This window comes from Burkholderia sp. Bp9090, from assembly GCF_003857985.1.
Lineage (GTDB): Bacteria > Pseudomonadota > Gammaproteobacteria > Burkholderiales > Burkholderiaceae > Burkholderia.
Genome location: NZ_QTPV01000009.1, coordinates 112,207 through 168,204, shown reverse-complemented (window position 1 = coordinate 168,204; position 55,998 = coordinate 112,207). Strand labels below are relative to the sequence as shown.

Below are 55,998 nucleotides of genomic sequence, written 5' to 3'. Positions count from 1 at the left end.
CGGCGCGGTCACGTCGCTGCCGCCCGCGACGCTCGGCGCGATGGTCGGCCGGCAACTGCCGTTCTTCGCGCTGCTGCTGCCGTTCTACGTGGTCGGCGCGTACGGCGGCCTGCGCTCGATCTCGAAACTGTGGCCCGCGCTGCTCGTGTCGGGCGCGAGCTTCGCGATCGCGCAGTTCGTCACGTCGAATTTCCTCGGCTACCAACTCACCGACGTGCTGTCGTCGCTCACGTCGCTGATCGTCACGATCGGCTTCCTGCAGGTGTGGAAGCCGCAGCCCGATCCGCAATACGCGCTCGCGCGCAGCGTGCCCGCCACGGCCGGCGCCGCGCGCGCGGGCTTCGGCGGCTGGCTGCCGTGGATCGTCGTGTCGGTGGTCGTGATCGTCTGGGTGCACGCGAACATCGCGGCGATCGGCGACGTGAAGATCAAGTGGCCGGGCCTGCACAACGCGGTCTTCGTTTCGCTGTACCACAAGCCGTATGCGGCGATCTGGGACTTCCAGCCGCTCGGCACCGGCACCGCGATCCTCCTGTCGGCGATCATCACGGCCGTGCTGACGCGCACCGGCGCCGGCGCGTTCCTCGAATGCGTGGTCAAGACGTGGCGGCAGACGTGGATCGCGATCATCACGGTGATGATGATCGTCGGGCTTGCGTACCTGCTGAACTACTCGGGAATCAGCTACACGCTCGGCACCGGTGTCGCGTCGACCGGTGCGCTGTTCCCGCTCGTGTCGGCGTCGCTCGGCTGGATCGCGGTGTTCCTGTCCGGCAGCGACACGTCCGGCAACGCGCTGTTCGGCAACCTGCAGGTGGTCGCCGCGCGGCAACTCGGCCTCGATCCGGTACTGATGGCCGCGACCAACTCGTCGGGTGGCGTGATGGGCAAGATGATCTCGCCGCAGAACATCGCGACGGGCGTCTCGACGACCGACCTGAAGGGGCAGGAAGGCATCGTGTTCGCGCGCACCTTCTGGCACAGCGTGATCCTCACACTGCTGCTCGGCGTGCTCGTGTTCCTGCAGCAGCACGTGCTGACGTGGATGATCCCCGCGCTGCCGAAGTGACGCGCGGCGGGAAGCGGCAAGGAAGGCACGAGGAGCGCAACGACGGAAGGCGCGGGAACAACGCAGGAACAACGCAGGAACAACGCGGGAAACGCGCCCGGAAAAGCGCCGGGAAGCGCGAAGGGAAAAACGCGAAGCCGACGAACGCGCGGCGGCTCAGCGCGCGTTCACCGGCCGCGTCGCGTGCGTTGCGTCGCGGGTCGCGGTCTGCGCCGGTACGATGCACGCGAGGAACGCATCGATCGCCGGGCTTTGGCGGCGCGCCTTCAGGTAGTACACGTATTCGTCGATCGTCGTGTCGATGCCGCGCAGCGCGACGACGCGCAGGTCCGGGTGACGCTCGGCCTCGCCGCGCGGAAACAGGCTTCCGCCCACGCCATGCAGGATCGCCTCGCGGATCGCTTCGCGGCTGCCGATCTCGGCGACCGACGTGGCCGCGACCCCGGCCGCCGCGAGGATCGTCTCCGTGCAGCGACGCGTGACCGACCCTTCCTCGCGAATCAGGAGCCGCACGTCGGCGAGCTGCGCGGCGTCGATCGCGTCGAAGCGTGCGAGCGGATGGTCGCGATGCACGACGAGCACGAGCGGATCGGTCGAGATCACCTTGCGTTCGAGGCCGTCCGCGTCATTGCGCTGCGACGACACCGCGAGGTCGATGCGGAATTCGTGCAGCGCCTGCAGGATTTCCTCGGAATTGCCGATCCGGCACGTGAGCGCGATCGACGGATGCGCGTGCGAGAAGCGGCCGACCGCGTCCATGATGTAGTACGGCCCGGTCGCGCCGATCCGCAGATGGCCTTCGAACAGGCCGCCGACGTTGCGCAGCATGATGTCGGCCTGCGCCTCGAGCGCGATCATCTTCTCGACGAGCGGCAGCAGCTCGATGCCGGTCTCGGTGACCTCGAGCTTGCGGCCGCTGCGATAGAACAGCTCGACGCCGTACAACTGCTCGACCTGCCGGATCTGCGCGGCGATCGTCGGCTGGCTCACGCCCAGGTGGCGCGCGGCGCGCGTGATGCTGCCCTGCCGGACGGTCGCGTGGAACGCCTTCAGCTGATCGAACACGACTCGGCTTCTCCCCCCTCTTCATCGCGCGTCAGCGTAGCGCATGCGTGTGTCGGCCACGTGAAAGGTGCGTCGTGCGCCGCTTCGAAAAAAAGCTGGGGGTGACCGCAAGAAACCTGCTGGAACCGGTCACGGCCGGGACATGCCGGTGCGGAGTAATAGCGGCAACGCACCGACCGCCGGCCCCGCTCGACCGGCGCCACCCTTACCGACCCACAGGATCCTCCTCATGTCCGCCACCAATCGACGCGATTTCCTGCGCCTCGCCGCCCAGTCGGCCGGCGCGATGGCCGCCTACGCCGGCTTCCCGCCGGCGATCCGCAAGGCGCTCGCGATGCCGGCCGCCTATCGCACCGGCACGATCCGCGACGTCGAACACGTCGTGATCTTCATGCAGGAAAACCGCTCGTTCGACCATTACTTCGGCGGGCTGCGCGGCGTGCGCGGCTTCAACGACCCGCGCCCGCACCTGCTGCCGAGCGGCGCGCCGGTGTGGCAGCAGCCGCCGGCGTCGGTGTTCACGAAGAACTACCACTCGCGCGGGCTCGACCCGTCCGCGCCGTACGTGCTGCCGTTCTACCTCGACCCGAAGCAGACGACCGAATTCCAGCCGGGCACCAACCACGGCTGGAGCAGCGGCCACCTGTCCTGGAACAACGGCCAGTGGGACCAGTGGGTGAACCAGAAGCAGGACGTGCTGACGATGGGCTACCTGAAGCGCCAGGACCTCACGTACCACTACGCGCTCGCCGACGCGTTCACGATCTGCGATTCGTACTTCTGCTCCGCGCACGCCGACACGGCGCCGAACCGCATCTACCTGTGGACCGGCACGATCGATTCGCGCAACGTGTACGGCACGCAGCCGAACGGCCCCGGCATCGGCGAGCGCAACAACACGAACGGCTACACGTGGACGACCTACGCGGAACGCCTCGAGAACGCGAAGATCAGCTGGAAGCTGTACCAGGGCGGCACGGGCATCCCGGGCGACCCGACGGACAACTACACCGACAACTCGCTGATGTTCTTCAAGCGCTTCCAGGTGAAGGAAGGCGCGAGCGGCCCGCTGGTCGACAAGGGCGCGTCGGACCACACGCTCGCCGAGCTGAAGGCCGACGTGCAGGCGAACCGGCTGCCGCAGGTGTCGTGGATCGTGTCGCCGTACAAGTACAGCGAACACCCGCAGGCGTCGCCGACCGACGGCGCGTTCTACATCAACATGGTGCTCGAGGCGCTGACGTCGAACCCCGAGGTGTGGGCGAAGACGGTGTTCATCCTCAATTACGACGAAAACGACGGGCTGTTCGACCACGTCGTGCCGCCGGTGCCGCCGGTCACGAGCGGCGTGGGCGGCCAGGGCATCGTGTCGTCGAACCTGCTGTCGAACCTCGGCGACGAACTGCTCGACCTGAACAAGTACCCGGGCGAGATGAGCCCGCTCGTGCCGGGTGCGGACCCGGGGGGCATCCAGCCGATCGGCCTCGGGCCGCGCGTGCCGCTGATCATCATCTCGCCGTGGACGAAGGGCGGCTGGGTCTGCTCGGAGACGTTCGACCACACGTCGGTGCTGCGTTTCCTCGAAGCGCGCTTCGGCGTGCAGGAGCCGAACATCAGCGCGTGGCGCCGCTCGGTCTGCGGCGACCTCACGTCGGCATTCGATTTCTCCGCGCGACCCGATACGCGCACGGTGAGCTTCACGGTGCCGCAGCACATCCAGACGGCCGGCCAGGCGTACCAGGTGCCCGCGCAGCAGTCGATGCCGGCGCAGGAGCCCGGCACGCGTCCGGCGCGGGCGCTGCCGTACGAGCTGTTCGTGCATGCCCGCGTGAACGGCCGCGACGACAGCGTGTCGCTCGATTTCGCGAATTCGGGTGACGCGGGCGCCGCATTCTACGTGTACGACCGCCGCAATCCGGCGACGCCGCCGCGCCGTTACGCGGTGTCCTCGCACGACCGCTTCGCCGATACCTGGAGCACGTCGGCCGCGCGCGGCGACTACCATCTCGCCGCCTATGGCCCGAACGGCTATCTGTGCGAATTCCAGGGCAACACGCGGCTGGCCGCGGACGGCCGCCACGCGAACCCGGAAGCGAAGATCGGCTACGACGTGCGCAACCGCCACGTGTACCTGCAGCTGCGCAACAGCGGCGGCGCGGCGTGCCGCGTGGTCGTCGACAACGCGTACAGCCATGCGCATGCACGCAGCTACACGCTGGAGCCGGGCGAGCGCATCGAGGATCACTTCGAGCTGTCGTCGAGCCACGGCTGGTACGATCTGACGATCACCGCGACCACGCTGCGCGGTGGCGACGACAAGGTCGTGCGCCGCTTCGCGGGCCACGTCGAGACGGGGCGGCCGAGCCAGAGCGACCCGGGGCCGGTGAAGCAGCCGGCCTGACGGCAGGCCCGCATCGAGCGGTTCGGCGTGCTCACGCCGGCCGCACGATGCCGCGTGCCGGTTGCATTCCGGCACGCGGAACCGGTTTTTGGAAACTGAAAACTGTTGACAATGTATCGGGCCGAGGGTATATAACGATCATTCGCCGACATGGCGCCCTCGTTTTTCTTCCGCAGCGTCGCTGCCTGCCCGACCATGACTGCCCCGAACGCGCTCAACGCCATCGAACTCCTGCAAAGCCAGTCGCTCGCGATGATTGTCCAGGACATGCTCGAGCGCGCGATCGTGTCCGGCGAATATGCGCCGGGCGAGAAGCTCAACGAAGTCGATATCGCGACCAAGCTGAACGTGTCGCGCGGCCCCGTGCGCGAAGCATTCCGCGCGCTCGAGCAGGCCGGGCTGCTGCGCAACGAGAAGAACCGCGGCGTGACGGTGCGCGTCGTGCCGCTGCGCGAGGCCGAAGAGATCTACGAAGTGCGCGCGATGCTCGACGAGTCGGTCGCGCGCGCGCTCGCGAAACGCATTTCGCCCGACACGCTGAAGGTGCTGAAGGGCATCATCCAGTCGATGAAGGATGCCGCGAAGACGCACGACGTCACGCGCTATACCGAGCTGAACGTGCAGTTCCACGACGCGATGGTGGTCGGCGTCGGCAATACGCATCTCACCGACACCTATCGCCGGCTCGTGCGCCAGCTCGGGCTGCTGCGCCAGGCCGCGATCGAGGCCGAGGAGGATGCGATCGCGGTGTCGGCGGCCGAGCACGACAAGATCGTGCAGGCGCTCGCGAGCGGCGACGAGGAGAAGGCGGTCGCACTGGTGCGCGAGCATGTCGCGCACGGCCTCGCGCGGATGCGCCGCACGCACGAGCAGGGGTTGCCTGCGGCGGGGAAGGCGGCGCGTGAGAAGGCCGGCGCGTGAGCGGGTTGCGGCGCGGGTTTCACCGCGCGTCGATGGCGACAGGGCGCTGAACCGATCGGTCAGCGCCTTTTGTTTTTTGCATCGCTGGCGCGGTTACTTGCGGTGCGTGATGTTCGTCGCGTCTGACTGGTTCAGTTTCCGCCGAAGGAGACGAGATCCGAGTCGATGGTGGTGATCGTCGGCGCGTTGATCATTTGCCGCTCCGTTTATCGAAGAGATCGTCCAGGACCCAGCCGGTGCCAGTCTCGCAGCGCACCTGTGTGTAGGCCCCTTTATTGCATGGCGCCCGCCATCACGCCTTGTCCGCCTTCCCCGCCGCGCTCGCGAACTTCGCGAGCCACGTATCGACCATCGCCGGCCTCCGGCTCTCATCCTCCGCACGCTCCTTGCGACGAATCGCATTGCGCACCACGTGCGCGCCCACATAGCGGATCGGCTCCGGCGGGAAATGGCCGAGCGGGCCGCGCACGATCGGGCTGCGCGTCCACGCGTTGTCGAGCCCGAGCACCAGCGACGACAGGATCTGCCCGCCCATGTAGGTCGGCCCGACGCCGTTGCCTGAATAGCCGAAGCCGTAGAACACGTTCGGCGCGCCATCGAGGCGACCGAAGAACGGGAAGCCCGTCACCGAGCGATCCGACGGGCCGTTCCAGCTCGCGGTGACCGGCACGCCCGCGAGCGACGGAAAGAATTCGCGCAGGCTCTGCGTGAGCTGCGCCTCGTACGGCGAGCGCCGGTCGAACACCGGCGCGATGCGGCTGCGCCACGAGAACGTGTTGCCGCCCTTGCCGAGCATCAGCCGGCCGTCGGCGGTCGTGCGGTAGTAGTACACGAAGATCCGCGAATCGAGCACCGACACGCCGTCGACGAGCCCGGTCCGTTCCAGCAGTTCCGGGCATTTCTCGGTGATGACCATGTCGCTCGACACGACCGCGATCGTGCGCTCGAACTGCGGGAAGCGGCTCGCCATCCACGCGTTGATCGCGAACACCAGCTTGCCGGCGCGCACGCTGCCGGACGGCGTCCGAACGACGGCCGGCTGCCCTGGCGTGAAGTCGACGAGCGGCGTGCGCTCGTAGATCCGGATCCCCATCTCGAGCGCGACGCGGCGCAGCCCGCGCACGAGCTTGCCCGGATGCACGGTCGCGGCGATCGGCGAGTACACGCCGTCGAGATTGCGCGCGGAGCCCGAGCGGCGCGCGACCTCGGCGGCCGGCAGCGGCTCGTAGCTGTGGATACCGCACGCGGCGAGCGCGTCGAGCACCGGCGCGAGCGTGCCGACCTGCGCGCGCGACGTCGCGGTGTACAGCGTGCCGTCGAGCCGCAGTTCGGCATCGATGCGATGCGTGCGACAGAAGTCGGCGATGTGCTGGACGGCCGCCTCCGACGCCTTCACGAGCCGGATCGCCTCCGCTTCGCCGAACAGGCGCCGCAGCGTCAGGAATTTGGCTGACCACGTGAGCAGGCACCCGCCGTTGCGCCCGCTCGCGCCGGCGCCGCACAGGTCGGCCTCGAGCATCGCGATGTCGAGCGCCGGGTTCTGCTGCTTCGCCTGGATCGCGGTCCAGAGTCCCGTGAAGCCGCCGCCGACGATGCAGACGTCGGCCTCTATCGCGCCCTGCAGCGCGGGGGCGAGATCGCCGTCGTTGAACAGTGCTTGTTCGATCCAGAAGGGTCGCATCGGATGTCGTGCCGGTAAGGGTCGAGAGAATTGCCGTGCCGCACACGGCGGTAAAACGCAAAACGAAAGCGAACCCGTCGCACCGCAACGCACGGCGACCGGCCGCGCGCCGCGGTACGGCGGATGCCTCGCGTCAGGCCGCCGCTTCGGCCGACACGCGCCGCACGCCCATCGCCTTCAGCGTGTCGGCGATCGCGGCGACCGCGCCCGGAATGCCGGCCTCGCCGAAGTGGCCGATGCAGCCGACGCGGAACGTGTCGACCTCGGTCAGCTTGCCCGGATACAGAATGTAGCCGCGCTTTTTGACCTCCTGATAAAACCGCTTGAAGTCGTAGTTCGGATCGTCTGGCGCATGGAACGTGACGATGATCGGCGCCTGGATCGCGGAATCGAGGAACGGCCGGAACCCGAGCGCGCGCATTCCGTCGATCAGCGCGCGCGTGTTGCGCTGGTAGCGGCCACCTCGTGCGGCGAGCCCGCCTTCGTCGACGTATTGCGCGACGGCCGCATCGAGCGCCGCAACCACGTGCGTGGGCGGCGTGAAGCGCCATTGCGTCGTGCGCTGCATGTAGACCCACTGGTCGTACAGGTCCATCGCGAGCGAATGGCTGTTGCCTTCGCAGCGTTCGAGCGCGGTGCGCTTCGCGATCACGAAGCCGAGCCCCGGCACGCCTTCGAGACACTTGCCGGACGCGGCGATCACCGCGTCGAACGGCGTCGTGCGCGCATCGATGTCGATCGCGCCGAACGAGCTCATCGCGTCGACGATCAGCCCGCGGCCGTGTTTCGCGACGACCTGCGCGACTTCGTGCAGCGGGTTCAGCACGCCGGCGCCGGTTTCGCAGTGCACGAGCGCGACGTGCGTGATGGTCGGATCGCCGGCGAGCGCGCGCTCGACGTCGGCCGGATCGACGCGGCGGTCCTCGCTGTAGTCGATCGTCGTGAGCTTGCGGCCGAGCACGCGGCAGATCTTCGCGAGGCGCTGGCAGTACGCGCCGTTGTTCGGCACCAGCACGTGGCCGTCGCGCGGCACGAGCGTGCCGATCGCCGCCTCGACCGAGAACGTGCCGCTACCCTGCAGCGGCACGCATTCGTGCGTGCCTTCGCCGTGCACGATCTGCAGCAGCCGTTCGCGCAGCCGCGCGGTGATCGCGTTGAAGTCGCTGTCCCACGAACCCCAGTCGCGCAGCATCGCGTCGCGCGTGCGCTCCGAGGTCGTCAGGGGGCCGGGGGTGAGCAGGATGGGCTGGGTGGCGAGCGTCATGGTGTCTCCTTGGTGAAGTCGGGACGTCACGTGAATGCGGCGAACGGATCAGCGGCGATGCGGGGTGCGCCAGGCCTGCGTGCGGCGCAACAGGCGGTGCGAGATGCAGGCGAACAGCACGCACGCGAACGACGAGGTCGCGAGTACGAGCGTCGCCATCGCGGCGGCCGGGCCCATCTGGCCCGCGTCGTCGAGGTTCAGGATCGCGACGGAGGCGGGCTGCGTGTCCGGCGAGTACAGGAACGCGACGGCGGAGACCGTCGTCATCCCGTTGACGAACAGGTAGCGCGCGATCAGCAGGATCGCGGGCAGGCACACGGGCACGGTCACGCGCAGGAAGGTCCTGTAGAACGGCACCTTCAGCGACGCGGACACGGCCTCGAACTCGCTGTCGATCTGCCGCAGCGCGGTGACGGCGGTCAGGTGGCTCGACGCGTAGTAGTGGACGACCGTGACGATCGCGAGCAGCCACAGCGACCCGTACAGCCCGTTGAGCGGATTGCCCGGTGCGTTGAACAGGAAGATGTAGCTGATGCCGAGCACGAGGCCCGGCACGCCCATCGGCAGGATCGCGCACAGGCTGATGAAGCCGCGCAGCCAGCGTGCGCCGCGGGTCTTCTCGATCAGGTAGGCGCCGCCGAACACGACGATCGTGCCGCCGAGCGCGACGGTCGCGGCCATCCGCAAGCTGTTCTTGTACGCGTCGAAGATGCCGGCGCCGATCAGTCCCATCTCGTAGTGCTGCAGCCCGACGCTCATCTGGTACGGCCAGAACTTCACGAACGACGCGAACACCGAGATGCCGACCACCGCGATGAAGAACGCGCACACCAATGCGCAGTACGCGAGCATCGCGGCGTCGAAGCCGCGTGACGGCTTCGGCTGGTACGGCGTCGAGCGCGCGCCGAGCTGCGACTGCTGGCGGCGGCGGATGAAGAAGTCGACACCGAACGCGACCAGCGCCGGGCACAGCAGCATCAGGCTCACGACCGCGCTGCGGTTGAAGTCCTGCAGCCCGATGATCAGCTTGTAGATGTCGGTCGACAGCACGTTGTACGAGCCGCCGATCACGACCGGCACGCCGAAGTCGTTGATGCACATCGTGAAGGCCACCATCGTCGCGCTGATCAGCCCGTACTTCGCGCCCGGCAGCGTGATCGTGAAGAACTTGCGCACGCGGCTCGTGCCCATCGCGTCGGCGGCTTCGTAGAGCCGGCCGTCCGCGAGCGACAGCGCGGTGACGAGGATCATCAGCACGTGCGGAAACGATGCGTACACCATGCTCAGCACGATCCCCGGCAGTCCGTAGATCGAGTGGCCGTGCAGCAGCGGCTTGAGCAGCCCCGCGTTGCCGAACCAGTAGATGAACGACACGGCGGACAGCAGCGTCGGCGCGAGCAGCGGCAGTAGCGCGATCGTGCGTGCTGCGTTCTTCAGCGGCATGCACGAGCGTGTCAGCGCATACGCGAACGTGAACGCCATCGGCACGACGATCATCGTGACGAGCGCGCCGACCGTCAGCGAATGAAGCATCGAGCGCAGCACGCCGCTGTCCTCGAGATACTCGACGAAGTTGTGTGCGCCGACGAAGCGGCCGTCCGTATCGACGAAGCATTTCTGCACGACGAGCGCGAGCGGCAGCAGCAGGAACAGCGACATCAGCGCGGCCATCGCGACGAGCGCGAGCTGTGCGAGGCGGTCGTGCCAGTGCGTGAGCTGCCGCACGTCGGCGGAGGCGGCCGTGCCGCGGCGGCGTTCGGTGAGGACGGCGCTCATTGCAGTCGCTCCTTCGCGCTCGGGAACACGCGGACATGCTCGCGATCGAGCGCGAGGTCGATGCGCGCGCCGGCCTGCACGCCGGTGCGGTCGACGTCGTGATACGACAGGTCGGCGACGATTTCCTGGCCGTCGAGCCCGTCGATCCGGAAGCTCACGCGACAGAACGCGCCGAGGAACTCGAGCTTCTCGACGCGGCCGGCCAGCACGTTGTCGGCCGTCTCGCCCGGAATGCGGATGCGCAGATCCTCGGGCCGCACGTAAACCGACACGGCCGCGCCCTGGGCCGGCCGGTTCGCGCCATGCCGGCAGTCGAAGCCGACGCCGCCCGCACGCAGCGTGCCGTCCTGCGCGACTTCGGCGGGGATCGTGTTGACGCGGCCGATGAAGTCCGCGACGAACGGCGACGCGGGCTGGCGGTAGATTTCGAGCGGCGTGCCGATCTGCTCGATCACGCCGTGATTCATCACGACGATGCGGTCGGCCATCGACAGCGCCTCCTCCTGGTCGTGCGTGACCATGATCGTCGTCACGCCGAGCCGCTGCTGCAGCGCGCGGATCTCCTGGCGCAGCCGCACGCGCACGCGCGCATCGAGCGCCGACAGCGGCTCGTCGAGCAGCAGCAGGCCGGGCGACGTCGCGAGCGCGCGCGCGAGTGCGATGCGCTGCTGCTGGCCGCCGGACAGCTGGCCGGGATGCTTGCGATGGCTGTCGGGCAGGCCGACCAGCGCGAGCAGCGTATGCACGCGCTCGTGGATCGCGTCGCGCTTCATCCGGCGGTTCACGAGCCCGTACGCGACGTTGTCGAAGACGGTGAGGTTCGGAAACAGCGCGTACGACTGGAACACGATCCCGTAGTCGCGCAGTTGCGGCGGCAGCCGCGAGATGTCGCGGCCGTCCTGCATGATGTGGCCGGCGCTTTGCGCCTCGAGCCCCGCGATGATCCGCAGCAGCGTGGTTTTCCCGCAGCCGGACGGCCCCAGGAAGCAGATCATCTCGCCCTTCATCACGCTCAGGTTGATGTCGGTGAGGACCTGTGTGTCGTTGTACCGCTTTTCGATGCGTTCTACGCTCAGATAGGGTGCCATGCACGCCTCCACGCTGCGGGCGGCCCGAATGCGGGCCGGATACGACGATCGGAAGGGAGGCGGGGCGGCGCGTGTCGCGGCCCCGCTGCCTGGTGCGGCGTTATCGCCGCGTCATTGCTGCGCTTTCGCCCCGTAGCGCTTCTGCCAGGTATCGAGGATCGACTGACGGTTCTTCGCCGACCACACGAAGTCGTTCTTCACGAGCAGGTCCGCGTAGTTGTCGGGGATGCCGGCCAGCTTGCGCGCGACGCCCGGGTACGCGACGATCGCCCACCAGCGCGCGGTGATCTCGTTCGCGTCCTTGCTCGCCATGAAGTCCGCGAGCTTCTTCGCGGCGTCGGGCTGCCTGGTCGTCTTCATGATCGCGGTGCCTTCCATGTCCCAGCCGAGCCCTTCCTTCGGGAACACGAGATCGATCGGCGCGCCCTGCGCCTGCAGTTCATGACCGCGGAACTCGAACGAGATGCCGATCGGGAATTCGCCGGTGCCGGCGAGCGTGCACGGCTTCGAGCCCGAATGCACGTACTGCGCGACGTTCTTGTCGAGTGCGTCCATGAATTTCCAGCCGCGATCGTCGCCGAAGGTCTGCAGCCAAGCGGTGACGTCGAGATAGCCGGTGCCCGACGACACCGGGCTCGGCATCACGATCGCGCCTTTGTAGACCGGCTTCGTCAGGTCTTCCCACGACGTCGGCTTCGGGATGTTCTTCGCCTGCGCGGCGACGCGGTTGTAGCAGATCGTCGCGCCCCACACGTCCATGCCGACCCAGTGCGGCGGCGTGTTCGCGTCGCTGTACTTGCGCGTGAGCTGGTCGAAGCCCTTCGGCGCATACGGCATCAGCATCCCCTGCAGGTCGAGCAGCGTGAGGCTCGATGCGGCGAGGCCGAGGATGACGTCCGCGCGCGGGTTGTTCTTCTCCGCGAGCAGCTTCGCGGTGACCGAGCCGGTCGAGTCGCGCACCCAGCGGATCTCGATGTCGGGGTTCGCTTTCTCGAAGGCGTCCTTGTAGGGCTTCATCGCCTCGTCCTCCAGCGCGGTGTAGACGAGCAGCGACGTCTTCGCATGCGCCGCCTGCGCGGCGCCGAGCGCGACCGCGGCGGCCAGCGCGACGCGCGCCGCGCCCGTCGCCCATGCATTGAAACGCTTCTGTACCGGCACTTCGTTCATCTTCAGACCCCTTGACCGTGGCGCCGCGGGATGCGGCGGATGAGTGGAGACCAGCCCTCTTCGTACTGCCTCGTGTTTCCGTCTTTTGCTTTCTGTTCTCTGCATGTTGTTGACAATCTACAAATCATCAATTTTAATGTCAAGCATGGAAAACACCTCCTCGGCGCGGCGCGGGCGCCGACAGCTCAACCCCTTCGAACCGAAAGGACTGAACGTCATGACTGAAACGCCTGTATCCGTGGAAGTGAACGGCCGCCGCTACAACTGGATGCGCCGCCCCGTGGTGGTGGTCTGCGTCGACGGCTGCGCCTACGAGTATCTCGAGATGGCGGCCGAGGCCGGCGTCGCGCCGTTCCTGCGCACGCTGCTGAAGCCGGGCACGGCGCTCAAGGGCGAGTGCGTGGTGCCGAGCTTCACGAACCCGAACAACCTGTCGATTGTTACCGGCGTGCCGCCGGCGATCCACGGGATAAGCGGCAACTACTTCTACGATCGCGACACCGGCGCCGAGGTGCTGATGAACGATCCGAAGTACCTGGTCGCGCCCACCGTGCTCGCGACCTTCGCGGAACAGGGCGCGCGCGTCGCGGTCGTCACCGCGAAGGACAAGCTGCGCCGCCTGCTCGGCAAGGGGCTCAAGGGCATCTGCTTCTCGTCGGAGAAGGCCGACGAGGCGAGCCTCGAGGAAAACGGCATCGACAACGTGCTCGAGCTGGTCGGCAAGCCGGTGCCGAGCGTGTACAGCGCGGACCTGTCGGAGTTCGTGTTCGCGGCCGGCGTGCGCCTGCTCGAGACGCGCCCGATCGACCTGATGTACCTGTCGACGACCGACTACGTGCAGCACAAGTGCGCGCCCGGCACCGACGGCGCGAACGCGTTCTACCAGATGATGGACGCGTACCTGAAGCGGCTCGACGAACTCGGCGCGATCGTCGCGATCACGGCCGACCACGGGATGAACGCGAAGCACGACGGCGAGACCGGCGAGCCGAACGTGATCTATCTGCAGGAGCTGTTCGACGACTGGCTCGGCCACGACGCGGCGCGCGTGATCCTGCCGATCACCGATCCGTACGTCGTGCACCACGGCGCGCTCGGCTCGTTCGCGACCGTCTACGTGCCGGACGACGCCGATCCCGACGCGCTGCGCGCGCGGCTCGCCGCGGTGGACGGCATCGAGGTCGTGCTGACGGGCGCCGAAGGCTGCGCGCGCTTCGAGCTGCCGCCCGAGCGGATGGGCGACCTGATCGTGATCTCGAAGCAGGACGTCGTGCTCGGCACGCGCCGCATCAAGCACGACCTGTCGGGCCTCGACGTGCCGCTGCGCTCGCACGGCGGGATCTCCGAGCAGATCGTGCCGCTGATCTTCAGCAAGCCGGTCGCGACCGACGTCGCGGGCCGCGCGCGGCTGCGCAACTTCGACATCATCGACATCGCGCTCAACCATCTGCAGTGACGCGGACGCATCCGCCAGGAGACACTCATGAACGCCATTGCAGCATCGACGGAGGTTCGCACGGTTCATCGTGAAGCACTGCGAATCGATGGTGAAAGGATTCAGCGCGATGCGGTAATCGAAGTGCGCAACCCGTACGACGGCTCGCTCGTCGGCACCGTGCCGAAGGCGACGCTCGACGACGTGCGGCGCGCATTCGCGGTCGCGCGTGCGTACCGGCCATCGCTCACGCGCCACGAACGCGCGGCGATCCTGCGCCGCGCGGCCGACATCGTGCGTGCGCGCACCGCCGGGATCGCGGCGCTGATCACGGCCGAGGCCGGCTTGTGCATCAAGGATTCGACGTATGAAGCCGGGCGCGTGGCCGACGTGCTCACGTTCGGCGCGGGCGAAGTGCTGAAGGACGACGGACAGATCTTCTCGTGCGATCTGACGCCGCACGGCAAGAAGCGCCGCGTGTACACGCAGCGCGAACCGCTGCTCGGCGTGATTTCCGCGATCACGCCGTTCAACCATCCGATGAACCAGGTCGCGCACAAGGTCGTGCCGTCGGTCGCGACCAACAACCGGATCGTCGTGAAGCCGTCGGAGAAGGTGCCGCTGTCGTGCTACCTGTTCGCGGACATCCTGTATGAAGCCGGCCTGCCGCCGCAGATGCTGCAGGTGATCACCGGCGACCCGAAGGAGATCGCCGACGAGCTGATCACGAATCCGGCGATCGACCTGATCACGTTCACCGGCGGCGTGTCGATCGGCAAGTCGATCGCGTCGCGGATGGGCTACCGGCGCGCGGTGCTGGAACTCGGCGGCAACGATCCGATCATCGTGATGGAGGACGCCGATCTCGACGAAGCGAGCACACTGGCGGTGTCGGGTTCGTACAAGAACTCGGGGCAGCGCTGCACCGCGATCAAGCGGATGCTCGTGCACGAGGCGGTGGCCGATCGCTTCACCGAGCTGGTCGTCGAGAAAACCCGCGCGTGGGCCTACGGGAACCCGGCCGATCCGTCGGTCGACATGGGCACCGTGATCGACGAAGCGGCCGCGAAGTTCTGCGAGCAGCAGGTGAACGACGCGATTGCGCGCGGTGCGCGGCTTCTGGTCGGCAACGTGCGCGACGGCGCGCTGTATTCGCCGACGGTCGTCGATCGCGTGACGCCCGACATGCCGCTCGTGAAGTACGAGACATTCGGGCCCGTGTCGCCGATCATGCGTTTTCGTGACATCGACGAGGCGATCCGGATGTCGAACAGCACCGACTATGCGTTGTCGTCGTCGGTCTGCACGAACCGCTTCGACAGCATCACGCGCTTCATCACGGAGCTGGAAGTCGGCAGCGTGAACGTGCGCGAGGTGCCGGGCTACCGGCTCGAGCTGACGCCGTTCGGCGGCGTGAAGGATTCGGGCCTCGGCTACAAGGAAGGCGTGCAGGAGGCGATGAAGAGCTTCACGAACACGAAGACCTACTCGCTGCCGTGGTAAGCGGTGTGTGATGCACACGCGCCGGCTCGAAGGCCGGCGCGCGCAATTTCCCCATGACGGGAGGCGGCCGCGACAGCCGCCAGGCGACGGTCAATCGTCGTCGTGATGGTGATGACGCCAGCCGCGATGCCAGCCGTTGTCGTGCCGGTAGTAGCGGTAACGGTATTCGCCATAGTACGGGCCGTAATAGACCGGCGCCGGCTCGTACACGACGGGCGGCGGCGGCGCGTAGTAGACAGGCGGCGGCGCCTCGATCACGGGCCCCGGCACGCCGAAATACACGCCGACGTCGGCACGCGCGAACGCACTTGCCGACAGGCAGGCGGCCGCGATGCCGACGGCACTGGACAACAGGATGCGTCTCATTTGCCGTTCACTCCGTCCGCGGGGACCAGGCCCGCGAGCAATCGTTTTACCTGCCTTCATGGTACGTAGCGCATGCCCAATGGGTGATACCGCAGTGTCGCTTCTGTAACCGCAGGTAACGATTCGTCAGACGATCGCCGCGCTGCATCGCGTGGGATTTCGTCTGCGGAATGGGCGCGGCTCGCCGGCGCGTTATTCGACGCGCTCATATCGTTAGCGGATTTGCGTTTTTGCCGGATATCGGCGCGTCGGTAGAATTCGCGGACCTCTCGCGCGGCCGTTCGGGCCGGCGGGTCCACTCCCTTCTATCGTTCGGGGTCCGCACCATGAAATTCCTTCGCTCCATCCTGGTCGTCGCATTGCTGCAGGCCACTGCCGTCACGAGCGCGCTGGCGGCCGACGATCTCGCGCAGATCAAGTCGGCCGGTGTGTTCCGGGTCGGCACCGAAGGCACGTACGCGCCGTTCACGTATCACGATGCGTCGGGCAAGCTGACCGGCTTCGACGTCGACATCGCGAGCGCGATCGCGCAACGGCTCGGCGTGAAGGCGGAGTTCGTCGAAGGCAAGTGGGACGGGCTGATCGCGGGCCTCGACGTGAACCGCTACGACGCGGTCGTCAACGAAGTGTCGATCACCGATGCGCGCAAGGCTAAATACGATTTCTCGACGCCGTACATCACGTCCCGCGCGGTGCTGATCGTGCGTGCGGACAACACGTCGATCCGCTCGTTCGACGACCTGAAGGGCAAGAAATCGGCGAACACGCTGACCAGCAATTTCGGCAAGCTCGCGGCCGCGCACGGCGCGGACGTGGTGCCCGTGCAGGGCTTCAACGAATCGATCGACCTGCTGAGCGCGGGACGCGTCGACGCGACGATCAACGATTCGCTGTCGTACCTCGATTTCCGCAAGCACAAGCCCGACGCGAAACTGAAGATCGCGGCGACCGACACGAGCGGCGCCGGCGATGCATCGGGCGTGCTGCTGCGCAAGGGCAGTCCCGCGCTGGTGGCGGCGATCGACAAGGCGCTCGCGGACCTCAAGGCCGATGGCACCTACGCGAAGATCTCGCAGAAGTACTTCGGCCGCGACGTGTCGCAGCCGTGACGCGAGGCTGACCGATGCCGCCCTGGCTGCACTTGATGGCGGAATCGCTGCGGCCCCTGCTGGTGGCGGGGCTCGTGTTCACGGTTCCGCTCACGCTCGCGTCGTTCGCGATCGGGCTGCTGCTCGCGTTCGGCGCGGCGCTCGCGCGCCTGTTCGGGCCGCGCTGGGCGCAGGCCGGCGTGCGTTTCTACATCTGGCTGTTTCGCGGCTCGCCGCTGCTCGTGCAGCTGTTCGTGATCTTCTACGGACTGCCGAACGTCGGCATCGTGCTCGATCCGCTGACCGCCGCCGTGATCGGCTTCTCGCTGAACGTCGGCGCGTACAACGCCGAGGTGATCCGCGGCGTGATCGAATCGATCCCGAAAGGGCAGTGGGAAGCCGCGTACTCGATGGCGATGACGCGCGCGCAGGCGCTGCGCCGCGCGATCCTGCCGCAGGCCGCGCGCGTCGCGCTGCCCGCGCTGTCGAATTCGTTCATCTCGCTGGTAAAGGACACGTCGCTCGCGGCCGTGCTGACGGTGCCCGAGATCTTCCAGGCCGCGCAGCGCATCGCGGCCGTCACCTACGAGCCGCTGATCCTCTATACCGAAGCCGCGCTGATCTATCTGCTGTTCAGCTCGGTGCTCTCGTCGCTGCAGCGTCGGCTCGAGCTGCGCTTCGGGCGCCATGCGCTGTTCCACGCGGAGTTGCGATGATCCGTCTCGAACGCATCGACAAGTCGTTCGGCGCGCAGCGCGTGCTGACCGGCATCGACCTCGCATTGCAGCCCGGCAGCGTGACCGCGTTGATCGGGCCGTCCGGCAGCGGCAAGAGCACGCTGCTGCGCTGCGTGAACCTGCTCGAAGTGCCGGAGGCGGGCGCGCTCACGGTCGGCGACGCCCGCATCGACTTCGCGGCGGGGCGCCGCCCGTCGCGCGATCACGTGTTCGCGGTGCGCCGTCAGACCGGCATGGTGTTCCAGAACTTCCAGTTGTTTCCGCACCTGAGCGTCGTGCAGAACGTGATGGAAGGGCTCGTGACCGTGCAGCGCTGGCCGCGCGAGCAGGCGCGCGAACGGGCGCTCGCGTTGCTGGACAAGGTCGGTATCGCCGACAAGGCCGACGCATGGCCCGCGACGTTGTCGGGCGGCCAGCAGCAGCGCGTGGCCATCGCACGCGCGCTCGCGCCGTCGCCGCAGGTGCTGCTGTGCGACGAGCCGACGTCCGCGCTCGATCCCGAATTGTCCGTCGAAGTCGTCGAAGTGCTGCGCCAGCTCGCGCGGGAAGGCACGACGATGCTGATGGCCACGCACGACCTGCGCCTGGCTGCGTCGGTCGCGCACGATGCGGTGTTTCTCGCGGATGGCCGCGTGGTCGAGGCCGGCGCGTCGCGCGAGCTGTTCGGGCGGCCGCGAGATCCGCGCACCGCGAAGTTCGTCGCGACGCTCGCGCAGGGCGTGCCGGCCTTCTGATTGGCCACGCCACGCGGCTGCGTGGGCGATCATTCCTGTCCGTGTGCGTCGAGCACCGCGGCGACGATCGCCTCGGGCGCATCCTCCTGGACCAGGTGCCCCGCGCGCGGCACGCGGATCAGCGTGCCGCCCGCGATGCGATCGGCGAGCGCCTGCCCCTGTTCGCGCGGAATCCACGCGTCGTCCTCGCCCCACACGATGCGCACCGGAAAGTCCGGCGGCGCATAACGGGCCTCGGCTTCCTCGATATAGCGCTGGCGCATCTGCGCGATCTGCCGATAGAACGCCGGCTGGCCGGCCGGCGTGAGCCACGGCGAGCGGTAGATCGACAGCACGTCGTCGCTCAACGGCCGTGCGACCGCATTGCCGATGTAGGCCGACACGAGTGCGTGATGCGCATACGCCGGCAGCCCGGTGAACGCGGCTTCGTGCTGCGCGACATGACGCACGAACGGCGAGCCTTGCGGCGCGATCGCGACGGGGTTCACGAGTGTCAGGTCCGAATACGCGATGCTGTCGAGGAAATGCGCGCGCAGCACGGTTGCGCCGCCGTAGTCGTGCGCGAGTACGCGCGGGCGTGAAAGTTTCCATTCGTCGAGCAGCGCGCCGAACAGCACGTTCTGCCGGCCGAGCGAGACGTCCGTGTCGGGCATGTCCGACTGGCCGTAGCCGAGCAGGTCGTAGAAGAACACGCGATGACGCCGTGCGAGCCACGGCGCGATGCGGCGCCACACCTGCGACGAGAACGGCGTCCCGTGCACGAGCACGAGCGGCGGCCCTTCGCCGAGCGTGCCCCATGCGATCCGGTGACCTTCAAAATTGTAGCGATTGGCGAGCTCGAGCATCGGCGCCTCCGTGCTAACCTGTTTTGGTTGTTAACAGGTTACGCCTGTTCACTCGGATGTGAAACCGATAGGTGAAAATAAATGGTTACTCGACACGAGCCTGCGCGAGCGGCGCATACATGGCGTGCGGCCGATTTCGTCGGCGGCCATCCGGCGCTCGATTTCCTGAACACGGTGGCCGACACGGGCAAGACGCGCGATGAGGACAAACTCGTCGACTGGCCGGCCGTGCGTGCCTGGGCCGGGAAGTCGGGGTTGCTGGCGGAGGCCGACCTGACGCGGTTTCTGCGTCATCCCCGGCAGGACGGCGCGGACGAACTCGTCGCGCTGCACGGTTTTCGCGAGGATGCGTATGCGGCGCTCGCGCACCTGACCGCCGGCGAAGGCGGCAGTGCCGGCGCGCGAGCGGCGGACCGGCTCGCCGAGGCGATTCGCGATGCGATCGGGCGCAGCAGATTCGACGCGGTCGACGGCCGCTTCGCGTGGCGGCCCGATGCGCGCGCCGCGTCGCGCTGGATCGACGCGGCCGCGCTCGGGTTCGAGCATCTGCTGCGCGGCGATGATTTCGCGCGCGTGCGCCAGTGCGGCCGCTGTACGTGGTTCTTCGTCGATCGCGGCCGCGGCGTCGGACGCCGCTGGTGCGACATGCGCACGTGCGGCAACCGAGCGAAGGTGGAGGCGTTCAGGGAGCGGTGAAGCCGTGGTCGCGACGTTGGCGGCCCGGTTTTTCCGCGTTCGTCATTCGGCGAGTTCGTGCGGCCGAGGCTCGGGCCACAGCGCCCCGACGACGAACAGTCCGGCGACGAGGAACGGCGCGCCGATCGCGAACAGGATGGCCGTGAGCCCCCACCGGTCCCAGAACCGGTCGATGACCGCGCGCTCGGGCGTGACGGGGTCGTACAGCACGTCGACCACCTCGCCTTCGTACAGCCCGGGGCGCGACGAGGTCGAGCCTTGCGCGAACGTGACGGGGCGGCCGCTGTCGGTCGTGAACGCGATGGTCGCCGAATAGAGCGACGTGCGCGTGCGGGACGACTGGGCGGTTTCCGCGATCTCGACGACATGGCCGGTCGAGTGCGCGTAATGGCGGGCGATCTGCCACTGGCGCAGCCCGGCGGCGCCGGCGCCGGCCAGGAAGCCGGTGCCGATCGCGATCGGAATCAGCACGATCGCGATGTTCCAGCGGCGCCGGACCGCTTTGCGGGCGGCTGGCGCAGACAGCGCGTCGGCCTGCCGGCCGCGGCGCGCGTTCACGTACAGCAGGCTACCGATCGCCAGCGATGCGACTGCAAGCAGCGCCGGCACCGCGACGGGCAACCAGCGTTGCGTGAAATCGTCGATCAGTGCGGGACGGTTCGGGTGGGCCGGATCGACCAGGACGTCCACGCTTTCGCCGATGTCGTACGCCGGGACCACCGATGCGGTATTGCCGGCGACTTCGCGGCGGCGGCCGTCGTTCGCCAAATAGGCGACGATCGGGCGGTATGCACGCATCGCGTCGCTGTCCTGCACGATGCGTACGACCGTGCCCGGCGTACGGATCAGGTCGCCGGCCGCATGGCTCGCGGTGACGGCGAGCATGGCTGCGACCACGAGCAGCGCAACGCCGAGCGCGAGTGCGACGAGCGCGTCCTTACGCGGCATGGCCGGATCCGTAGTGCGTGTCACGCGACGGACCCGGATGCGATCGGGGCAAGGGTGCGACACGATGTGCGTGCCGTTGTCGGCGTGACCATGCCCTCTGAATGGTCGCGTCTCGTTCACATGATTCCATGTCTGACGTCCCATGCTCTCTCAGTGCCGGCGGCGATACGGCGATCGCCGTCCCGGTCGTGTGATATTTTGTCGGACGATTCTAGCGGAAAGTACCTGGGCGAGGCATCAATGTGATTGCCTGTCGCGAGGAGGGGCCGAGGCCGGGCGGCGCCGGAAATGGAAAAAGGCCGGTCAGCTTGCGCTGACCGGCCTTTGGAATTCCTGGTGGGGCGTGAGTGACTCGAACACTCGACCTACGGATTAAGAGTCCGCTGCTCTACCAACTGAGCTAACGCCCCCAACAGAAGAAAGATTATGCCCGTGTATTTCGGACTTGGCAAGCCCTTTCTGCGAATTTCCTCAAAATATTTCGTGGCGGCGACGGCCGCCGTCGCCGCGGTAATGAGCCATCGCAGTTGGCGCGCTCCCGGTATGATGACGTCCACACCCGTTGCGCGGCGGTCGCGCAACGTTTTCTGGACATTCGAAGATGGACGAAAACGCAGTCCGCGAATTGCTGGATCGCCTGCTGGCCCCGTGGGTCCGCTCGCTCGGTCTGGTTCCCGTATCGATCGGCGACGACAGCGTCACGATGCGCCTGCCGTTTTCCGGCGAATTCCGTCATTCGGGCGGCGTCATCTGCGGCCAGGTGTTCACGGCCGCCGCCGACACCGCGATGGTGGTCGCGATCTCGGCCGCGCTCGGCGAGTTCCGGCCGATGACCACCGTCTCGCTGAACACGAACTTCATGCGTCCGGTGCGCAAGGGCGACGTGCTCGTCACCGCGCGCGTGCTGCGGATGGGCCGCAACCTGGTATTCGGCGAAGTCGAGCTGTTCGACGAGGACGGCAAGATGGCCGTTCACGCGACGTCGACCTACGCGCTCGTCAGCTGAGCGGCGCCATGTTCGACCAGATCGTCTTCGCGGGCGGCGGCAATCGCTGCTGGTGGCAGGCCGGCTTCTGGGACGTCGCGCAGCCGGCGCTGGGCCTGCGCCCGCGCGTGATCGCGGGGATCTCGGCCGGCGCGGCGACCGCCTGCATGCTGTATACACGCGACGCCGCGTGGGTGATGCGCTATTACGAGGAAGCGCTGCGCCACAACCGCAAGAACGCGTACTGGGGCAACCTGTTCGGCCGCGAGCCGGTGTTTCCGCATTACCGGATCTACCGTCAGGCGCTGCTCGACATCTACGGCGAGCCGTTCGCGCGGCTCGCCGACGCGCCGGAGATCCGCATCGGCGTGTCGCACGTGCCGCGCTGGCTCGGCGCGCGCAGCGCGGTCGCCGCGGGCCTCGTCGCATACAACATCGAAAAGTACCTGCGCAAGACGCTGCACCCGACGCTCGGGCGCACGCTCGGTTTCCGGCCCGAGTTCGTGCGCGCGCAGGCGTGCGCGAGTGTCGAGGAACTCGCCGACCTGATCCTGCAGTCGTCGTGCACGCCGCCGTTCACGCCGGTGCTGCGCCGCGGCGGCCGGCCGGTGCTCGACGGCGGGATGGTCGACAACGTGCCGGTCGACGCGCTCGACGCGTCGCCGGGCGACGTGCTGGTGCTCGTCACGCGGCTGTATCCGCGCCCGCAGATGTTCACGGTCGCGCACGGCGACCAGCGGCGGCTGTATGTGCAGCCGTCGAGCAAGGTGCCGATTTCGAGCTGGGATTACACGAGTCCGTCGCAGATGCGGCATGCGTACGACCTCGGACGGCGCGACGGCGAGCATTTCCTCACGCGCGTCGACGCGATGACGGGCGGCCGCGTGGCCGCCTGAAGGCGGGGAAGGCGGGAAGCCCGGCAGCAGAGCCGCGCGGCGAGCGCGGCCCGTGCCGGTCAGCACCGGTCGGAGTCCGTCAGCGCACGCGGCGCGGCGTCAGCGCTTCCGGATTGACGACGCTCGACATATCGCCCTGGTCGAACGCGAGGATGTTCTTGAACGCCGCGCTGAAATAGAGTTCGTAGCTTTCGCGCTCGACGTAGCCGATGTGCGGCGTGCAGATCACGTTTTCCATTCGCAGCAGGCTGTAGCCCTGCAGGATCGGCTCGCTCTCGAACACGTCGATCGCGACCATCCCCGGACGGTTGTGCGACAGCGCGTTGACGAGCGCGTTCTCCTCGAGCAGCTCGGCACGGCTCGTGTTGACGAGCAGCGACGTCGGCTTCATCCGCATCAGGTCTTCCTGCTTGACGATCCCGCGCGTGTCGTCGTGCATGCGCAGGTGCAGCGACAGCACGTCGCTCTGCTCGAACAGCGCTTCGCGGCTCTCGGCGGCCGTGTAGCCGTCGGCGCGCGCGGCCTCGAGCGAATGCTCGCGGCCCCAGATCAGCACGTTCATCCCGAACGCCTTGCCGTAGCCGGCCACCAGCCGGCCGATCTTGCCGTAGCCCCAGATGCCGAGCGTCTGGCCGCGCAGCACCTGGCCGAGGCCGAAGTTCGGCGGCAGCGCCGACGTCTTCAGGCCCGACTGCTGCCACGCCCCCTGCTTCAGGTTCGCGACGTATTGCGGAATGCGGCGCTGGGCGGCCATCACGAGCGCCCAGGTCAGCTCGGCGGGCGCGACCGGCGAACCCGTGCCTTCGAGCACCGCGATGCCGCGGTCGGTACACGCTTCGAGGTCGATGTGGCTCGAGATGCGGCCGGTCTGGCTGATCATGCGCAGGTTCGGCAGCTTGGCGAGCAGTTGCGACGAAATCGGCGTGCGCTCGCGAATCAGCACGAGCGCCTCGACTTCCGCCAGGCGGCTCGCGAGTTGCCCCAGGCCGCGTACCGTGTTGTTGAAGACCTTCACGTCGTGCTCGGCGAGCATCTCGAAGCAGTTCAGCTTGCGGACGGCGTCCTGGTAGTCGTCGAGGATGGCAATTTTCATGATCAGCGGGAGTCGCGCGTTGAAAGCGGCAGCGGCGGCGGCGCAGGTCGCGCACCCGTCCCGCCCGGCCGGGGCCGACATGATGCTACGTCGGCGCACGTCGTGGTGTCTTTTTAACAGGTTGTTACGCTCCGCCGCAATCGGCGCCGGCCTGAGCCGGCGCCGCTCCCCTCGGACGCGTCGGGATGCGATGTTGTGTCGCATCAGACACGTCCTTTCTGATTCGGCAGCTTACCGGAGGAGGTTCACCCAATTGTTGCTTCAATCAGAATAATTGGATCATCCATTCGCGATGAGTGAGGATTTTTGACTATTTTTATCGTCAAGGCGGCCCTTGTTGAGCAACTCTGCATCATTTCCGCTGTCGTAGGAGAATTACGCATTTGCTTCAACTTTTTGAAGTTGTAACAGCGGCAGGAGTCGTTATGGATCATTTGCAGTCGATGCGCGTGTTCGTCAAGGTTGCGGATCTCGGCAGTTTCGCGCGGGCCGCGAGTGCAATGGATATTTCCAACGCGGTCGCGACGCGTCACGTCGCCGATCTGGAAGGCCGGCTCGGCACGCGCCTGCTGAACCGCACCACGCGCAGCCTTTCGCTGACGGAGTCGGGCCAGGTCTATCTGGAGCGGGCGCGCCAGATTCTCGATGAGCTCGAGGATGTCGAGCAGATGGTCGTCGCGCGCAATCACGAGCCGGTCGGCACGTTGCGCATCGTCGCGCCGGTCGTGTTCGGCCTGCACAACCTTGCGCCCGTCCTGCAGTCGTACACCGAGAATTTCCCGAAAGTGGTGCCGGATCTGACGCTGGTCGACCGCCAGGTCGATCTCGTCGAGGAAGGTTTCGACGTCGGCATCGTCGTGACGCGCCAGATGCGCAGCGCGAGCATCGTCACGCGTCGGCTGACCACGGGCTGCATGACCGTGTGCGCGACGCCGAGCTACCTGGAAAAGCACGGCGTGCCGACCCATCCGGAGCATCTCGCCGAACACCCGGCGCTGAGCCTGCCGACCGAATACTGGGGCGACGAGCGCGTGTTCACCGGGCCGGACGGCGAAGTGCGCGTGCGCCCGACCAACGTGATCGTCGCGAACAATACCGCGATGCTGCGCCAGTTCGCGCTGCTCGGGATGGGCGTCGCGATCCTGCCCAGCTACCTGATCGGCAGCGACATCGCGCGCGGCGCGCTGGTCCGGCTGCTGCCGGATTTCCGGCTGCCGCAGGTCGAGATCAACATCGCGTATCCGAGCCGGCGCCACCTGCCCGCGAAGGTGCGCACGTTCATCGATCACCTCGTCGAATATTTCAGCCACTCGACCGACGCGATGATGGGCGAACAGTGGGCCGCACAGAGCGCGGCGCCTGCGCCGATCGGCGTCGAGATGCGTGCCGAGCCGCCCGAGTCGACCGACCCGAACCTGCAGCCGCGGCTCGCGCGTTCGCCGCGCGCGCGCGTCGCGGTGCCGTCGCCGCTGTAACGGCGCGGCGGCCGCGCATCGGCACGGCCGGCAGCAGGCACCAGGAAAAAACGCGGATCGAACGATCGATCCGCGTTTTTTTATCGCCGGTTCACCGGCGTACTGCGGGCCGGGCAGACCCCGGCGCCCGGTGCGTCAGGAGCCCGTCTTGCGCGCCGTCGTCTTGCGGGCGGCGGTCTTGCGCGCCGGTGCCGGTTTCTCGTCGGCGCCTTCCGTCACGGTTTCGGCGTCCTTCGTCGCCGATTTTGCCGTCTTCTTCGCGGCCGCGGCCTTCGGTTCCTTCTTCTCGAACTCGAAGCCGATCTTGCCGTCCGGCTGCTTCACGAGGAATGCCTTGAAGTTGCGGCCCGTGCGCGACGACTTGAAGTTCGGCAGCAGGTCCGTACGGCCGTCGGCCAGCAGTTTCGCCATCTGCTCGCGCGTGATTTCCTGCTGCAGGATCACCTTGCCCGAACGGAAGTCGCAGGTCTTCGGATTCGCGACCGAGTGTTCGCACACATAGCTCATCCCGTGCTCGAACACGCGGCCCTTGCACTTCGGGCACGCGCCGACCGGTTCCTGCGCGGAGAAGTCGGGCGCTTCGCCTTCCTCGCCGCCCTGGTCCTGGCCGAAGTCGAACTCGAGCTTGTAGTTCTTCGTTTCGTCGTCGAACGAGAGCTTCAGGATCGCCGAGAACGGACGGCCCATCTTGCTGCGGAAGCCGGACAGCGGGCCGATGGTTTTTTCCCGCAGCAGCTCCTCGACTTCCGCGATCTCGAACTGCCGGCTGCCCGGAATCTTCGAGATCGAGAACTCGCACTTCGTGCATGCGAAGCGGCGGTAGTTTTCCTTCACCTGGCCGCCGCAGTTCGGGCACGGCGTCTCGAGCGTCGCGTAATCGCCGGGGATCGTGTCGGAATCGTATTCCTTCGCGCGCTTGACGATCTGCTGCGTCATGCGGGCGATTTCCTGCATGAACGCGTCTCGCCCGAGGTTGCCGCGCTCCATCTGCGACAGCTTGTATTCCCATTCGCCAGTGAGCTCGGGCGCGGTCAGCTCCTTCACGCCGAGCCCGCGCAGCAGCGTCATCAGCTGGAATGCCTTCGCGGTCGGGATCAGCTCGCGGCCTTCGCGCACGAGATACTTCTCGCCGAGCAGGCCTTCGATGATCGCCGCGCGCGTCGCCGGCGTGCCGAGGCCCTTCGCGGCCATCGCCTCGCGCAGCTCGTCGTCCTCGACGAGCTTGCCCGCGCCTTCCATCGCGGACAGCAGTGTCGCTTCCGAGTAGCGTGCGGGCGGCTTCGTGACGAGCGCGACGGCAGCGATCTCGTCCGTCTTCACCTTCTCGTCCTTCTGCACCGGCACGAGGTTCGCGTCCGCGCCTTCGGCGTCGCGGCCGTACACCTGCAGCCAGCCCGGCTCGACGAGCACCTTGCCTTCGGTCTTGAAGTGATGGCCGGCGACTTCGGTGATCCGCGTCGTGACGCGGAACTCGGCCGCCGGGAAGAACACCGCGAGGAAGCGCTTCACGACCATGTCGTACAGCTTCTGCTCCGGCTCGGACAGCGACTTCGGCGCCTGCAGCGTCGGGATGATGGCGAAGTGGTCGCTGATCTTCGAGTTGTCGAAGATCCGCTTGTTCGGCTTCACCCAGCCCTTGTCGAGCACCTGCTTCGCATGCGGCAGGTAGTTGTGGCTCTCCTTGAGCATCTCGAGCGTGGACTGCACCGTCGAAATGTAGTCTTCCGGCAGCGCGCGCGCGTCGGTACGCGGGTACGTGAGTACCTTGTGCTTTTCATACAGCGCCTGCGCGAGGCCGAGCGTGTTCTTCGCGGAGAAGCCGAAGCGGCTGTTCGCTTCGCGCTGCAGGCTCGTCAGGTCGAACAGCAGCGGCGACAGCTGGGTCGACGGCTTCGATTCCTCGGACACCGTGCCGACCTGGTCGCGGCACGCGGCGACGATCGTTTCGGCGGCCGGCAGGCTCCAGAGGCGCGAGTCGCGCTTTTCCGGATCGAATTCGTCGCGCTTGAATTTAGGGTCGAACCACTTGCCTTCATAGAAGCCGCCCGCGCATGCGAACTCGGCCTTCACTTCCCAGTAGTCGCGCGGGATGAAGCGGCGGATTTTCTCTTCACGTTCGACGACGATCGACAAGGTTGGCGTCTGAACGCGGCCGACGGTCGTCAGGAAGAAGCCGCCGCCCTTGCTGTTGAACGCGGTCATCGCGCGCGTGCCGTTGATCCCGACCAGCCAGTCGGCTTCCGAGCGGCAGCGTGCGGCGTCGGCGAGCGGCTGCATGTCCGAGTCGGTGCGCAGGTGCGCGAAACCGTCGCGAATCGCCTGCGGCGTCATCGACTGCAGCCACAGGCGCTGGACCGGCTGCTTCGCCTTCGCGTGCTGCACGATCAGGCGGAAAATCAGCTCGCCCTCGCGCCCCGCGTCACATGCGTTGATCAGGCGATCGACGTCCTTGCGCTTCATCAGCTTGGTCAGGACTTTCAGGCGCGACTCGCTTTTTGCGATCGGATTCAGGTCGAAATGCGGGGGGATGACGGGCAGATGAGCGAAGCTCCATTTCCCGCGCTTGACCTCGTACTCTTCCGGGGCGGCGATTTCCAGCAGGTGGCCGACCGCGGACGACAGGACGAATTCGTCGCTCTCGAAGTATTCGTCATGCTTGGTAAAGCCGCCCAAAGCGCGCGCGATGTCGTTCGCGACAGAAGGCTTTTCCGCAATGATCAGAGCTTTGGACATGACAGATGTGTGTTGGTAGACCGGGTTCGCCGGCGTGGGTCCCTTTTACGACGGCTTTATAGCACACGCCGCAGCGACGGCGGCTCGGCGTGCAAAAAGCGGCTCATCATAGAGGGGGGGCGCAACGGCGGCAAGCGCGCCCGGCGCGGCGGCACGCGCAACGGCGCGAAAAGCCGCCCGGCCGGTGCGCGGTTCACGCCTCGACGTTCAGGATATTGCGCAATTTCGGTGCGTGCGGCGCGCCGGGCACGGCGCTCAAGTCGGACAGCATCCGTTCGACGATCGTCGCGTGCGGCAGCACCGTGCCGAAGAAGCGCGCGGTGTTCGCGTCCTCGATCAGGATCGTCGGGAAATTCTCGACGTCGAGATCGTCGAGCCGGTCGGCATGGGTTTCGATGTCGATCCACGCGAAGCAGGCGTCGGGATGGCTATCGGCGAGCTGGTCGAAGGCCGTCCGGTAGTCGCGGCAGGTGCCGCACCACTCGGCGCACAGGCAGGCGACCAGCAGCGTGTCGGGATCGGCGAGGCGCTCGGCGATCCGATCGGCATCGGTGTCGAGATTCAGCGCGGGCATGGAATTCCTTGGGTAGCGTCGGCGGCACGGGCCGCCCTATGCGGGGGACTGTAGCACGCCGGACGCGGGCGGAGTGGGCGCCACGTCAAGCCGCGCGAAGCGTCCGCCGGGCACGCTCGCGACGCGGCCGGCCAGTTCGAGCGCGAGCAGCGCGCGGTGCAGCGCGTCATCCGACAGGCCGCTGTGCTCCGCGAGCCACTCGTAAGTAACGGGGCCGTATCCCAATGCGACGAGCACGGATCGTTCGGCCGGGTCGTCGGGCGGTACGCCTTCGTTTCCGGCCGATGCGGTGGATGGAACGGCGGAAACCGGTTTCCCGACATACTCGCCCGCGCGTCGCCCCAGCGTGCCGGCTGTTTCGCCGTTATCGGGGCGCGTACGCGAATTCGCCGTGGCATGGGCGGTGTGCGCTGCCGGTTCGTCCAGCCCGTACTCCTCGAGCACGTCGAGCGGTGTCGCGGTGAGCTTCGCGCCGTCGCGGATCAGCGCGTGGCAGCCCTGCGCGAGCGGCGCGTGGATCGAGCCCGGCATCGCGAACACGTCGCGGCCCAGCTCGTTCGCGAGGCGTGCGGTGATCAGCGAGCCGGAGCGCGGCGCGGCTTCGACGACGAGCACGCCGAGCGCGAGCGCGGCGATCAGCCGGTTGCGCTGAGGGAAATGCGACGCCCGCGCGGGCGTGCCGAGCGGCCATTCGGACAGGATCGCGCCGCGCGCGGCAATGTCGTGCGCAAGCGTGCGGTGCCGCGCCGGATAGACGAGATCGGCGCCCGTCGCGATCACCGCGACCGTGCCGGCGCGGCCGTCGAGCCCGCCGCGATGCGCGGCGCCGTCGATGCCGAGCGCGAGGCCGGAGACGATCGCGAGCCCCGCGTCGGACAGCGCATGGGCGAAGCGCGTGGCGTCGGCGAGCCCTTGCGGCGTCGCATGGCGGCTGCCGACCACGGCGAGCCCGCGTGCGTGCAGCAGGTCGAGCCTGCCCTTTACATATAGCAGCGGCGGCGGGTCGTGCAGGTCGCGCAGCCGTGGCGGATAGACGGGATCGTTGAGCGTGACGATCGCGTTGCCCGGTGTATCGAGCCATGCCAGTGCGGCGTCGGTGCAGGCGTCGAGGTCGTCCCGCTCGCTGGCGCGCACCGCCCGCGCGGCGGCGGCGCTGCTCGCCGCGCCGATGGCCCGGTCGGACGCGGCGAGCAGCGCCGCCGGCGAGCCGAATGCGTCGAGCAACGCATGCAGCACGGCGGGTGAGATGCCCGGCGCATGCGCGAGCTGCAGCCACGCGCGCAATGCGGAAGTCGTCAGCGCTTGCGGCGACATGAGGTTCCCCTCGAACGCGGCGGCCAGCGGAGCGCGTGGCGCCATGATAAAATTTTCATCATCCGAAATACTCGACAGGGCCGCGCGCACGAGCGCCCGGCCAATTGCAGGAGGCATGACCCGCGGCATTGATATGCCGCGCGTCTGCCTCATCTTCATTGCATCCCGGCGGCGGCGCCAGCCGGCCGGATGGCCGATGCGGCACGCCGCTCCACCGAATACCGAACACCATGGCTTTGCTGAACATTCTTCATTACCCCGACAAGCGACTGCACAAGGTCGCGAAGCCCGTCGACAAGGTCGACGACCGGATCCGCAAGCTCGTCGCCGACATGGCCGAAACCATGTACGCCGCACCGGGCATCGGCCTCGCGGCGACGCAGGTCGACGTGCACGAGCGCGTGATCGTGATCGACGTCTCCGAGGAGAAGAACGAGCTGCGCGCGTTCATCAACCCCGAGATCATCTGGTCGAGCGACGTGAAACAGGTCTACGAGGAGGGCTGCCTGTCGGTGCCCGGGATCTACGACGAAGTCGAGCGTCCCGACCACGTCCGTGTACGTGCGCTCAACGAGCACGGCGAGACTTTCGAGCTCGACTGCGAGGGCCTCCTGGCCGTGTGCGTGCAGCACGAGATGGATCACCTGATGGGGCGCGTGTTCGTCGAATATCTGTCGCCGCTGAAGCAGACCCGCATCAAGACGAAGATGAAGAAACTCGAACGCGCGATGTGACGCGCGTGTGCCCAGCCCGATCCCGAACGCTGTCATGACCCATACGTTGCGCGTGATTTTTGCCGGCACGCCGGAATTCGCCGCGGCCGCACTCGCCGCGATCCACGAGGCCGGTTTTCCGGTGCCGCTCGTGCTCACCCAGCCCGATCGCCCGGCCGGGCGCGGGATGAAACTGCAGGCAAGCGCCGTGAAGCGCTATGCCGTCGAGCACGGGATGCCCGTCGCGCAGCCGCCGTCGCTGCGCCGCGCGGGCAAGTACCCGGCGGAGGCGGCCGACGCGATCGAGCTGCTGCGCGCGACCCCGCACGATGTGATGGTGGTCGCCGCATACGGCTTGCTGCTGCCGCAGGAAGTGCTCGACATTCCGCGTGCCGGCTGCATCAACATCCACGCGTCGCTGCTGCCGCGCTGGCGCGGCGCCGCGCCGATCCACCGCGCGATCGAGGCCGGTGACGCCGAGACGGGCGTCACGCTGATGCAGATGGACGTCGGCCTCGACACCGGCGCGATGATCGAGGAAGCGCGCGTCTCGATCGCGTCCGACGACACGACCGCCACGCTGCACGACCGGCTCGCCGCCGACGGCGCGCGGTTGATCGTCGATGCGCTGGTGCGGCTCGAGCGCGACGGCACGCTGCCCGCCACGCCGCAGCCGGCCGACGGCGTGACCTATGCGGAAAAGATCGGCAAGCACGAAGCGGCGCTCGACTGGCGCAAGCCGGCCGACGTGCTCGCGCGCCAGGTGCGCGCGTTCGACCCGTTCCCGGGCGGCGTCGCCACGCTCGATGGCGCGGCCATCAAGCTGTGGGCGGCCGAGCCGGTGGCGGCGCGCGGCACGACTGTCGACATGGCGCCCGGCACGATCGTCGAGGCTGCGCCGGAGGGCGTTGTCGTCGCCTGCGGCAGCGGCGCGCTGCGCGTCACGCAACTGCAGAAACCGGGCGGCAAGCGGCTGCCCGCGCGCGAATTCCTGGCCGGCTCGCCGCTCGCCGTGGGCCAGCGCTTCGCGTTGCCTGACGCGGCCTGAGCGTCATTCGACACGGCATCGCGCCCGCGCGCAATCGGCCGGATGGCCGAGTCGCGCAGCGCGGCAGGCGCGCGTAGAATTTCCCTGCGCATTCCGGTTTCGAGGTTCTCATGCTTGGCATCACCCATTTCGGCTTCTTCGTGCTCGCGGTCTTCCTGCTGAACGTCACGCCCGGCCCCGATACGGCGTACATCGTCGGCCGCAGCGTCGCGCAGGGCCGTGGCGCGGGGCTGATGTCGGCGCTCGGCATCTCGGCCGGCTGCTGTGTGCACACGCTTGCGTGCGCATTCGGCCTGACCGCGCTGCTCGCGGCGTCGGCGGCCGCGTTCACGGCGATCAAGCTGGCCGGTGCCGCTTACCTGATCTACCTCGGCGTGCGCATGATCGTCACGAAGCAGGCCGCCGCGCCGGCAGGCGCCGAGGCGGCGCAGGCCACGGCCGCGAAGCCGCTGCGCCAGTTGTTCATGCAGGGTTTCTGGACCAACGTGCTGAATCCGAAGGTCGTGCTGTTCTTCGTGTCCTTCTTCCCGCAGTTCGTGTCGGCCGACAGCCCGCACAAGGCGCTGGCGTTCCTGGCCCTCGGGTCGGTGTTCCTCGTGATGAGTACCGTCTGGAGCTGCATCGTCGCGTGGGTCGCGGGTAGCGTCACGCAGCGCTTTTCCGGCAAGCCGGGCGTCAGGAAATGGCTTGATCGCACGGTGGGCAGCGCCTTCGTCGGCCTCGGGCTGCGGCTCGCGGCGACGCAACGCTGAAATTGAATTTTTCCGGCAAGACCTTATCTAACAAATCACTTACAATTTTCCGCCGCGCACTATGATGTCGGCGGGTCCCCTGACGGATAAGGAGTGGGTATGTTCAATTGGGTCAAAACGGCGATGCTGATGGCCGCGATCACGGCCCTGTTCATCGTGATCGGCGGCATGATCGGTGGCTCGCGCGGCATGACGATCGCGCTGCTGTTCGCGCTCGGCATGAATTTCTTCTCATACTGGTTCTCCGACAAGATGGTGCTGCGCATGTACAACGCGCAGGAAGTCGACGAGAACACGGCGCCGCAGTTCTACCGGATGGTGCGCGAGCTCGCCACGCGCGCGAACCTGCCGATGCCGCGCGTCTATCTGATCAACGAGGACGCGCCGAACGCGTTCGCCACGGGCCGCAACCCCGAGCACGCGGCAGTCGCCGCGACGACGGGCATCCTGCGCGTGCTGTCCGAGCGCGAGATGCGCGGGGTGATGGCGCACGAGCTCGCGCACGTGAAGCACCGCGACATCCTGATCTCGACGATCACCGCGACGATGGCGGGCGCGATTTCGGCGCTGGCCAACTTCGCGATGTTCTTCGGCGGCCGCGACGAAAACGGCCGTCCGGCCAACCCGATCGCGGGGATTGCGGTCGCGCTGCTCGCGCCGATCGCCGGTGCGCTGATCCAGATGGCGATCTCGCGGGCGCGCGAGTTCGAGGCCGACCGCGGCGGCGCGCAGATCTCCGGCGATCCGCAGTCGCTCGCCACCGCGCTCGACAAGATCCATCGCTATGCGGCCGGCATCCCGTTCCAGGCGGCCGAAGCGCATCCGGCCACCGCGCAGATGATGATCATGAACCCGCTGCACGGCGGCGGCCTGCAGAACCTGTTCTCCACGCACCCGGCGACCGAGGAGCGCATCGCGCGCCTGATGGAGATGGCCCGTACCGGCCGCTTCGATTGATCCCCGGCGCATCGCGCGGCCATTGCCGCGCGGGGGCGCCATGCCACCCCGCACGCTTCGCGCTGCGGGGTTTTTCATTTCTGCGCGCCGTAAAGGGGCCAAAGGGTTCGCGCGGTCGCACGCTACAATGCGCGGTTTGGAATCGCGCGCGGCCTCGGGGCCGTTGCGATCCCGCCGTTTGCCGCCTGTGTTTGCCGTGCCTGCTTGCCGCGCTTGATTGCCGATTCCGTTCCGATGACACGAACCCGTTCCTCCGCCCCGTCTTCCTCCGGCCGCCCGGCGCGCCCGTCCGCGCTGCATCTCGCGCCCGATTCGCTGGGCTTCGCGCTCGACGCGGCCGCGCAGGCAGTCGATGCGGTGCGGCGCGGCACCGCGCTGCCGGCGGCACTGGCCGCGGTGTTCGCGCAGATGCCGGCCGGCACGCAGGCGCTTGCGCGTGGCGCGACGCAGGACGTTGCATACCGGACGATGCGTCGTCTCGGGAGCGCCGATTGGCTGATCGGCCGGCTCGTCAGCAAAGCGCCGCCCGCGCATGTGCATGCGGTGCTCGCCGGCGCATTCGCGCTGCTGCTCGATCCGGAGGAAACGGCTGCATATCCGGCGTTCACGATCGTCGACCAGGCCGTGACTGTAATCGGCGCGCGACGCGAATACGCGTTCGCGAAGGGGCTGGTCAACGCGGTGCTGCGGCGTTTCCTGCGCGAGCGCGACGTGCTCGTCGCGGCGCTGCAGGACGATCCGGTCGCGCGCTGGAATTACCGCACCTGGTGGGTCGACGCGGTGAAGCGCGCATGGCCCGACGCATGGCAGGCGATCCTCGCGGCCGGCGAGCGCCAGGGGCCGCTGACGCTGCGTGTGAACGCGCGCCGCGCGAGCGTCGACGCGTATCTCGACACGCTGCGTGCGAGCGGGATCGACGCGACCGCGATCGGCCGTCACGCGGTGCGGCTCGCGTCGGCGCTGCCGGTCGATCGCATTCCGGGCTTCGCCGATGGGGTCGTGTCGGTGCAGGACGCCGGCGCGCAGCTCGCGGCCGAATGGCTCGGTGCGCGCGACGGCATGCGCGTGCTCGACGCGTGCGCGGCACCGGGCGGCAAGACCGGGCATATCCTCGAACTGGCCGACGCGGAAGTCGTTGCGCTCGAAAGCGACGCGACCCGCGCGGCGCGCATCGGCGAGAACCTCGCGCGCCTGTCGCTCGCGGCGGACGTGCGCGTCGGCGACGCGGGCGCACCGGACGCGTGGTACGACGGCCGTCCGTTCGATCGCATCCTGGCCGACGTGCCGTGCTCGGCGTCCGGCATCGTGCGCCGTCATCCCGACATCCGCTGGCTGCGCCGCGAAGCCGACATCGCCGCGCTCGTCGCGGAACAGCGCCGCATCCTGAGCGCGTTGTGGCCGCTGGTGAAACCGGGCGGCGAACTGCTCTACGTGACCTGTTCGATCTTCCCCGAGGAAGGTGAATTGCAGGCGCGCTGGTTTGAAGCGGCCTGTGAAGATGCGGTACGATTGGACGCGCCCGGCCAACTGCTGCCGGGCGGCGTGCACGGCGGGGCGGCCGGCGCACGCGACCAGAACACCGATCACGACGGATTTTTCTACGCGCGGTTTCAGAAACGGTGACGATCAAACACCTTTTTCCACTTCGGCTTGCGGCCGTCCTGCTGGTCGCGTTGACGCTGTGCCTGACGGTCGTTCGGCCGGCGCGCGCCGAGTCGATCGCCGTGCAGCGTGCATCGCTGCAGGCTGACGGAAGCGGCTGGAGCCTCGATGCCCGCTTCGATTTCGAGCTGAATCCGAACCTCGAGGATGCCGTCAACAAGGGCATCCCGCTGTACTTCACGACCGATTTCGAACTGGGCCGCGCGCGCTGGTACTGGTTCGACGAGCAGCCGGTGTCGGTGTCGCAGACGATCCGGCTGTCGTTCCAGCCGCTCACGCGCGAGTACCGCGTGTCGACGGGCGGCCTGCAACTCGGCTTCCCGTCGCTGAAGGACGCGCTCGCGGTCGTCCGGCACATCACGTCGTGGCACGTGATCGACCGCAACCAGGTGCGTGCCGGCGAAACCTACACGGCCTCGGTGCGGATGCAGCTCGATACGGCGCTGATGCCGAAGCCGTTCCAGGTTGACGCGGTGAACAACCGCGACTGGACGCTCGGGTCGGACTGGAAGCGCTTTACCTTCACGGTGACCGAACGTGCTAAATAAAGTGCGCCGCGCGGCCAGCGGGAAGAGCCTCCTCGTTCGCGTGATCGTCTCGACCGTCGCGATCACCGCATTGCTGCTGCTCGTGCTGCTCGCGGCCGCGAGCGCGAACACCGAATTCTTCGACCGCTACTACTCGTGGCTGTACGCGACGAACATCGTCGTCGCGCTCGTGTTCCTGCTCGTGGTGCTCGGGCTGATCGGGATGATCGTCGTGCGCCTGAGGAAGGGCAAGTTCGGCACGCGGCTGCTCGCGAAGCTCGCGGTGTTCTTCGCGCTCGTCGGCGTGGTGCCGGGCGGGATCATCTACATCGTGTCGTACCAATTCGTGTCGCGCAGTATCGAGTCGTGGTTCGACGTGAACGTCGAGACCGCGCTGACGGCCGGCCTGAACCTCGGCCGCGGGATGCTCGACGCGTCGCTGTCCGACCTGCAGACGAAGGCGCGGCTGATGTCCGACCAGCTCGCGAGCGTCGATGCGAACACGAACGGCACGACGCTCACGCTCTTGCGCCTGCGCGACCAGTTCGGCGTGCAGGATGCGACGATCGTCGAGCCGAGCCGCGGCGGCTCCGGCGCGGCGCCCGACCTGCACATCGTCGCGCAGGCATCGGGCAATTTCGCCGCGCTGATTCCGGACGACCTGCCGACGCCGCTGATGCTGAGCCAGGCGCGCGAACACGGCGCGTATGCGGCGATCGAGGGCGAGGTCGACGGCGACCCGCGCGCGCATGGCGCGAAGGGCGCGCTGCGGCTGCGCGTCGTGCGGCCGATTCCCGATGCGACGACGTCGCTGCTGCAGCCGGCGGAGCGGTTCCTGCAGCTCACGCAGCCGGTGCCGCCCACGCTCGCGCACAATGCGGACGCAGTGCAGCGCGCGTATCGCGAGTACCAGGAAAAATCGCTCGGCCGCACGGGCTTGCGCAAGATGTACATCGGCACGCTGACGCTCGCGCTGTTCCTCGCGACGTTCATCGCGATGATGCTCGCGCTCGCGCTCGGCCAGCAGCTCGCGCGGCCGCTGTTCCTGCTCGCGCAGGGCACGAAGGAGATCACGGAAGGCGACTACACGCCGAAGCGCGAGATCAAGTCGCGCGACGAGCTCGGCTTCCTCACGCAGTCGTTCAATGCGATGACGCGCCAGCTGTCCGAGGCGCGGCTCGCGGTCGAGAAGAACCGGGTCGCGCTCGAGCATTCGAAGACCTATCTCGAGAGCATCCTCGCGAACCTGACCGCCGGCGTGTTCGTGCTCGATCGCCAGTTCCGGCTGACGACGGCCAACCGCGGCGCCGAGCGAATTTTCCGCCAGCCGTTCGGCGCGATGATCGGCACGGCGCTCGACCGGATCGGCGTCGTCGCGGAATTCGGCGCGATGGTGCGCAAGGCGTTCGCCGATCGCGAAGCGGCGTCCGACGACGGCGGCGGCGACCGCGGCCACTGGCAGCAGCAGTTCGCGATCGAAGTGCCGGGCGAAGCCGATCCGCTGACCTTGCTCGTACGCGGCACGCGCCTCGTATCGACCGTCGAGGGCGAGGCCGACGATCCGCAGACGTCCGGCTACGTCGTCGTGTTCGACGACATCTCCGACGTGATTTCCGCGCAGCGTTCGGTCGCATGGGGCGAGGTCGCGCGGCGGCTCGCGCACGAGATCAAGAACCCGCTGACGCCGATCCAGCTGTCGGCCGAGCGGCTGCAGATGAAGCTGTCCGACAAGCTCGCGCCGCCCGATGCCGACGTGCTCAAGCGCGGCGCGACGATGATCGTCAACCAGGTGGCCGCGATGAAGCGGATGGTGGACGACTTCCGCGAATATGCGCGCACGCCGCCGGCGGTGCTCGCCAACCTGCAGCTGAACGAACTGGCGAGCGAGGTGCTCGGGCTGTATGGTGTCGGCGAAGGCAAGAGCGCGATCGTCGCCGAACTCGCGCCGTCGCTGCCGGTGATCCGCGGCGACGCGACGCAACTGCGCCAGGTGATTCACAACCTGCTGCAGAACGCGCAGGATTCGGTCGCGGAAGTCGCGCATCCGCGTGTGTTGATCGAAACCAAGACAGTAGAATATGGCGACCCCGACGCCGAGGGCAAAACGCGCGTCGCGGTACGTCTTACCGTGTCCGACAACGGGCCCGGTTTTCCGGCACGCATCCTGACCCGTGCGTTCGAGCCTTACGTGACGACGAAGGCGAAGGGCACGGGGCTCGGATTGGCCACGGTCAAGAAAATCGTCGATGAGCACGGCGCGCGGATCGATCTGCGCAATCGCATGCACGGCGAGACCGTCGAGGGTGCGCAGGTGTCGATCCTGTTCCTGCAGATGGCGAGCGATACGCCAGGCGTCGAATCCGGCGCGCAGGGCGGGGCGGCTCCCGCCAAGACAAAAGCAAGTGTGCAGACAAAGGCAGCGTAAATGGCAACCATCCTGGTGGTAGATGATGAAATGGGCATCCGGGAATTGCTCTCGGAGATCCTCAGCGATGAAGGACATGTCGTCGAGGCGGCGGAAAACGCGCAGGCCGCGCGGGAATACCGTCTGAATCAGGCGCCCGATCTCGTGCTGCTCGATATCTGGATGCCCGATACCGACGGCGTCACGCTGCTCAAGGAATGGGCGGCGCAGGGCCTGTTGACGATGCCCGTGATCATGATGTCCGGGCACGCGACGATCGATACCGCCGTCGAGGCGACGAAGATCGGCGCACTCGATTTCCTCGAGAAGCCGATCGCGCTGCAGAAGCTGCTGAAGTCCGTCGAGCACGGTCTCGCGCGCGGCGCGGCACCGGTGTCTGCCAATGCGGCGGCGAAGGCGGGCGGCGGCCAGGCATCGGGCCCGGCGGCGGTCGCGTCCGCGGCCGCGCTGCCGACGCTCGGCGACGACATGGCCGCGGCGCTCGGCCTCGCGGGCCAGACGGCCGCGATTCCGTTCGACATCCCGTTGCGCGAAGCGCGCGACGCGTTCGAACGCGCGTACTTCGAATATCACCTCGCGCGCGAGAACGGCAGCATGACGCGCGTCGCGGAGAAGACGGGCCTCGAGCGCACGCACCTGTATCGCAAGCTCAAGCAGCTCGGCGTCGAGCTCGGCAAGAAGCCGTCGGAAGGGGCCGTATAAGAAATTTCACGAAACCCCTTGTGCGACTCAATAAAGCTCGATATACTTTGTTTCTTCGTTGGCCCGGTAGCTCAGTTGGTAGAGCAGCGGATTGAAAATCCGCGTGTCGATGGTTCGATTCCGTCCCAGGCCACCAGCAGTTCCAACCCCAAGAATCGGAAGGTTCTTGGGGTTTTTCGTTTGTGGTGGGTTCGCGCGGCATTGGCGGTGCGCCCGGCAGCATTCGCCGGGGCGTGATAAAATCCGTGCCCGCTCAATGACTTAGCGCATCGCTTCATGCGCACGGCAAGGCTGCCCGCAGGCGCTGCCGTGATGTGCGGCAACGAAGCCGCGCGATGGGCGGTATAAGCGCTCCGCCGCGTTCGCGGCCGACCGCGCTGCCTATACTGGTCGAGCCGGCGCAGGCCGGCACGCGTCGGGCCGCCCGGCGGCAGCCGGCCCCGGGGCGCAGCGCGACGCGAGCCTACACATTCACGGAGTATCACGGTGATTCGGACAGACGCTAAAGACGGCGCGCTCGTGTTGTTTTCCGGCGGGCAGGACTCGGCCACGTGCGTGGCCTGGGCCCTCGAACGCTACCAGACGGTCGAGACGCTCGGCTTCGATTACGGCCAGCGCCACCGCGTCGAACTCGAATGTCGCGAAGGCGTGCGCGACGCGCTGAAGCGTCAGTTTCCCGCCTGGGCCGACCGCCTCGGCGACGATCACATGGTCGACCTGTCGGTGCTCGGCGCGATCAGCGATACCGCGATGACCCGCACGATCGAGATCGAGACCGCGGCGAACGGCTTGCCGAACACGTTCGTGCCGGGCCGCAACCTGCTGTTCATGACGATCGCGGCCGCGATCGCCTATCGCCGCGGCTTGCGCGTGCTGGTCGGCGGGATGTGCGAGACCGATTTCTCGGGCTACCCGGACTGCCGCGACGATACGATGAAGGCGCTGCAGGTCGCGCTGAACCTCGGCATGGACACGCGCATGGTGCTCGAGACGCCACTGATGTGGCTCGACAAGGCGCAGACCTGGCAACTCGCCGAGCAGCTCGGCGGCGAGGCGCTCGTCGAGCTGATCCGCGTCGAGACGCACACGTGCTACGTGGGCGAGCGCGCGGAACTGCACGACTGGGGCTTCGGCTGCGGCGAATGCCCGGCCTGCAAGCTGCGCAAGCGCGGCTACGAGGCCTACCTGAAGGGCGAGCGCGTGACCGAAGCACCGCTGTGACGCGGGTGCGCCGGCAGCGCCGGATGGATAACGGATTCTGATCGACAACGAGCGGCGCGAGCCGGACGAAGCACGATGACTTACGCGGTCAAGGAAATTTTCTACACGTTGCAGGGCGAGGGCGCGAACGCGGGCCGTCCGGCCGTGTTCTGCCGGTTCGCCGGCTGCAATCTGTGGTCGGGTCGCGAAGAGGATCGGGCGGACGCCGTGTGCCGCTTCTGCGATACCGACTTCGTCGGCACCGACGGCGAGAACGGCGGCAAGTTCAAGGACGCCGACGCGCTCGTCGCGACGATCGCCGGCCTGTGGCCGGACGGCGAGGCGCACCGCTTCGTCGTCTGCACGGGCGGCGAGCCGATGCTGCAGCTCGACCAGCCGCTCGTCGACGCGCTGCACGCGGCGGGCTTCGAGATCGCGATCGAGACCAACGGCTCGCTGCCGGTGCTCGAGACGATCGACTGGATCTGCGTGAGCCCGAAGGCCGACGCGCCGCTCGTCGTCACGAAGGGCAACGAACTGAAGGTCGTGATCCCGCAGGACAACCAGCGGCTGGCCGATTACGCGAAGCTCGATTTCGAGTATTTTCTCGTGCAGCCGATGGACGGCCCGTCGCGCGACCTCAATACGAAGCTCGCGATCGACTGGTGCAAGCGTCATCCGCAGTGGCGGCTGTCGATGCAGACCCACAAATATCTGAACATTCCCTGAGCCACGGCTTTTGACATCGTGCTGATTACCCGAAAACTCGAATTCGACGCGGGCCACCGCATTCCCGATCACCGCAGCCAGTGCCGCAACCTGCACGGCCATCGCTACGTGCTCGAAGTCACGCTGCGCGGCGATCTCGTCGATACCGAGGGGGCGCCCGACCGCGGCATGGTGATGGACTTCGCCGACGTGAAGGCGCTCGCGGTCGAGCACCTCGTCAACAAGTGGGATCACGCGTTCCTGGTCTACGCGCGCGACGAAGTCGTGCGCTCGTTCCTCGAGCAGATGGCCGACCACAAGACCGTCGTGCTCGACCGGATCCCGACCGTCGAGAACCTCGCGGCAATCGCGTTCGACATCCTCGCGAACGTGTACGACGCGCACTACGGCGTGAACCTGCGCCTGGAGCGCGTGCGCCTGTACGAAACGCCGAACTGCTGGGCCGACGTCGAGCGCCAGCCCGGCCGCTGATCCTGCCTTCCCGGCAGCCCCGCCAGCCGGCGCGGGCTGCCTGCCGCCGCGCCGCGCGGCCTCGCCCGGCGACGTTCCCCGCCTGTTCCCACATTCCGCGTGACGCCGCGCTATGATCGTTGCGTGGCACCGGAAAACACATCCGTGCGACATCGCGCGGCCCGCGCTGTCAGATCGGCTGCTCACGACCGACTGACGTTCCAGGGCCCGGTCCGGCGCCGCCGGGCATCGCGGCCCGGCGCATTGCGCCCGCTTCGCCCGTTGCTTGTCCCGTTCGATTGCCGTTCCGTCCAGGAGCCCGTATCGATGAGCACGCTCACCAATTCCCTCAAACAACGCCTGCACGACGGCGACGAGCCGCTGTACGGCCTGTGGCTGTCGCTCGGCTGCGATTCGGCCGCGGAAGCGCTCGCCCACGCCGGCTACGACTGGCTCTGCATCGACATGGAGCATGCGCCGAACGACAGCCGCGACGTCGCGTCGCAACTGCGCGCGCTGGCCGCCGCGCACCTGCCGAGCGAGCCCGTCGTGCGTGTGCCGGGGCGCGAGCCGTGGCTCGTGAAGCGCGCGCTCGACGCCGGCGCGCGCACGCTGATGTTCCCGTGCATCGAGACGCCCGACGAGGCCGCGCACGCGGTGCGGCTCACGCGCTTCCCGTCGCCGGATTCCCCCGACGGGTTGCGCGGCGTGGCCGGCATGGTGCGTGCGGCGGCGTTCGGCATGCGCCGCGATTACCTGCAGACGGCGAACGCGCAGGTCGCGGTGATCGTGCAGATCGAATCGGCGCGCGGTATCGACGAAGTCGAGCGGATCGCCGCGACGCCGGGCGTCGACTGCCTGTTCGTCGGCCCGGCCGATCTGGCGGCAAGCCTCGGGCACCTCGGCGACAGCCGCCATCCGGACGTCGAAACCGCGATCGCGCGCGTGCTCGCGGCCGGCAAGCAGGCCGGCGTCGCGGTCGGCATCTTTGCGAGCGATACCGCAACCGCGCGCCAGTATCGCGAGGCCGGCTTCCGGATGATCACGCTGTCGGCCGACGTGAGCTGGCTGCTGCGTGCGACGCGCCAGGCATTGCAGGAGGTGCGGTCATGAACGATGGCGACGGCGCGGGGCACGATGGTGTGCGGCTTGCGGCCGGTGTACGCGGGCGGATCGGCGCGCTGCTCGGGCTGTGGGCCGTATGCGTCGCGGCGGTTGCGCAGAATGCGCCGCACGCGAAGCCGGACCCGGCGCGCGAGACGCAATCCGCAGTGGCCGACTACAACGCGGGCGACTATCGCGCGGCGCTGGTGCAGTTCCACGACGCGGCCGAACGCGGCGACCGGCTCGCGCAGTTCAACTACGCGATGATGCTGCTCACGGGTGTCGGCGTGACCGCGAACGTCGACGAAGGGCTGCGCTGGCTGAAGCGGGCGGCCGACGCGAACATGTCGCATGCGCAGTACGTGTACGGGCGCATGTTCGACGACGGCGAGTTCGTTGCGCGCAACCCGGCCGAAGCGCACCGCTGGTTCCTGCGCGCGGCGAAGCAGGGGCACGTGCAGGCCGAGCTGTCGCTCGCGAACCAGTTCCTCGACGGGCGCGGCACGCCGCGCGACAACCGGCGGGCGTTCGAGTGGTACAAGCAGGCGGCCGACGCGGGCGAGCCGACCGCGCAGTACGTGACCGCGTCGTTCTACGAGCGCGGTGGCGACGGCGTCACGCAGAACCTGAACATCGCGCGCGCGTATTACGCGGCCGCGGCCGCGCAGGGCGACGAGACGGCCGGGCTGAAATTCAAGGAACTGAGCGCGCGGCTCAAGGCGCAGGAACCTGCATCGGGCGCCGGTGCGGATCATGGGAGCCCGCGCGCGACGCCACCGCAGTGAGTAGGCAGCGCCGGCGCCATGCGATACGCGCAGAACGAAAAAACGGCGCCGAGGCGCCGTTTTTCATTACTTGCGACTGCGTGCCGTGTCGCGCCGCGCCGTCAGCTCTTCATCAACCGCCGCTGTCGCCCGACGCTCATGATCATGCCGATCGCGACACCGAGCGTCGCGAGTGCGGTGCCGCCGTAACTCATGAACGGCAACGGCACGCCGACGACGGGCAGCACGCCGCTCACCATCCCGATGTTGACGAATGCGTAGACGAAGAACGCGAGTGTGAGCGAGCCCGCGAGCAGCCGGCCGAACAGCGTCGCGCCCTGCGCGGCGATATAGAGCCCGCGTGCGATCAGCGCCATGTACAGCGTCAGCAGCACGAGGCCGCCGGCGAGCCCCCATTCTTCCGAGAACACCGCGAAGATGAAGTCGGTGTGCTTCTCCGGAATGAATTCGAGGTGGGCCTGGGTGCCCTTCAGGTAGCCCTTGCCGAGCGCGCCGCCCGAGCCGATCGCGATCACGGCCTGGATCGTGTGGAAGCCCTTGCCGAGCGGGTCGGAGGTCGGATCGAGCAGCGTGCACACGCGGTGCTTCTGGTAGTCGTGCATCAGCGGCCACTGCACTTCGGGCTGGCAGATGCGCTCTTCGAACACGGCGATCGAGCCGACCGCGATCACGCCCGCGACGAGCACCGGCACGATCAGCTTGAACGACAGGCCCGCGAGGTAGATCACGAAGAAGCCGGCCGCGAACACGAGCAGGCCCGTGCCGAGGTCGGGCTGCTTCGCGATCAGGCCGACCGGCACCAGCAGGATCGCGAACGCGGCGATGAAGTCGTACCAGCGCAGCCCGCCTTCGCGGCGCTGGTAGTACCACGCGAGCATCAGCGGTGTCGCGATCTTGAGGATTTCCGACGGCTGGATCACGACGCCGACGTTCAGCCAGCGCTTCGCGCCCTTCTTGGTCATCCCGAACAGCGCGACGGCGACCAGCAACGTGACCCCGAACGTATAGAGCGGGACCGCGAAGCGCATCAGTGTCGTCGGCGGGATGTTGGCGATCACCCACATCAGCACGAACGTCAGCAGGATGTTGCGCAGCTGATCCTCGACGCGGCCCGGCATGTCGATCGACGCGCTGTACAGCGTGACGATGCCGACGCACAGCAGCAGGAACACGATGAGGGCGAGCGGGCGGTCGAAGCCCGCGAACATCTGCTTGATCTTGTCGAGCCAGGCGCGCTTGTCGAATTGCATGCCTTTCTCCGTTAATGAGCGGTGCCGGCGTTCACCGCTTTCGCGGAGGCCGTGACACGGAAGTTGTCGTCGCGCGGCGCGGCGGCGAGCGGCTGCGCGTCGCTGGCGGGCCGGCGCGGCCGGTGCGGGCGCCGGATCGGCGGCAGGCTCGCGGCCCTCGGCGCCGCGGCGCTCGCGTCGGCGGGCTGCGCCGCGCTTGCCGCGGCCGCACCCGACGCATCGGGCGCCGACGCGGCCGATGCCGCATCCGCCGCGCTGGCCGCGGCCGGCACGACCGGCTGCGGCAGCGCCTTGAAGCCGGCCGCGACGGACACGGCCTTCGAGGCATCGCCGATCACCGGTGCGCTGATCGGCTCGGTCGCCGACGCGGCGGCGGCGACGGCAGCCGCCTCGTTCTCCGGTTTCTGGCGCTCGACGAGGTAGAAGTCGAGCACGCGGCGCGCGATCGGGCCCGCGGCCTGCGCGCCCCAGCCGCCGTTCTCGACGACCAGCGCGAGCGCGATCTGCGGATGGTCGACCGGCGCGTACGCGATGAACAGCGCGTGGTCGCGCAGGTGCTCGGCGAGCAGGTGGCCCTTGTAGTTCGAGCCCTGCAGCGAGAACACCTGCGCGGTACCGGTCTTGCCGGCCGCGAGGTACGACGCGCCGCGGAACACCTTGTACGCGGTGCCGGACGGATTCTCGATCACGTTCTCCATCCCGCGCTTCACGACGTCGATGTCGGCCTGCTTGAGCGGGATCGTTTCGCTTTCCTTCGGCACGGTCAGGTGGCGCCCGCGCGTGATCGGATCCTCGACTTCCTTCACGAGGTGGGGCTTCATCACGACGCCGTTGTTCGCGAGCGTCGCGGTGGCATGCGCGAGCTGCAGGATCGTGTACGAGTTGTAGCCCTGGCCGATCCCGAGGCTGATCGTCTCGCCGTCGAACCACTTCTGCTGCGCGGCCTTCTTGAACGCCTTCTTCTTCCAGTCGGTCGACGGCAGGATCCCGCGCGCCTCGCCCTGGATGTCGATGCCGGTGATCTGGCCGAAGCCGAACGGCTTCATGAAGTTCGCGATCGCGTTCACGCCGAGATCGCGCGCGAGCATGTAGAAGTAGGTGTCGTTCGACACCATGATCGCCTTGTTCATGTCGACCCAGCCCTGGCCCGAGCGCACGTCGTTGCGGAACGTGTGCCCGCCGAACGTGAAGTAGCCGGGATCCTGGAAGCCCCAGCCCGGCGTGCGCTTGCCGAGCGTCAGGCCGGCCAGCGCCATGAACGGCTTGTACGTCGAGCCGGGCGGGTAGGTGCCGTGCAGCGGGCGGTTCAGGAGCGGCTTGTCGGGCGAGTTGTTCAGTTCGTCCCAGGTCTGCTGGTCGATGCCGTCGACGAACGAGTTCGGGTCGAAGCTTGGCGACGACACGAACGCGAGCACGTCGCCCGTCTTCGGCTCGATCGCGACGAGCGCGCCGCGCTTGCCGGCGAACGCCTGCTCGGCGACCTGCTGCAGCGCGATGTCGAGCGACAGCACGAGGTTGTTGCCGGGCGTCGCCTGCGTGCGCGACAGCGTGCGCACGGGCCGGCCGCCGGCCGTCACCTCGACTTCCTCGAAGCCCGTGAGGCCGTGCAGCTCGGTTTCGTAGCTCTGCTCGACGCCGATCTTGCCGATGTAGTCGGTGCCCTTGTAGTTGTTCGCGTCGCGACGCGGATCGTAGTGTTCCTGGTCGCTGTCGTTGTCGTCGCTCATCGCGTCGATGCGATCCTGGTCGCGCTTCGAGATCCGGCCGATGTAGCCGATCACGTGCGCGGCCGTCATGCCGAGCGGGTACTGGCGGAACAGCCGCGCGCGCACGTCGACGCCGGGAAAGCGGAAGCGCTGCGCGGTGAAGCGCGCGACTTCCGCGTCGGTGAGGCGCGTGCGGATCGGCAGGCTCTCGAAGTTCTTCGAGTCTTCCTGCAGCTTCTTGAAGCGGCGGCGGTCGCGCGCGTCGATCGGGATGATCTCGGACAGCTTGTCGATCGTGTTGTCGAGCGTGTCATCGAGCTTCGACGGCGTGATCTCGAGCGTGTAGGCCGAATAGTTCTTCGCGAGGACCACGCCGTTGCGGTCGGTGATGATCCCGCGGTTCGGCACGATCGGTGCGACCGAGATGCGGTTTTCCTCGGCCTGCAGCGCGTATTTGCCGTGCTGCATCAGCTGCAGGTAGAAGAAGCGGCTCGCGAGCAGCCCGAAGCAGACGAACACGAACACGCCCGCCGCCGCGACGCGCAGACGGAACTTCGAGAGCTGCTGTTGGGTGTCGTTGAATTCGGTCATGCGGTTACGATCGATCTGGCCCGTGCGCGGCGAGCGCGCGCGGGCGAGGAGCCGCCCCGGAGCGCGGCGCGCGGGCGTGGGGGCGGCGGGTATTCAAGGTCGGTCCGGCTCAGATGGGGCGCGTATCGTCCGGGTCGACCGGGCGGCGTTGCGGCATCAGCAGCAGGTGGCTCGCGATCGGCCACAGCGCGGCCTCGACGAAGCCGTCCACCAGATAGCGCCAGCCGGGAAACGCGGCGCCCATCACGAGGCGAATCACGAACGGCACCAGCTGCGCGACGACGAGCAGCGGCGTGACGTACAGCACCTGCACGCCGATCGGCATCCACAGCACGCGGCGGTGGATCGTGATCGCGCCGTACGACAGCAGCGTATAGGCGAGCGCATGCTCGCCGAGAAGCCCCGCGTCATGCACGTCCATCAGGATGCCGAGCGCGAACGCGACGCCCATCCCGACCTTGCGCGGCTGGTGGATGTTCCAGAACAGCAGCACGAGCGCGACGAAGTCGGGCACGCCGGGCAGGCGGCCCCACGGCATCAGGTTCAGCAGGAACGCGGCGGCGAGGCTGAAGACGATGAAGTACGGGTTGACCGGCTGCAGGATGTATTGCGGGCGGTTCATCGCTGGGCTCCTGGTTGCCCGGCCGCGGGCTTCGCGGGCGCGGCGGCGGGCTTGGCCGGAGCGGCGGGGGCGGCAGGTGCAGCCGGCGCCGGTTTCGCGCCGGGTGCGGCCGCGGCGGCCGGCTTCGCGTTCGCGTCGGCCTTCTCGGCCTTGTCGGCTTTGTCGCTCTTCGCGGCGGCCTTCGCGCCCTTCTTGCCCTTCGCGTTCTTGTCGGCCGGCTCGGGCTCGGCCGGGCGCGGCGGGACATCGTTCTGGTAATGCAGCACGAGCATCTGGCGCGCGCCGCGCACGGCGGCGACCGGCGCGCAGGTCACGCGCGCGAACGCGGTATCGGCGAGCTTGTCGACCTTGGTGACCTTCGCGACCGGCAGGCCCGGCGGATAGACGCCATCGAGGCCGCTCGTGACGAGTTCGTCGCCCGCGACGAGGTCCGAGCTCGTCGGCACGAAGCGCAGGTCGAGCGAATCGCCCTTCGGCGTGCCGTAGATCACGCTGCGCAGGCCGGTGCGCAGCACCTGCACGGGAATCGCGAGATCGCGGTCGGTGATCAGCGTGACTTCGGCCTGCAGCGGGAACACGCGCGTGACCTGGCCGATCACGCCGTCCTCGCTGACGACCGGCGCGCCGTTCTGGATGCCCTGCTGCGAACCCTGGCCGATCACGATCTTCTGCGTGAACGGGTCGCTGGTGTCGTACTGGATCTCGACCGGCGTCGAATGCGTCGCGATGTGCTGGCGCAGCTCGAGCACCGCGCGCAGATGCGTGTTCTCCTGCGCGAGCACCGCGGCCTGGTTGGCCTGCGTGGACAGCTGCAGGTTGCGCTTGCGCAGCGCGTCGTTCTCGTGGCGCAGCGACGCACCGGTGACGGCGATGTCGGCCGCGCCCATGAACAGGTCGCGCGGCACGAGCGCCGCGCGCTGCAGCGGGTACAGCACGGTGCCGAGCACGCCGCGGACGATTTCGAGCGTGCTGAAGCGCGCGTCCGATACGAGAAGCGCGATGGCGAGGGCGACGAAGAAGATGAGCCGCGCGAGCGCGGGCGGACCTTGCTTGAAGAGGGGCGGCGGACTGTATTCCATGGTCGGCGCCGGGCGCGTGGCGATCGGTTAAATAATGCTCAGACGCGCGAACGGCGTGGCGGTTCGTTCTGAACGAGCGATCCGGCCACGCCGCGGGTGCGCCATATCAAACGGGACTGCTTAGGCGATCACTCGTCGATCACTCGTACGAGAAGATGCTGCCCAGCTTGTCCATGCGTTCGAGCGCCATGCCCGAACCGCGTACGACGCAGGTGAGCGGATCTTCGGCGACGAGCACCGGCAGGCCGGTTTCTTCCGCGAGCAGGCGGTCGAGGTCGCGCAGCAGTGCGCCGCCGCCCGTCAGCATCATCCCGCGCTCGGCGATGTCGGCGCCGAGTTCCGGCGGCGTCTGCTCGAGGGCGATCTTCACCGACGACACGATCTGGTTCAGCGGATCGGTCAGCGCTTCGAGGATTTCGTTGCTGGAGATCGTGAAGCTGCGCGGAATGCCTTCCGACAGGTTGCGGCCCTTCACTTCCATTTCCTTGACTTCGGAGCCCGGGAACGCGGAGCCGATTTCCTTCTTGATCGCCTCGGCGGTTTGTTCGCCGATCAGCATCCCGTAGTTGCGGCGGATGTAGTTGACGATCGCTTCGTCGAACTTGTCGCCGCCGACGCGCACCGAGCCTTTGTAGACGATGCCGCCGAGCGAGATCACGCCGACTTCCGTGGTGCCGCCGCCGATGTCGACGACCATCGAGCCGGTGGCTTCCGACACCGGCAGGCCGGCGCCGATCGCGGCCGCCATCGGCTCCTCGATCAGGTAGACCTGCGATGCGCCGGCGCCGTGCGCGGCTTCCTTGATCGCGCGGCGCTCGACCTGGGTCGAGCCGCACGGCACGCAGATGATGATGCGCGGCGACGGCGAGAACATGCGCGACTCGTGCGCCGTCTTGATGAACTGCTTGATCATCTGCTCGGTGACGGTGAAGTCGGCGATCACGCCGTCCTTCATCGGGCGGATCGCCTCGATGTTGCCCGGCACCTTGCCGAGCATCTGCTTGGCTTCCTTGCCGACTGCCTGGATCGTCTTCTTGCCGTTGGGGCCGCCTTCCTGGCGGATCGACACGACCGACGGCTCATCGAGCACGATGCCCTTGCCGCGCATGTAGATCAGGGTGTTTGCGGTGCCGAGGTCGATCGCCAGATCGTTGGAGAAGTAGCTGCGCAAAAAACCGAACATTCAGAATCCTGTTTCGCTCTGGGCCGGCCCTGCATAGCGAACGCTGAGGGCGGGCAGCGGAAAAAATAACAGCCTCGGGAAGCGTGGCGGAAGCGGCCGCCGCGGCGCACGAAGCTGCGAGTGATGTCTACCGGGAATCGCACGAAGCACGCACGGCTTGCCGAAGCGGGGCGAAACGGTGCGGGAAAAGGCTGCCGGGTTTGGGTCGAACGCGTAATGATACCTTATAATTTCGCGGTATTTGAATCGAAACGGACGGTATTTTTGCCGCTTCGGCCCTGATTTTTGAGGGTGGGATCGTACCCTCCAACCCCCCGCCGCAGCGCGGTTTTCGATGCGCTGCGCAGCCTTGTTTTTCCGGTGATCGCATGGCCCTGACCCTGACCGATGTGAAACGCATCGCGCACCTCGCGCGACTCGAAATGGCCGACGCCGACGCCGAGCATACGCTCGGCCAGCTCAATGAATTCTTCGGCCTCGTCGAGCAGATGCAGGCGGTCGACACCGCCGGCATCGCGCCGCTCGCCCACCCGATCGAACAGATCCAGGAAGTCGCGCAGCGCCTGCGCGACGACGCCGTGACGGAAGTCGTCAATCGCGACGACAACCAGCGTCCGGCGCCGGCCGTCCAGGATGGCCTCTATCTCGTGCCGAAGGTGATCGAGTAAGCATTCGATGAGAAGCGCGCCGGCCGGCCTGCGCCGCGCGCCACCCAGAATTCCCAGGAAAACCACTCAATGCACGCAAAAAGCCTGACCGAACTGCGCGCCGCGCTCGCCGCCAAGGAATGCTCGGCCGTCGAGCTCGCGCAGCTCTACCTGAAACGGATCGACGCGGCACGCGACCTGAACGCGTTCGTCCATGTCGATGCCGACCTCACCCTTGCGCAGGCGAAGGCCGCCGACGCCGAACTCGCGCGCGGCGCGGGCGGCGCGCTGACCGGCCTGCCGATCGCGCACAAGGACGTGTTCGTCACGCGCGGCTGGCGCTCGACCGCCGGCTCGAAGATGCTCGCGAACTACGAAAGCCCGTTCGACGCGACCGTCGTCGCCCGCCTGCAGGCGGCCGGCATGGTCACGCTCGGCAAGACCAACATGGACGAGTTCGCGATGGGCTCGTCCAACGAGAACTCGGCGTTCGGCGCGGTGAAGAACCCGTGGGACACGAACGCCGTGCCGGGCGGCAGCTCGGGCGGCAGCTCGGCGGCCGTCGCCGCGCGCCTCGCGCCCGCCGCGACCGGCACCGACACCGGCGGCTCGATCCGCCAGCCCGCGTCGTTCGCGGGCGTGACGGGCATCAAGCCGACTTACGGCCGCGTGTCGCGCTACGGGATGATCGCGTTCGCGTCGTCGCTCGACCAGGGCGGCCCGATGGCGCAGAGCGCGTCCGACTGCGCGCTGCTGCTGAACGCGATGGCCGGCTTCGACGAGCGCGACTCGACGAGCCTCGAGCGCGACGACGAGGATTTCACGCGTCATCTCGGCCAGCCGTGGGCGGCCGGCAACGATGCGGGCAAGCCGCTCGCGGGGCTGCGCATCGGCCTGCCGAACGAGTATTTCGGTGATGGTCTGGCCGACGACGTGCGTGCGTCGATCGACGCGGCGCTCAAGCAGTATGAAGCGCTCGGCGCGACGCTCGTGCCGGTGTCGCTGCCGAAGACGGAACTGTCGATCCCCGTGTACTACGTGATCGCGCCGGCCGAGGCGTCGTCGAACCTGTCGCGTTTCGACGGCGTGCGCTTCGGCCACCGCGCCGCGCAGTACGGCGACCTGCTCGACATGTACAAGAAGTCGCGCGCCGAAGGCTTCGGCCCCGAGGTGAAGCGGCGGATCCTGGTCGGCACCTACGTGCTGTCGCACGGCTACTACGACGCGTACTACCTGCAGGCGCAGAAGATCCGCCGCATCATCGCGAACGATTTCCAGGAAGCGTTCAAGTCGTGCGACGTGATCATGGGCCCGGCGTCGCCGACGGTCGCATGGGATCTCGGCGCGAAGGGCGACGATCCGGTGCAGATGTATCTCGCGGATATCTACACGCTGTCGGTGAGCCTCGCGGGTTTGCCCGGCATGAGCGTGCCGTGCGGCTTCGGCGCCGGCGCGAACGCGAAGCGCCCGGTCGGCCTGCAGATCATCGGCAACTATTTCAACGAAGCCCGGATGCTGCAGGTCGCCGACGCGTTCCAGCGCGCGACCGACTGGCACAAGCAAGTTCCGGCAGGGGTGTAAGCATATGGCTACTCAATGGGAAGTCGTCATCGGTCTCGAGACGCACGCGCAACTGTCGACCGTCTCGAAGATTTTCTCGGGCGCGTCGACGCAGTTCGGCGCGGAGCCGAACACGCAGGCTTGCCCGGTCGACCTGGCGCTGCCGGGCGTGCTGCCGGTGCTGAACCGCGGCGCGGTCGAGCGCGCGATCCGCTTCGGCCTCGCGATCGGCTCGACCATCGCGCCGCGCAGCATCTTCGCGCGCAAGAATTACTTCTACCCCGATCTGCCGAAGGGCTATCAGATCAGCCAGTACGAGATTCCGGTCGTGCAGGGCGGCCAGATCACGATCCAGGTGCCCGCCAACGAAAAGGCCGGCAAGGAAGCGTACGAGAAGACCGTCAACCTGACCCGCGCGCACCTCGAGGAAGATGCGGGCAAGTCGCTGCATGAAGACTTCGCCGGGATGACCGGGATCGACCTGAACCGCGCGGGCACGCCGCTGCTCGAGATCGTCACCGAGCCGGAAATGCGCAGCGCGGCCGAGGCCGTCGCGTATGCGAAGGCGCTGCACGCGCTCGTCGTGTGGCTCGGCATCTGCGACGGCAACATGCAGGAAGGCTCGTTCCGCTGCGACGCGAACGTGTCGGTGCGCCCGGTAGGCCAGGAAAAGTTCGGCACGCGTGCCGAGATCAAGAACCTGAACTCGTTCCGGTTCCTTGAAGAGGCGATCAACTACGAAGTGCGCCGCCAGATCGAGCTGATCGAGGACGGCGGCGAAGTCGTGCAGGAAACGCGCCTCTATGATCCGGACAAGCGCGAGACGCGTTCGATGCGCAGCAAGGAAGACGCGCACGACTACCGCTACTTCCCCGACCCCGACCTGATGCCGCTCGTGATCGGCCGTGACTGGGTCGAGCGCGTGCAGGCCGGCATGCCCGAGCTGCCGGCCGCGATGCAGCAGCGCTTCGTCGAGCAGTACGGCGTGTCCGCGTACGACGCGGGCGTGCTGACGTCGAGCAAGGCGATGGCTGCCTACTTCGAGGCGGTGGTCGCGAAGGCCGGCGCGGCGAACGCGAAGATCGCCGCGAACTGGCTGATGGGCGACGTGTCGTCGCAGCTGAACCGCGACGGCATCGAGATCGACGCGATCCCCGTGTCGGCCGCGCAGCTTGCGCTGGTGCTGCAGCGCATCGCCGACGGCACGATCTCGAACAAGATCGCGAAGGAAATCTTCGCGACGATCTGGGACGAGAAGGCGACCGACGAAGGCGCGGCCGACCGCATCATCGACGCGAAGGGCCTGAAGCAGATTTCCGACACCGGCGCGCTGGAAGCGATCATCGACGAGGTGCTGGCGGCGAACGCGAAGTCGGTCGAGGAGTTCCGCGCCGGCAAGGAAAAGGCGTTCAACGCGCTGATCGGCCAAGCGATGAAGGCGACCAAGGGCAAGGCCAATCCGCAGCAGGTCAATGAGCTGCTGAAGAAGAAACTCGGCTGAGCATGGCCGCGCGCCTGAACCGCGCCTGACCACGGGCCGCCGCCGAACCTGTTCGGGGCGGCCCGTCGTTTTGGTGCATGCGTTATCGTGTGCGCGTGTGCATCGCACCGTCCAACGGAGGAACGAATGGCGAAACAACCGTCGCTCGACGATTTCCGCGTGCCGTACAGCACGCGCGAGAAGGAAGCTGCCGCATTCAAGCTCGATGCGTTCGATCCGGCCGCGAAGCCGTTTTCGTCGGGGTCGAAGGACGCCGACCGCGAACGGCTGTCGGCCGTATCGACCGAGCTCGACGTCCAGCAGGAGCGCCTGCACACGCAGCAGAAGAAGCGCGTGCTGCTCGTGCTGCAGGGGATGGATACCAGCGGCAAGGACGGCACCGTGCGCGCCGTGTTCCGCGAGGTCGATCCGCTCGGCCTGCGCGTCGTGTCGTTCAAGGCGCCGACGCCGATCGAGGCCGCGCACGACTTCCTCTGGCGCGTGCATGCGCAGGTACCGGCCGCGGGCGAGCTCGCGATCTTCAACCGCAGCCACTACGAAGACGTGCTCGTGCCGCGCGTGATCGGCGCGATCGATGACAAGGAATGCGAGCGCCGCTACCGGCAGATCCGCGATTTCGAGACGATGCTGTTCGAGAACGGCACGACGATCGTCAAGTGCTTCCTGCACATCTCGAAGGACGAGCAGCGCGAGCGGCTGCAGGCGCGCATCGACGATCCGACCAAGCACTGGAAGTTCGACATCGCCGATCTCGACGCGCGCAAGCACTGGGAGGCGTACCAGTCGGCGTACCGCGATGCGCTCGCCGCGACGTCGGCCGAGCATGCGCCGTGGTACGTGATCCCGGCGAACTCGAAGACGCACCGCAACGTGATGATCGCCGAGCTGCTGCTGCGCACGATGACCGACATGAAGCTCGAATTCCCGCCGCCGAAGCCGGAACTCGAAGGCGTGAAGATCCGCTAGGCTGCGAACCTGCAACCACATCGAACTGAACTGAACAACGGAACCCGACATGATGCGAGTGATTACCGCCAACCTGAACGGCATCCGCTCCGCCGCGAAGAAGGGCTTCTTCGAATGGCTCGGCGAACAGAATGCCGACTGCGTGTGCGTGCAGGAAATCAAGGTATCGGCCGACGACCTGCCGGCCGAATTCGTCGAGCCGCACGGCTTCAGGAGCTACTTCCATCACGCCGAGAAGAAGGGCTACAGCGGCGCGGGCGTGTACAGCCGCCACGAGCCCGATGACGTGATCATCGGCTTCGGCAGCAGCGAATTCGACTCCGAGGGGCGCTACGTCGAGGCGCGCTACGGCAAGCTGTCGGTCGTGTCGGTGTATGTGCCGTCCGGCTCGAGCGGCGAAGAGCGCCAGCAGGCGAAGTACCGCTTCATGGACGAGTTCATGCCGCACCTCGCCGAGCTGAAGAAGAAGCGCGAGGTGATCCTGTGCGGCGACGTGAACATCGTGCACAAGGAAATCGACATCAAGAACTGGAAGAGCAACCAGAAGAATTCGGGCTGCCTGCCGGAAGAACGCGCGTGGCTCACGCAGCTGTTCGACGATGTCGGCTACGTCGACGTGTTCCGCACGCTCGATCCGCGCCCCGAGCAGTACACGTGGTGGAGCAACCGCGGCCAGGCGTACGCGAAGAACGTCGGGTGGCGGATCGATTACCAGATCGCGACGCCGGGCGTGGCCGGCACCGCGAAGCGCACGTCGATCTTCAAGGACATCAAGTTCAGCGATCACGCGCCGCTGACGGTCGATTACGACTACAAGAAGTGAGCGTCGGCGCGACGCGCTGCGCGTCGCCGTCGAGTCGTCCGGTCGCCGGACGCAAAACGGGGCCGCATGTCGAACATGCGGCCCCGTTTCGTTTGGTGCGTCGCTTACTGCTTGATCGACGCCATGTCGATCACGAACCGGTACTTCACGTCGCTCTTCAGCATCCGCTCGTAAGCGGCATTGATCTGCTGCATCGGAATCGTTTCGATATCCGACGTAATGCCGTGCTCCGCGCAGAAGTCGAGCATTTCCTGCGTTTCCGCGATCCCGCCGATCAGCGAGCCCGCGAGGCGGCGGCGCTTGAAGATCAGGTTGAACACCTGCGGCGACGGATGGTCGTGCTCCGGCGCGCCGACGAGCGTCATCGTGCCGTCGCGCTTCAGCAGGTGCAGGAACGGATTCAGGTCGTGCTGCGCGGCGACCGTGTTCAGGATGAAGTCGAAGCTGTTCAGGTGCGCGTTCATCTGCGCTTCGTCCTTCGAGATCACGACCTCGTGCGCGCCGAGACGCTTGCCGTCCTCGATCTTCGACGGCGACGTCGTGAACAGCACGACGTGCGCGCCCATCGCGCGCGCGAGCTTCACGCCCATGTGACCGAGGCCGCCGAGGCCGACGATCCCGACCTTCTTGCCGGGCCCGACGTTCCACTGGCGCAGCGGTGAATAGGTGGTGATCCCCGCGCACAACAGCGGCGCGGCGCCGGCCGGGTCGAGCGTCTCGGGCACGCGCAGCACGAACGCCTCGTCGACGACGAGCTGCGTCGAATAGCCGCCGTAGGTGATGTCGCCGGTCACGCGGTCCTGGCCGTTGTAGGTGCCGACGAAGCCGTTCTCGCAATACTGCTCGAGGCCTTCCGCGCAGCTCGGGCAGGTGCGGCACGAATCGACGAGACAGCCGACGCCGACCAGCTCGCCGACCTTGAAGCGCGACACTTGCGGGCCGGTCGCGGTCACGCGGCCGACGATTTCATGGCCCGGCACGACCGGGTAGATCGTGTTGCGCCATTCGTTGCGGGCCTGGTGCAGGTCCGAGTGGCAGACGCCGCAGTAGAGCACCTCGATCTGGACGTCGAGGTCGCGCAGCGCGCGGCGCTGGAATTCGAACGGGGCGAGCGGCGAGCGCGCGTCGGTCGCCGCGTAAGCGTAGGTTGTGCTCATGCAGG

Annotated in this window: 49 protein-coding genes and 2 tRNA genes (1 of these 51 only partly in view); 31 read left to right on the top strand and 20 right to left on the bottom strand. The window is 67.5% G+C overall.

Going from position 1 to position 55,998, the window contains the following annotated elements; genetic code table 11:
- Positions 1 to 1,069 carry the 3' portion of an L-lactate permease gene (locus DIE16_RS11825; RefSeq protein ID WP_124486726.1) on the top strand. 572 nt of this gene lie to the left of the window's left edge, so the window shows 1,069 of its 1,641 coding nt (coding positions 573-1,641); its start codon lies beyond the left edge, outside the window; its stop codon occupies positions 1,067 to 1,069.
- 156 nt (positions 1,070 to 1,225) lie between these two features.
- On the opposite strand, the gene DIE16_RS11820 is transcribed toward DIE16_RS11825, so the two are convergent.
- Positions 1,226 to 2,134 carry a LysR family transcriptional regulator gene (locus DIE16_RS11820; RefSeq protein WP_124666581.1) on the bottom strand — a complete coding sequence of 303 codons (909 nt, stop codon included), beginning with the start codon at positions 2,132 to 2,134 and terminating at the stop codon, positions 1,226 to 1,228.
- A 229-nt stretch (positions 2,135 to 2,363) separates the two neighbouring features.
- On the opposite strand from DIE16_RS11820, the gene DIE16_RS11815 reads away from it, so the two are divergent.
- Positions 2,364 to 4,535 carry a phosphocholine-specific phospholipase C gene (locus DIE16_RS11815; RefSeq protein ID WP_124892321.1) on the top strand — a complete coding sequence of 724 codons (2,172 nt, stop codon included), beginning with the start codon at positions 2,364 to 2,366 and terminating at the stop codon, positions 4,533 to 4,535.
- Positions 4,536 to 4,730: 195 nt separating this feature from the next.
- On the top strand, positions 4,731 to 5,456 hold the full coding sequence (locus DIE16_RS11810; RefSeq protein WP_044847361.1) for a phosphonate utilization associated transcriptional regulator: 726 nt from the start codon (positions 4,731 to 4,733) through the stop codon (positions 5,454 to 5,456).
- 292 nt (positions 5,457 to 5,748) lie between these two features.
- Here DIE16_RS11810 and DIE16_RS11805 read toward each other — a convergent pair whose 3' ends face one another.
- The 5 genes from DIE16_RS11805 to DIE16_RS11785 form a co-directional block, all read right to left on the bottom strand.
- Complete coding sequence (locus DIE16_RS11805) at positions 5,749 to 7,137, bottom strand: FAD-dependent oxidoreductase (protein ID WP_124892320.1); 1,389 nt, start codon at positions 7,135 to 7,137, stop codon at positions 5,749 to 5,751.
- 133 nt (positions 7,138 to 7,270) lie between these two features.
- The gene (locus DIE16_RS11800; RefSeq protein ID WP_124486721.1) at positions 7,271 to 8,401 is read right to left on the bottom strand and encodes a 2-aminoethylphosphonate--pyruvate transaminase; all 1,131 of its coding nucleotides are present in this window, start codon (positions 8,399 to 8,401) and stop codon (positions 7,271 to 7,273) included.
- Positions 8,402 to 8,449: 48 nt separating this feature from the next.
- Complete coding sequence (locus DIE16_RS11795) at positions 8,450 to 10,177, bottom strand: putative 2-aminoethylphosphonate ABC transporter permease subunit (protein WP_124892319.1); 1,728 nt, start codon at positions 10,175 to 10,177, stop codon at positions 8,450 to 8,452.
- A complete protein-coding gene (locus tag DIE16_RS11790; protein WP_124486719.1) occupies positions 10,174 to 11,265 on the bottom strand; it encodes a putative 2-aminoethylphosphonate ABC transporter ATP-binding protein in 1,092 nt (363 codons plus the stop codon). Before DIE16_RS11790 ends, DIE16_RS11795 begins: the two co-directional genes overlap by 4 nt.
- A 111-nt stretch (positions 11,266 to 11,376) precedes the next feature.
- Positions 11,377 to 12,432, bottom strand: a complete 1,056-nt coding sequence (locus DIE16_RS11785) for a putative 2-aminoethylphosphonate ABC transporter substrate-binding protein (RefSeq protein ID WP_124486718.1) — start codon at positions 12,430 to 12,432, stop codon at positions 11,377 to 11,379.
- A 217-nt stretch (positions 12,433 to 12,649) separates the two neighbouring features.
- On the opposite strand from DIE16_RS11785, the gene phnA reads away from it, so the two are divergent.
- Together phnA and phnY are read left to right on the top strand one after the other, a co-directional pair.
- The gene (gene phnA, locus DIE16_RS11780; RefSeq protein WP_124520568.1) at positions 12,650 to 13,888 is read left to right on the top strand and encodes a phosphonoacetate hydrolase; all 1,239 of its coding nucleotides are present in this window, start codon (positions 12,650 to 12,652) and stop codon (positions 13,886 to 13,888) included.
- A 27-nt stretch (positions 13,889 to 13,915) separates the two neighbouring features.
- Positions 13,916 to 15,370: a phosphonoacetaldehyde dehydrogenase gene (gene phnY, locus DIE16_RS11775; protein ID WP_124486716.1), complete on the top strand. Its 1,455-nt coding sequence runs from the start codon at positions 13,916 to 13,918 to the stop codon at positions 15,368 to 15,370.
- A gap of 90 nt (positions 15,371 to 15,460) precedes the next feature.
- Here the strand turns inward: phnY and DIE16_RS11770 are convergent, their stop codons facing one another.
- Positions 15,461 to 15,736 (bottom strand): hypothetical protein, encoded by a 276-nt coding sequence (locus DIE16_RS11770; protein WP_124486715.1) that lies wholly within the window; start codon positions 15,734 to 15,736, stop codon positions 15,461 to 15,463.
- Between the two features lie 326 nt (positions 15,737 to 16,062).
- Here DIE16_RS11770 and DIE16_RS11765 point away from each other — a divergent pair, with 326 nt between their 5' ends.
- From DIE16_RS11765 to DIE16_RS11755, 3 genes are read left to right on the top strand one after another with little or no spacing between them, the layout of a single operon-like run.
- Complete coding sequence (locus DIE16_RS11765; RefSeq protein WP_124486714.1) at positions 16,063 to 16,845, top strand: amino acid ABC transporter substrate-binding protein; 783 nt, start codon at positions 16,063 to 16,065, stop codon at positions 16,843 to 16,845.
- Between the two features lie 14 nt (positions 16,846 to 16,859).
- Positions 16,860 to 17,540: an amino acid ABC transporter permease gene (locus DIE16_RS11760; protein ID WP_059534893.1), complete on the top strand. Its 681-nt coding sequence runs from the start codon at positions 16,860 to 16,862 to the stop codon at positions 17,538 to 17,540.
- On the top strand, positions 17,537 to 18,295 hold the full coding sequence (locus tag DIE16_RS11755; protein ID WP_124486713.1) for an amino acid ABC transporter ATP-binding protein: 759 nt from the start codon (positions 17,537 to 17,539) through the stop codon (positions 18,293 to 18,295). The genes DIE16_RS11760 and DIE16_RS11755 overlap by 4 nt, the downstream gene beginning before the upstream one ends.
- Positions 18,296 to 18,324: 29 nt before the next feature.
- On the opposite strand, the gene DIE16_RS11750 is transcribed toward DIE16_RS11755, so the two are convergent.
- Positions 18,325 to 19,140, bottom strand: coding sequence for an alpha/beta fold hydrolase (locus DIE16_RS11750; RefSeq protein WP_124892318.1), 816 nt, complete (start codon positions 19,138 to 19,140; stop codon positions 18,325 to 18,327).
- Positions 19,141 to 19,221: 81 nt separating this feature from the next.
- Here DIE16_RS11750 and DIE16_RS11745 point away from each other — a divergent pair, with 81 nt between their 5' ends.
- A complete protein-coding gene (locus DIE16_RS11745; RefSeq protein WP_124520564.1) occupies positions 19,222 to 19,836 on the top strand; it encodes a CGNR zinc finger domain-containing protein in 615 nt (204 codons plus the stop codon).
- Positions 19,837 to 19,878: 42 nt separating this feature from the next.
- On the opposite strand, the gene DIE16_RS11740 is transcribed toward DIE16_RS11745, so the two are convergent.
- Positions 19,879 to 20,928 (bottom strand): DUF3592 domain-containing protein, encoded by a 1,050-nt coding sequence (locus DIE16_RS11740; protein ID WP_124892317.1) that lies wholly within the window; start codon positions 20,926 to 20,928, stop codon positions 19,879 to 19,881.
- A gap of 190 nt (positions 20,929 to 21,118) precedes the next feature.
- Positions 21,119 to 21,194: transfer RNA gene (locus tag DIE16_RS11735), tRNA-Lys, on the bottom strand.
- A gap of 191 nt (positions 21,195 to 21,385) precedes the next feature.
- Here DIE16_RS11735 and DIE16_RS11730 point away from each other — a divergent pair.
- Positions 21,386 to 21,790 carry a PaaI family thioesterase gene (locus tag DIE16_RS11730; RefSeq protein ID WP_044847342.1) on the top strand — a complete coding sequence of 135 codons (405 nt, stop codon included), beginning with the start codon at positions 21,386 to 21,388 and terminating at the stop codon, positions 21,788 to 21,790.
- Positions 21,791 to 21,798: 8 nt separating this feature from the next.
- Complete coding sequence (locus DIE16_RS11725) at positions 21,799 to 22,665, top strand: patatin-like phospholipase family protein (protein WP_124892316.1); 867 nt, start codon at positions 21,799 to 21,801, stop codon at positions 22,663 to 22,665.
- Positions 22,666 to 22,744: 79 nt separating this feature from the next.
- Here DIE16_RS11725 and DIE16_RS11720 read toward each other — a convergent pair whose 3' ends face one another.
- Entirely contained in the window at positions 22,745 to 23,758 is a 1,014-nt protein-coding gene (locus tag DIE16_RS11720; RefSeq protein ID WP_044847344.1) for a D-2-hydroxyacid dehydrogenase family protein, read from the bottom strand.
- Positions 23,759 to 24,183: 425 nt separating this feature from the next.
- On the opposite strand from DIE16_RS11720, the gene DIE16_RS11715 reads away from it, so the two are divergent.
- Entirely contained in the window at positions 24,184 to 25,233 is a 1,050-nt protein-coding gene (locus DIE16_RS11715; RefSeq protein WP_044847345.1) for a LysR family transcriptional regulator, read from the top strand.
- Between the two features lie 135 nt (positions 25,234 to 25,368).
- On the opposite strand, the gene DIE16_RS11710 is transcribed toward DIE16_RS11715, so the two are convergent.
- The 3 genes from DIE16_RS11710 to dprA form a co-directional block, all read right to left on the bottom strand.
- Positions 25,369 to 27,966, bottom strand: coding sequence for a DNA topoisomerase III (locus DIE16_RS11710; RefSeq protein WP_044847346.1), 2,598 nt, complete (start codon positions 27,964 to 27,966; stop codon positions 25,369 to 25,371).
- A gap of 193 nt (positions 27,967 to 28,159) precedes the next feature.
- Positions 28,160 to 28,540, bottom strand: a complete 381-nt coding sequence (locus tag DIE16_RS11705) for a thioredoxin family protein (protein WP_124520561.1) — start codon at positions 28,538 to 28,540, stop codon at positions 28,160 to 28,162.
- Positions 28,541 to 28,576: 36 nt separating this feature from the next.
- Positions 28,577 to 29,854, bottom strand: a complete 1,278-nt coding sequence (gene dprA / locus DIE16_RS11700; protein ID WP_409364451.1) for a DNA-processing protein DprA — start codon at positions 29,852 to 29,854, stop codon at positions 28,577 to 28,579.
- Between the two features lie 230 nt (positions 29,855 to 30,084).
- Here dprA and def point away from each other — a divergent pair, with 230 nt between their 5' ends.
- The 14 genes from def to DIE16_RS11630 all read left to right on the top strand — a co-directional run bounded on the left by def (position 30,085) and on the right by DIE16_RS11630 (position 42,908).
- Positions 30,085 to 30,588, top strand: coding sequence for a peptide deformylase (gene def / locus DIE16_RS11695; protein ID WP_057924826.1), 504 nt, complete (start codon positions 30,085 to 30,087; stop codon positions 30,586 to 30,588).
- Between the two features lie 34 nt (positions 30,589 to 30,622).
- Entirely contained in the window at positions 30,623 to 31,615 is a 993-nt protein-coding gene (gene fmt / locus DIE16_RS11690; RefSeq protein WP_124892314.1) for a methionyl-tRNA formyltransferase, read from the top strand.
- A 110-nt stretch (positions 31,616 to 31,725) separates the two neighbouring features.
- Positions 31,726 to 32,367, top strand: a complete 642-nt coding sequence (locus tag DIE16_RS11685) for a LysE family translocator (protein WP_124892313.1) — start codon at positions 31,726 to 31,728, stop codon at positions 32,365 to 32,367.
- A gap of 99 nt (positions 32,368 to 32,466) precedes the next feature.
- On the top strand, positions 32,467 to 33,324 hold the full coding sequence (gene htpX, locus DIE16_RS11680) for a zinc metalloprotease HtpX (RefSeq protein ID WP_006485774.1): 858 nt from the start codon (positions 32,467 to 32,469) through the stop codon (positions 33,322 to 33,324).
- 234 nt (positions 33,325 to 33,558) lie between these two features.
- Complete coding sequence (gene rsmB, locus DIE16_RS11675; RefSeq protein ID WP_124486705.1) at positions 33,559 to 34,947, top strand: 16S rRNA (cytosine(967)-C(5))-methyltransferase RsmB; 1,389 nt, start codon at positions 33,559 to 33,561, stop codon at positions 34,945 to 34,947.
- On the top strand, positions 34,944 to 35,534 hold the full coding sequence (locus DIE16_RS11670; RefSeq protein ID WP_044847362.1) for a DUF4390 domain-containing protein: 591 nt from the start codon (positions 34,944 to 34,946) through the stop codon (positions 35,532 to 35,534). The genes rsmB and DIE16_RS11670 overlap by 4 nt, the downstream gene beginning before the upstream one ends.
- Entirely contained in the window at positions 35,524 to 37,938 is a 2,415-nt protein-coding gene (esaS, locus tag DIE16_RS11665; protein ID WP_044847353.1) for a sensor histidine kinase EsaS, read from the top strand. The genes DIE16_RS11670 and esaS overlap by 11 nt, the downstream gene beginning before the upstream one ends.
- Positions 37,939 to 38,640, top strand: coding sequence for a response regulator transcription factor EsaR (gene esaR / locus DIE16_RS11660; protein ID WP_044847354.1), 702 nt, complete (start codon positions 37,939 to 37,941; stop codon positions 38,638 to 38,640).
- A 60-nt stretch (positions 38,641 to 38,700) separates the two neighbouring features.
- A tRNA-Phe gene (locus DIE16_RS11655) sits at positions 38,701 to 38,776 on the top strand.
- A 350-nt stretch (positions 38,777 to 39,126) separates the two neighbouring features.
- On the top strand, positions 39,127 to 39,861 hold the full coding sequence (gene queC, locus DIE16_RS11650; RefSeq protein WP_044847355.1) for a 7-cyano-7-deazaguanine synthase QueC: 735 nt from the start codon (positions 39,127 to 39,129) through the stop codon (positions 39,859 to 39,861).
- A gap of 75 nt (positions 39,862 to 39,936) precedes the next feature.
- Complete coding sequence (gene queE, locus DIE16_RS11645) at positions 39,937 to 40,569, top strand: 7-carboxy-7-deazaguanine synthase (protein ID WP_044847356.1); 633 nt, start codon at positions 39,937 to 39,939, stop codon at positions 40,567 to 40,569.
- 18 nt (positions 40,570 to 40,587) lie between these two features.
- Positions 40,588 to 41,040, top strand: coding sequence for a 6-carboxytetrahydropterin synthase QueD (gene queD, locus DIE16_RS11640; RefSeq protein WP_044847357.1), 453 nt, complete (start codon positions 40,588 to 40,590; stop codon positions 41,038 to 41,040).
- 306 nt (positions 41,041 to 41,346) lie between these two features.
- Positions 41,347 to 42,132, top strand: a complete 786-nt coding sequence (locus tag DIE16_RS11635) for an HpcH/HpaI aldolase/citrate lyase family protein (protein WP_044847358.1) — start codon at positions 41,347 to 41,349, stop codon at positions 42,130 to 42,132.
- Entirely contained in the window at positions 42,129 to 42,908 is a 780-nt protein-coding gene (locus DIE16_RS11630; RefSeq protein WP_124520557.1) for a tetratricopeptide repeat protein, read from the top strand. The genes DIE16_RS11635 and DIE16_RS11630 overlap by 4 nt, the downstream gene beginning before the upstream one ends.
- A gap of 101 nt (positions 42,909 to 43,009) precedes the next feature.
- Here the strand turns inward: DIE16_RS11630 and rodA are convergent, their stop codons facing one another.
- The 5 genes from rodA to DIE16_RS11605 all read right to left on the bottom strand — a co-directional run bounded on the left by rodA (position 43,010) and on the right by DIE16_RS11605 (position 49,339).
- Complete coding sequence (gene rodA / locus DIE16_RS11625) at positions 43,010 to 44,158, bottom strand: rod shape-determining protein RodA (protein ID WP_044847360.1); 1,149 nt, start codon at positions 44,156 to 44,158, stop codon at positions 43,010 to 43,012.
- An 11-nt stretch (positions 44,159 to 44,169) separates the two neighbouring features.
- Entirely contained in the window at positions 44,170 to 46,455 is a 2,286-nt protein-coding gene (mrdA, locus tag DIE16_RS11620; protein ID WP_124486701.1) for a penicillin-binding protein 2, read from the bottom strand.
- A 109-nt stretch (positions 46,456 to 46,564) separates the two neighbouring features.
- Positions 46,565 to 47,077, bottom strand: coding sequence for a rod shape-determining protein MreD (mreD, locus tag DIE16_RS11615; protein ID WP_009687274.1), 513 nt, complete (start codon positions 47,075 to 47,077; stop codon positions 46,565 to 46,567).
- Positions 47,074 to 48,156: a rod shape-determining protein MreC gene (gene mreC / locus DIE16_RS11610; protein WP_124892312.1), complete on the bottom strand. Its 1,083-nt coding sequence runs from the start codon at positions 48,154 to 48,156 to the stop codon at positions 47,074 to 47,076. Before mreC ends, mreD begins: the two co-directional genes overlap by 4 nt.
- Before the next feature lie 139 nt (positions 48,157 to 48,295).
- Positions 48,296 to 49,339 (bottom strand): rod shape-determining protein, encoded by a 1,044-nt coding sequence (locus DIE16_RS11605; protein ID WP_004189550.1) that lies wholly within the window; start codon positions 49,337 to 49,339, stop codon positions 48,296 to 48,298.
- Between the two features lie 368 nt (positions 49,340 to 49,707).
- Here DIE16_RS11605 and gatC point away from each other — a divergent pair, with 368 nt between their 5' ends.
- The 5 genes from gatC to DIE16_RS11580 all read left to right on the top strand — a co-directional run bounded on the left by gatC (position 49,708) and on the right by DIE16_RS11580 (position 54,836).
- Positions 49,708 to 50,007, top strand: coding sequence for an Asp-tRNA(Asn)/Glu-tRNA(Gln) amidotransferase subunit GatC (gene gatC / locus DIE16_RS11600; protein WP_006407213.1), 300 nt, complete (start codon positions 49,708 to 49,710; stop codon positions 50,005 to 50,007).
- 69 nt (positions 50,008 to 50,076) lie between these two features.
- Positions 50,077 to 51,567 carry an Asp-tRNA(Asn)/Glu-tRNA(Gln) amidotransferase subunit GatA gene (gatA, locus tag DIE16_RS11595; RefSeq protein ID WP_124486699.1) on the top strand — a complete coding sequence of 497 codons (1,491 nt, stop codon included), beginning with the start codon at positions 50,077 to 50,079 and terminating at the stop codon, positions 51,565 to 51,567.
- 4 nt (positions 51,568 to 51,571) lie between these two features.
- Positions 51,572 to 53,047: an Asp-tRNA(Asn)/Glu-tRNA(Gln) amidotransferase subunit GatB gene (gene gatB, locus DIE16_RS11590; RefSeq protein WP_124570763.1), complete on the top strand. Its 1,476-nt coding sequence runs from the start codon at positions 51,572 to 51,574 to the stop codon at positions 53,045 to 53,047.
- 126 nt (positions 53,048 to 53,173) lie between these two features.
- Complete coding sequence (locus tag DIE16_RS11585; RefSeq protein ID WP_124486698.1) at positions 53,174 to 54,013, top strand: polyphosphate kinase 2 family protein; 840 nt, start codon at positions 53,174 to 53,176, stop codon at positions 54,011 to 54,013.
- A gap of 49 nt (positions 54,014 to 54,062) precedes the next feature.
- A complete protein-coding gene (locus tag DIE16_RS11580; RefSeq protein WP_044847825.1) occupies positions 54,063 to 54,836 on the top strand; it encodes an exodeoxyribonuclease III in 774 nt (257 codons plus the stop codon).
- A 104-nt stretch (positions 54,837 to 54,940) separates the two neighbouring features.
- Here the strand turns inward: DIE16_RS11580 and DIE16_RS11575 are convergent, their stop codons facing one another.
- The gene (locus DIE16_RS11575) at positions 54,941 to 55,993 is read right to left on the bottom strand and encodes an NAD(P)-dependent alcohol dehydrogenase (RefSeq protein ID WP_124486697.1); all 1,053 of its coding nucleotides are present in this window, start codon (positions 55,991 to 55,993) and stop codon (positions 54,941 to 54,943) included.
- Positions 55,994 to 55,998 lie beyond the last annotated feature (5 nt).

What these genes read in the sequence shown, in the direction of transcription:
- mreD (WP_009687274.1), bottom strand. Translation starts at nt 47,077, where the DNA reads ATGAACCGCCCGCAATACATCCTGCAGCCGGTCAACCCGTACTTCATC.
- DIE16_RS11635 (WP_044847358.1), top strand. Translation starts at nt 41,347, where the DNA reads ATGAGCACGCTCACCAATTCCCTCAAACAACGCCTGCACGACGGCGAC.
- DIE16_RS11605 (WP_004189550.1), bottom strand. Translation starts at nt 49,339, where the DNA reads ATGTTCGGTTTTTTGCGCAGCTACTTCTCCAACGATCTGGCGATCGAC.
- dprA (WP_409364451.1), bottom strand. Translation starts at nt 29,854, where the DNA reads ATGTCGCCGCAAGCGCTGACGACTTCCGCATTGCGCGCGTGGCTGCAG.
- gatC (WP_006407213.1), top strand. Translation starts at nt 49,708, where the DNA reads ATGGCCCTGACCCTGACCGATGTGAAACGCATCGCGCACCTCGCGCGA.
- rodA (WP_044847360.1), bottom strand. Translation starts at nt 44,158, where the DNA reads ATGCAATTCGACAAGCGCGCCTGGCTCGACAAGATCAAGCAGATGTTC.
- DIE16_RS11705 (WP_124520561.1), bottom strand. Translation starts at nt 28,540, where the DNA reads ATGCCCGCGCTGAATCTCGACACCGATGCCGATCGGATCGCCGAGCGC.
- DIE16_RS11585 (WP_124486698.1), top strand. Translation starts at nt 53,174, where the DNA reads ATGGCGAAACAACCGTCGCTCGACGATTTCCGCGTGCCGTACAGCACG.
- rsmB (WP_124486705.1), top strand. Translation starts at nt 33,559, where the DNA reads ATGACACGAACCCGTTCCTCCGCCCCGTCTTCCTCCGGCCGCCCGGCG.
- DIE16_RS11630 (WP_124520557.1), top strand. Translation starts at nt 42,129, where the DNA reads ATGAACGATGGCGACGGCGCGGGGCACGATGGTGTGCGGCTTGCGGCC.
- mreC (WP_124892312.1), bottom strand. Translation starts at nt 48,156, where the DNA reads ATGGAATACAGTCCGCCGCCCCTCTTCAAGCAAGGTCCGCCCGCGCTC.
- DIE16_RS11815 (WP_124892321.1), top strand. Translation starts at nt 2,364, where the DNA reads ATGTCCGCCACCAATCGACGCGATTTCCTGCGCCTCGCCGCCCAGTCG.
- DIE16_RS11580 (WP_044847825.1), top strand. Translation starts at nt 54,063, where the DNA reads ATGATGCGAGTGATTACCGCCAACCTGAACGGCATCCGCTCCGCCGCG.
- DIE16_RS11730 (WP_044847342.1), top strand. Translation starts at nt 21,386, where the DNA reads ATGGACGAAAACGCAGTCCGCGAATTGCTGGATCGCCTGCTGGCCCCG.
- DIE16_RS11750 (WP_124892318.1), bottom strand. Translation starts at nt 19,140, where the DNA reads ATGCTCGAGCTCGCCAATCGCTACAATTTTGAAGGTCACCGGATCGCA.
- DIE16_RS11745 (WP_124520564.1), top strand. Translation starts at nt 19,222, where the DNA reads ATGGTTACTCGACACGAGCCTGCGCGAGCGGCGCATACATGGCGTGCG.
- DIE16_RS11755 (WP_124486713.1), top strand. Translation starts at nt 17,537, where the DNA reads ATGATCCGTCTCGAACGCATCGACAAGTCGTTCGGCGCGCAGCGCGTG.
- DIE16_RS11740 (WP_124892317.1), bottom strand. Translation starts at nt 20,928, where the DNA reads ATGGGACGTCAGACATGGAATCATGTGAACGAGACGCGACCATTCAGA.
- DIE16_RS11810 (WP_044847361.1), top strand. Translation starts at nt 4,731, where the DNA reads ATGACTGCCCCGAACGCGCTCAACGCCATCGAACTCCTGCAAAGCCAG.
- DIE16_RS11765 (WP_124486714.1), top strand. Translation starts at nt 16,063, where the DNA reads ATGAAATTCCTTCGCTCCATCCTGGTCGTCGCATTGCTGCAGGCCACT.
- phnA (WP_124520568.1), top strand. Translation starts at nt 12,650, where the DNA reads ATGACTGAAACGCCTGTATCCGTGGAAGTGAACGGCCGCCGCTACAAC.
- gatB (WP_124570763.1), top strand. Translation starts at nt 51,572, where the DNA reads ATGGCTACTCAATGGGAAGTCGTCATCGGTCTCGAGACGCACGCGCAA.
- mrdA (WP_124486701.1), bottom strand. Translation starts at nt 46,455, where the DNA reads ATGACCGAATTCAACGACACCCAACAGCAGCTCTCGAAGTTCCGTCTG.
- htpX (WP_006485774.1), top strand. Translation starts at nt 32,467, where the DNA reads ATGTTCAATTGGGTCAAAACGGCGATGCTGATGGCCGCGATCACGGCC.
- DIE16_RS11715 (WP_044847345.1), top strand. Translation starts at nt 24,184, where the DNA reads ATGGATCATTTGCAGTCGATGCGCGTGTTCGTCAAGGTTGCGGATCTC.
- DIE16_RS11720 (WP_044847344.1), bottom strand. Translation starts at nt 23,758, where the DNA reads ATGAAAATTGCCATCCTCGACGACTACCAGGACGCCGTCCGCAAGCTG.
- queE (WP_044847356.1), top strand. Translation starts at nt 39,937, where the DNA reads ATGACTTACGCGGTCAAGGAAATTTTCTACACGTTGCAGGGCGAGGGC.
- DIE16_RS11710 (WP_044847346.1), bottom strand. Translation starts at nt 27,966, where the DNA reads ATGTCCAAAGCTCTGATCATTGCGGAAAAGCCTTCTGTCGCGAACGAC.
- DIE16_RS11685 (WP_124892313.1), top strand. Translation starts at nt 31,726, where the DNA reads ATGCTTGGCATCACCCATTTCGGCTTCTTCGTGCTCGCGGTCTTCCTG.
- phnY (WP_124486716.1), top strand. Translation starts at nt 13,916, where the DNA reads ATGAACGCCATTGCAGCATCGACGGAGGTTCGCACGGTTCATCGTGAA.
- DIE16_RS11575 (WP_124486697.1), bottom strand. Translation starts at nt 55,993, where the DNA reads ATGAGCACAACCTACGCTTACGCGGCGACCGACGCGCGCTCGCCGCTC.
- DIE16_RS11800 (WP_124486721.1), bottom strand. Translation starts at nt 8,401, where the DNA reads ATGACGCTCGCCACCCAGCCCATCCTGCTCACCCCCGGCCCCCTGACG.
- gatA (WP_124486699.1), top strand. Translation starts at nt 50,077, where the DNA reads ATGCACGCAAAAAGCCTGACCGAACTGCGCGCCGCGCTCGCCGCCAAG.
- esaR (WP_044847354.1), top strand. Translation starts at nt 37,939, where the DNA reads ATGGCAACCATCCTGGTGGTAGATGATGAAATGGGCATCCGGGAATTG.
- DIE16_RS11770 (WP_124486715.1), bottom strand. Translation starts at nt 15,736, where the DNA reads ATGAGACGCATCCTGTTGTCCAGTGCCGTCGGCATCGCGGCCGCCTGC.
- DIE16_RS11805 (WP_124892320.1), bottom strand. Translation starts at nt 7,137, where the DNA reads ATGCGACCCTTCTGGATCGAACAAGCACTGTTCAACGACGGCGATCTC.
- DIE16_RS11795 (WP_124892319.1), bottom strand. Translation starts at nt 10,177, where the DNA reads ATGAGCGCCGTCCTCACCGAACGCCGCCGCGGCACGGCCGCCTCCGCC.
- fmt (WP_124892314.1), top strand. Translation starts at nt 30,623, where the DNA reads ATGACCCATACGTTGCGCGTGATTTTTGCCGGCACGCCGGAATTCGCC.
- DIE16_RS11790 (WP_124486719.1), bottom strand. Translation starts at nt 11,265, where the DNA reads ATGGCACCCTATCTGAGCGTAGAACGCATCGAAAAGCGGTACAACGAC.
- def (WP_057924826.1), top strand. Translation starts at nt 30,085, where the DNA reads ATGGCTTTGCTGAACATTCTTCATTACCCCGACAAGCGACTGCACAAG.
- DIE16_RS11725 (WP_124892316.1), top strand. Translation starts at nt 21,799, where the DNA reads ATGTTCGACCAGATCGTCTTCGCGGGCGGCGGCAATCGCTGCTGGTGG.
- DIE16_RS11785 (WP_124486718.1), bottom strand. Translation starts at nt 12,432, where the DNA reads ATGAACGAAGTGCCGGTACAGAAGCGTTTCAATGCATGGGCGACGGGC.
- DIE16_RS11760 (WP_059534893.1), top strand. Translation starts at nt 16,860, where the DNA reads ATGCCGCCCTGGCTGCACTTGATGGCGGAATCGCTGCGGCCCCTGCTG.